The organism is Exiguobacterium sp. s40 (assembly GCF_018617905.1).
In the GTDB taxonomy this organism is placed as follows: Bacteria; Bacillota; Bacilli; order Exiguobacteriales; family Exiguobacteriaceae; genus Exiguobacterium; species Exiguobacterium mexicanum_A.
This window is the reverse complement of sequence record NZ_JACSLC010000008.1, coordinates 1-57,671: the sequence shown is the minus strand read 5'-3', so window position 1 is coordinate 57,671 and position 57,671 is coordinate 1. Positions and strand designations below refer to the sequence as shown.

The 57,671-nt window shown below is 51.0% G+C and carries 54 protein-coding genes and 1 tRNA gene (1 of these 55 running past the window's edge); 36 read left to right on the top strand and 19 right to left on the bottom strand.

The features are described from left to right. Window positions 1–2,163 carry the 3' end of a glutamate synthase large subunit gene (gltB, locus tag KNP02_RS09090; protein WP_214708622.1) on the top strand. The gene continues 2,277 nt to the left of window position 1, outside the view, so 2,163 of the gene's 4,440 nt are visible here — the last part of the coding sequence; its start codon lies beyond the left edge, outside the window; its stop codon occupies window positions 2,161–2,163. Further along, a complete protein-coding gene (locus KNP02_RS09085) occupies window positions 2,160–3,611 on the top strand; it encodes a glutamate synthase subunit beta (protein ID WP_214708624.1) in 1,452 nt (483 codons plus the stop codon). Before gltB ends, KNP02_RS09085 begins: the two co-directional genes overlap by 4 nt. 149 nt (window positions 3,612–3,760) lie before the next feature. Here the strand turns inward: KNP02_RS09085 and KNP02_RS09080 are convergent, their stop codons facing one another. Beyond that, window positions 3,761–5,080 carry a Na+/H+ antiporter family protein gene (locus KNP02_RS09080; RefSeq protein WP_214708626.1) on the bottom strand — a complete coding sequence of 440 codons (1,320 nt, stop codon included), beginning with the start codon at window positions 5,078–5,080 and terminating at the stop codon, window positions 3,761–3,763. Between the two features lie 698 nt (window positions 5,081–5,778). On the opposite strand from KNP02_RS09080, the gene ltrA reads away from it, so the two are divergent. Beyond that, window positions 5,779–7,041: a group II intron reverse transcriptase/maturase gene (ltrA, locus tag KNP02_RS09075; protein ID WP_214708628.1), complete on the top strand. Its 1,263-nt coding sequence runs from the start codon at window positions 5,779–5,781 to the stop codon at window positions 7,039–7,041. Window positions 7,042–7,118: 77 nt separating this feature from the next. Here the strand turns inward: ltrA and KNP02_RS09070 are convergent, their stop codons facing one another. Both KNP02_RS09070 and KNP02_RS09065 read right to left on the bottom strand, forming a co-directional pair. Further along, window positions 7,119–7,829, bottom strand: a complete 711-nt coding sequence (locus tag KNP02_RS09070) for a YebC/PmpR family DNA-binding transcriptional regulator (RefSeq protein ID WP_214708630.1) — start codon at window positions 7,827–7,829, stop codon at window positions 7,119–7,121. 79 nt (window positions 7,830–7,908) lie between these two features. Then, complete coding sequence (locus KNP02_RS09065; protein WP_034777458.1) at window positions 7,909–8,355, bottom strand: MarR family winged helix-turn-helix transcriptional regulator; 447 nt, start codon at window positions 8,353–8,355, stop codon at window positions 7,909–7,911. 383 nt (window positions 8,356–8,738) lie between these two features. Between KNP02_RS09065 and adhE the strand changes: the two genes are divergently transcribed. From adhE to KNP02_RS09035, 6 genes are all read left to right on the top strand, one after another. Then, window positions 8,739–11,330, top strand: coding sequence for a bifunctional acetaldehyde-CoA/alcohol dehydrogenase (gene adhE / locus KNP02_RS09060; protein WP_214708633.1), 2,592 nt, complete (start codon window positions 8,739–8,741; stop codon window positions 11,328–11,330). Window positions 11,331–12,047: 717 nt separating this feature from the next. Beyond that, entirely contained in the window at window positions 12,048–12,959 is a 912-nt protein-coding gene (locus tag KNP02_RS09055; RefSeq protein WP_214708635.1) for an alpha/beta hydrolase, read from the top strand. Window positions 12,960–13,098: 139 nt separating this feature from the next. Further along, on the top strand, window positions 13,099–13,845 hold the full coding sequence (locus tag KNP02_RS09050) for a DeoR/GlpR family DNA-binding transcription regulator (protein WP_214708637.1): 747 nt from the start codon (window positions 13,099–13,101) through the stop codon (window positions 13,843–13,845). After that, a complete protein-coding gene (pfkB, locus tag KNP02_RS09045) occupies window positions 13,842–14,771 on the top strand; it encodes a 1-phosphofructokinase (RefSeq protein WP_214708639.1) in 930 nt (309 codons plus the stop codon). The genes KNP02_RS09050 and pfkB overlap by 4 nt, the downstream gene beginning before the upstream one ends. Further along, window positions 14,768–16,675 (top strand): PTS fructose transporter subunit IIABC, encoded by a 1,908-nt coding sequence (locus tag KNP02_RS09040; protein ID WP_214708640.1) that lies wholly within the window; start codon window positions 14,768–14,770, stop codon window positions 16,673–16,675. The genes pfkB and KNP02_RS09040 overlap by 4 nt, the downstream gene beginning before the upstream one ends. Window positions 16,676–16,808: 133 nt before the next feature. After that, window positions 16,809–17,330, top strand: coding sequence for a GNAT family N-acetyltransferase (locus KNP02_RS09035; protein ID WP_138859476.1), 522 nt, complete (start codon window positions 16,809–16,811; stop codon window positions 17,328–17,330). A gap of 374 nt (window positions 17,331–17,704) precedes the next feature. Here KNP02_RS09035 and istB read toward each other — a convergent pair whose 3' ends face one another. From istB to cls, 4 genes are all read right to left on the bottom strand, one after another. Beyond that, window positions 17,705–18,421, bottom strand: coding sequence for an IS21-like element helper ATPase IstB (istB, locus tag KNP02_RS09030; RefSeq protein ID WP_029595512.1), 717 nt, complete (start codon window positions 18,419–18,421; stop codon window positions 17,705–17,707). After that, window positions 18,418–19,854, bottom strand: coding sequence for an IS21 family transposase (gene istA, locus KNP02_RS09025; RefSeq protein ID WP_029595511.1), 1,437 nt, complete (start codon window positions 19,852–19,854; stop codon window positions 18,418–18,420). The genes istB and istA overlap by 4 nt, the downstream gene beginning before the upstream one ends. 267 nt (window positions 19,855–20,121) lie before the next feature. Beyond that, a complete protein-coding gene (locus KNP02_RS09020) occupies window positions 20,122–21,027 on the bottom strand; it encodes a GGDEF domain-containing protein (protein WP_138859475.1) in 906 nt (301 codons plus the stop codon). A 233-nt stretch (window positions 21,028–21,260) separates the two neighbouring features. Further along, the gene (cls, locus tag KNP02_RS09015) at window positions 21,261–22,760 is read right to left on the bottom strand and encodes a cardiolipin synthase (protein WP_251129234.1); all 1,500 of its coding nucleotides are present in this window, start codon (window positions 22,758–22,760) and stop codon (window positions 21,261–21,263) included. A gap of 39 nt (window positions 22,761–22,799) precedes the next feature. Between cls and KNP02_RS09010 the strand changes: the two genes are divergently transcribed. The 4 genes from KNP02_RS09010 (at window position 22,800) to KNP02_RS08995 (ending at window position 26,127) form a co-directional block, all read left to right on the top strand. Further along, window positions 22,800–23,225, top strand: coding sequence for an OsmC family protein (locus KNP02_RS09010; protein WP_214708644.1), 426 nt, complete (start codon window positions 22,800–22,802; stop codon window positions 23,223–23,225). Window positions 23,226–23,304: 79 nt separating this feature from the next. Beyond that, a complete protein-coding gene (locus tag KNP02_RS09005; RefSeq protein WP_138859472.1) occupies window positions 23,305–23,793 on the top strand; it encodes a GNAT family N-acetyltransferase in 489 nt (162 codons plus the stop codon). Window positions 23,794–23,853: 60 nt separating this feature from the next. Beyond that, window positions 23,854–24,852 (top strand): Gfo/Idh/MocA family oxidoreductase, encoded by a 999-nt coding sequence (locus KNP02_RS09000; RefSeq protein WP_214708646.1) that lies wholly within the window; start codon window positions 23,854–23,856, stop codon window positions 24,850–24,852. Between the two features lie 231 nt (window positions 24,853–25,083). Further along, on the top strand, window positions 25,084–26,127 hold the full coding sequence (locus tag KNP02_RS08995; RefSeq protein WP_214751506.1) for a lipid II:glycine glycyltransferase FemX: 1,044 nt from the start codon (window positions 25,084–25,086) through the stop codon (window positions 26,125–26,127). Between the two features lie 40 nt (window positions 26,128–26,167). Here the strand turns inward: KNP02_RS08995 and KNP02_RS08990 are convergent, their stop codons facing one another. Beyond that, on the bottom strand, window positions 26,168–27,202 hold the full coding sequence (locus KNP02_RS08990) for a PTS sugar transporter subunit IIC (protein WP_214708650.1): 1,035 nt from the start codon (window positions 27,200–27,202) through the stop codon (window positions 26,168–26,170). A gap of 251 nt (window positions 27,203–27,453) precedes the next feature. Here KNP02_RS08990 and KNP02_RS08985 point away from each other — a divergent pair, with 251 nt between their 5' ends. Both KNP02_RS08985 and KNP02_RS15010 read left to right on the top strand, forming a co-directional pair. Continuing rightward, complete coding sequence (locus KNP02_RS08985) at window positions 27,454–30,117, top strand: cation-transporting P-type ATPase (protein WP_214708652.1); 2,664 nt, start codon at window positions 27,454–27,456, stop codon at window positions 30,115–30,117. A 56-nt stretch (window positions 30,118–30,173) separates the two neighbouring features. Further along, on the top strand, window positions 30,174–30,308 hold the full coding sequence (locus tag KNP02_RS15010) for a hypothetical protein (protein WP_034777478.1): 135 nt from the start codon (window positions 30,174–30,176) through the stop codon (window positions 30,306–30,308). A gap of 69 nt (window positions 30,309–30,377) precedes the next feature. On the opposite strand, the gene KNP02_RS08980 is transcribed toward KNP02_RS15010, so the two are convergent. The 3 genes from KNP02_RS08980 to KNP02_RS08970 all read right to left on the bottom strand — a co-directional run bounded on the left by KNP02_RS08980 (window position 30,378) and on the right by KNP02_RS08970 (window position 31,846). Then, on the bottom strand, window positions 30,378–30,650 hold the full coding sequence (locus KNP02_RS08980; protein ID WP_235420191.1) for a hypothetical protein: 273 nt from the start codon (window positions 30,648–30,650) through the stop codon (window positions 30,378–30,380). Between the two features lie 119 nt (window positions 30,651–30,769). Continuing rightward, on the bottom strand, window positions 30,770–31,402 hold the full coding sequence (locus tag KNP02_RS08975) for a hypothetical protein (protein ID WP_138859467.1): 633 nt from the start codon (window positions 31,400–31,402) through the stop codon (window positions 30,770–30,772). 87 nt (window positions 31,403–31,489) lie between these two features. Continuing rightward, a complete protein-coding gene (locus KNP02_RS08970; RefSeq protein ID WP_021067352.1) occupies window positions 31,490–31,846 on the bottom strand; it encodes a PilZ domain-containing protein in 357 nt (118 codons plus the stop codon). 146 nt (window positions 31,847–31,992) lie between these two features. Between KNP02_RS08970 and KNP02_RS08965 the strand changes: the two genes are divergently transcribed. Further along, on the top strand, window positions 31,993–32,241 hold the full coding sequence (locus KNP02_RS08965) for a hypothetical protein (RefSeq protein ID WP_034777481.1): 249 nt from the start codon (window positions 31,993–31,995) through the stop codon (window positions 32,239–32,241). A 31-nt stretch (window positions 32,242–32,272) separates the two neighbouring features. On the opposite strand, the gene KNP02_RS08960 is transcribed toward KNP02_RS08965, so the two are convergent. After that, on the bottom strand, window positions 32,273–32,968 hold the full coding sequence (locus KNP02_RS08960) for a queuosine precursor transporter (protein WP_034777482.1): 696 nt from the start codon (window positions 32,966–32,968) through the stop codon (window positions 32,273–32,275). Between the two features lie 394 nt (window positions 32,969–33,362). Between KNP02_RS08960 and KNP02_RS08955 the strand changes: the two genes are divergently transcribed. Both KNP02_RS08955 and KNP02_RS08950 read left to right on the top strand, forming a co-directional pair. Continuing rightward, complete coding sequence (locus KNP02_RS08955; protein WP_214708654.1) at window positions 33,363–34,118, top strand: spr1630 family ClpXP-sensitive toxin; 756 nt, start codon at window positions 33,363–33,365, stop codon at window positions 34,116–34,118. Window positions 34,119–34,142: 24 nt separating this feature from the next. After that, window positions 34,143–35,333: a spr1629 family repressor/antitoxin gene (locus KNP02_RS08950; protein ID WP_214708656.1), complete on the top strand. Its 1,191-nt coding sequence runs from the start codon at window positions 34,143–34,145 to the stop codon at window positions 35,331–35,333. A gap of 1,256 nt (window positions 35,334–36,589) precedes the next feature. Here KNP02_RS08950 and KNP02_RS08945 read toward each other — a convergent pair. The 4 genes from KNP02_RS08945 to KNP02_RS08930 form a co-directional block, all read right to left on the bottom strand. Further along, window positions 36,590–36,660: transfer RNA gene (locus tag KNP02_RS08945), tRNA-Thr, on the bottom strand. 110 nt (window positions 36,661–36,770) lie between these two features. Continuing rightward, window positions 36,771–39,149 carry an immune inhibitor A domain-containing protein gene (locus KNP02_RS08940; protein ID WP_214708657.1) on the bottom strand — a complete coding sequence of 793 codons (2,379 nt, stop codon included), beginning with the start codon at window positions 39,147–39,149 and terminating at the stop codon, window positions 36,771–36,773. Between the two features lie 144 nt (window positions 39,150–39,293). Continuing rightward, window positions 39,294–40,079 (bottom strand): class I SAM-dependent methyltransferase, encoded by a 786-nt coding sequence (locus KNP02_RS08935; RefSeq protein ID WP_214708658.1) that lies wholly within the window; start codon window positions 40,077–40,079, stop codon window positions 39,294–39,296. 38 nt (window positions 40,080–40,117) lie between these two features. Beyond that, a complete protein-coding gene (locus KNP02_RS08930) occupies window positions 40,118–40,429 on the bottom strand; it encodes a hypothetical protein (protein ID WP_021067357.1) in 312 nt (103 codons plus the stop codon). 181 nt (window positions 40,430–40,610) lie between these two features. Here KNP02_RS08930 and KNP02_RS08925 point away from each other — a divergent pair, with 181 nt between their 5' ends. From KNP02_RS08925 to KNP02_RS08875, 11 genes are all read left to right on the top strand, one after another. Next, entirely contained in the window at window positions 40,611–41,474 is an 864-nt protein-coding gene (locus tag KNP02_RS08925; RefSeq protein WP_214708660.1) for a cation diffusion facilitator family transporter, read from the top strand. Window positions 41,475–41,560: 86 nt separating this feature from the next. Then, window positions 41,561–42,037, top strand: a complete 477-nt coding sequence (locus KNP02_RS08920; protein WP_214708662.1) for a GNAT family N-acetyltransferase — start codon at window positions 41,561–41,563, stop codon at window positions 42,035–42,037. Window positions 42,038–42,084: 47 nt separating this feature from the next. Beyond that, the gene (locus KNP02_RS08915; RefSeq protein ID WP_214708664.1) at window positions 42,085–43,074 is read left to right on the top strand and encodes a LacI family DNA-binding transcriptional regulator; all 990 of its coding nucleotides are present in this window, start codon (window positions 42,085–42,087) and stop codon (window positions 43,072–43,074) included. Window positions 43,075–43,183: 109 nt separating this feature from the next. Continuing rightward, a complete protein-coding gene (locus tag KNP02_RS08910) occupies window positions 43,184–44,128 on the top strand; it encodes a carbohydrate kinase family protein (RefSeq protein ID WP_214708666.1) in 945 nt (314 codons plus the stop codon). Beyond that, window positions 44,125–45,555: a sucrose-specific PTS transporter subunit IIBC gene (locus tag KNP02_RS08905; RefSeq protein ID WP_214708668.1), complete on the top strand. Its 1,431-nt coding sequence runs from the start codon at window positions 44,125–44,127 to the stop codon at window positions 45,553–45,555. The genes KNP02_RS08910 and KNP02_RS08905 overlap by 4 nt, the downstream gene beginning before the upstream one ends. Before the next feature lie 18 nt (window positions 45,556–45,573). Further along, window positions 45,574–46,992 (top strand): sucrose-6-phosphate hydrolase, encoded by a 1,419-nt coding sequence (locus tag KNP02_RS08900; protein WP_214708670.1) that lies wholly within the window; start codon window positions 45,574–45,576, stop codon window positions 46,990–46,992. A gap of 107 nt (window positions 46,993–47,099) precedes the next feature. Next, window positions 47,100–47,387, top strand: coding sequence for a hypothetical protein (locus tag KNP02_RS08895; RefSeq protein ID WP_034777537.1), 288 nt, complete (start codon window positions 47,100–47,102; stop codon window positions 47,385–47,387). Between the two features lie 81 nt (window positions 47,388–47,468). Continuing rightward, window positions 47,469–47,885 carry a YhfM domain-containing protein gene (locus KNP02_RS08890; RefSeq protein WP_214708672.1) on the top strand — a complete coding sequence of 139 codons (417 nt, stop codon included), beginning with the start codon at window positions 47,469–47,471 and terminating at the stop codon, window positions 47,883–47,885. Between the two features lie 181 nt (window positions 47,886–48,066). Beyond that, window positions 48,067–48,381 (top strand): hypothetical protein, encoded by a 315-nt coding sequence (locus KNP02_RS08885; RefSeq protein ID WP_214708674.1) that lies wholly within the window; start codon window positions 48,067–48,069, stop codon window positions 48,379–48,381. A 331-nt stretch (window positions 48,382–48,712) separates the two neighbouring features. Beyond that, on the top strand, window positions 48,713–49,087 hold the full coding sequence (locus KNP02_RS08880) for a YhfM domain-containing protein (RefSeq protein ID WP_251129236.1): 375 nt from the start codon (window positions 48,713–48,715) through the stop codon (window positions 49,085–49,087). 24 nt (window positions 49,088–49,111) lie between these two features. Beyond that, window positions 49,112–49,531 carry a YhfM domain-containing protein gene (locus tag KNP02_RS08875; protein WP_214708678.1) on the top strand — a complete coding sequence of 140 codons (420 nt, stop codon included), beginning with the start codon at window positions 49,112–49,114 and terminating at the stop codon, window positions 49,529–49,531. Window positions 49,532–49,553: 22 nt separating this feature from the next. Here the strand turns inward: KNP02_RS08875 and KNP02_RS08870 are convergent, their stop codons facing one another. Next, window positions 49,554–50,399, bottom strand: a complete 846-nt coding sequence (locus KNP02_RS08870; protein WP_214708680.1) for an alpha/beta fold hydrolase — start codon at window positions 50,397–50,399, stop codon at window positions 49,554–49,556. A 115-nt stretch (window positions 50,400–50,514) separates the two neighbouring features. On the opposite strand from KNP02_RS08870, the gene KNP02_RS08865 reads away from it, so the two are divergent. The 3 genes from KNP02_RS08865 to KNP02_RS08855 all read left to right on the top strand — a co-directional run bounded on the left by KNP02_RS08865 (window position 50,515) and on the right by KNP02_RS08855 (window position 53,357). Further along, window positions 50,515–51,510 (top strand): helix-turn-helix transcriptional regulator, encoded by a 996-nt coding sequence (locus tag KNP02_RS08865; protein ID WP_214708682.1) that lies wholly within the window; start codon window positions 50,515–50,517, stop codon window positions 51,508–51,510. 218 nt (window positions 51,511–51,728) lie between these two features. Further along, on the top strand, window positions 51,729–52,589 hold the full coding sequence (locus KNP02_RS08860; RefSeq protein WP_214708684.1) for a metal-dependent hydrolase: 861 nt from the start codon (window positions 51,729–51,731) through the stop codon (window positions 52,587–52,589). A gap of 9 nt (window positions 52,590–52,598) precedes the next feature. After that, on the top strand, window positions 52,599–53,357 hold the full coding sequence (locus KNP02_RS08855; RefSeq protein ID WP_214708698.1) for a DUF817 domain-containing protein: 759 nt from the start codon (window positions 52,599–52,601) through the stop codon (window positions 53,355–53,357). A gap of 37 nt (window positions 53,358–53,394) precedes the next feature. Here the strand turns inward: KNP02_RS08855 and KNP02_RS08850 are convergent, their stop codons facing one another. After that, window positions 53,395–53,802 (bottom strand): hypothetical protein, encoded by a 408-nt coding sequence (locus tag KNP02_RS08850; RefSeq protein ID WP_214708686.1) that lies wholly within the window; start codon window positions 53,800–53,802, stop codon window positions 53,395–53,397. Window positions 53,803–53,877: 75 nt separating this feature from the next. Here KNP02_RS08850 and KNP02_RS08845 point away from each other — a divergent pair, with 75 nt between their 5' ends. The 4 genes from KNP02_RS08845 to KNP02_RS08830 all read left to right on the top strand — a co-directional run bounded on the left by KNP02_RS08845 (window position 53,878) and on the right by KNP02_RS08830 (window position 56,905). Next, on the top strand, window positions 53,878–54,294 hold the full coding sequence (locus tag KNP02_RS08845) for a hypothetical protein (RefSeq protein ID WP_214751504.1): 417 nt from the start codon (window positions 53,878–53,880) through the stop codon (window positions 54,292–54,294). Between the two features lie 383 nt (window positions 54,295–54,677). Continuing rightward, entirely contained in the window at window positions 54,678–55,538 is an 861-nt protein-coding gene (locus KNP02_RS08840; protein WP_034777554.1) for an ABC transporter permease subunit, read from the top strand. Further along, on the top strand, window positions 55,538–56,575 hold the full coding sequence (locus KNP02_RS08835; RefSeq protein WP_214708690.1) for an ABC transporter permease: 1,038 nt from the start codon (window positions 55,538–55,540) through the stop codon (window positions 56,573–56,575). Before KNP02_RS08840 ends, KNP02_RS08835 begins: the two co-directional genes overlap by 1 nt. A gap of 87 nt (window positions 56,576–56,662) precedes the next feature. After that, window positions 56,663–56,905: a hypothetical protein gene (locus KNP02_RS08830; RefSeq protein WP_353047349.1), complete on the top strand. Its 243-nt coding sequence runs from the start codon at window positions 56,663–56,665 to the stop codon at window positions 56,903–56,905. A 149-nt stretch (window positions 56,906–57,054) separates the two neighbouring features. Here the strand turns inward: KNP02_RS08830 and arr are convergent, their stop codons facing one another. Continuing rightward, on the bottom strand, window positions 57,055–57,471 hold the full coding sequence (arr, locus tag KNP02_RS08825; RefSeq protein WP_029595530.1) for an NAD(+)--rifampin ADP-ribosyltransferase: 417 nt from the start codon (window positions 57,469–57,471) through the stop codon (window positions 57,055–57,057). Window positions 57,472–57,671: the final 200 nt, after the last annotated feature.

Sequence of the window (57,671 nt, the reverse complement as noted above, 5' to 3'; positions counted from 1 at the left end):
GCCGGAGCCGACTTCCAATGGCGCGCTGATGGGGAAGAGCACGCCTTTAACCCGAAGACGATTCATTTGCTCCAGCGGGCCTGCCGTGAGAACGAGCGCCGGTATTATGACGCCTACGTCAAACTCCACGAATCGTCAGGCCAATTCTTACGTCAATTGTTCGCGTTCAAACAACAAGATGCGATTTCGATTGATGAAGTCGAGTCGGTCACTTCGATCGTCAGCCGCTTCAAGACGGGAGCGATGTCGTTCGGATCCTTGTCGAAAGAGGCGCACGAGACGCTCGCCATCGCCATGAACCAAATCGGCGGCAAGAGCAACTCAGGGGAAGGCGGGGAGGACCGGAATCGATTCACCCCTGATGAGGACGGCAGTGAACGCGTCAGTCGCATCAAGCAAGTCGCGAGCGGTCGTTTCGGTGTGACGGCCGAATATTTGTATCACGCCGATGAGATTCAAATCAAGATGGCGCAAGGTGCGAAGCCGGGTGAGGGTGGACAATTGCCAGGGAACAAAGTATATCCATGGGTCGCCGAAGTGCGCGGCTCAGTCCCAGGTGTCGGACTCATCTCGCCACCGCCGCACCACGACATCTATTCGATTGAAGATTTGGCTCAGCTGATCTTCGACTTGAAGCACGTCAACCCGAACGCGAAAATCAGCGTCAAACTCGTCTCGAAGTCAGGCGTCGGGACGATCGCGGCCGGTGTCGCCAAAGCGAACGCCGACACGATTGTCATCAGTGGCTATGACGGAGGAACCGGGGCGTCACCACGGACATCAATCAAGCATACGGGACTCCCGTGGGAGCTCGGTCTGCTCGAGACGCATCAGACGCTCGCGTTGAACGGACTCCGGGGCCGCGTCACGCTCGAGACCGACGGTAAGCTCATGACCGGGCGTGATATCGTCCTCGCCGCCATCTTCGGCGCCGAAGAATACGCGTTCGCGACGGCGCCGCTCGTCGTGCTCGGTTGTATCATGATGCGGGCGTGTCACCTCGACACGTGTCCGGTCGGTGTCGCCACACAAGACCCGGCCTTGCGCGCAAAGTTCATGGGCAAACCCGAACACGTCGTCAACTTGATGACGTTCCTCGCCGAAGACGTGCGAGAGATTTTAGCCTCGCTCGGCGCGAAATCGCTCCGTGACGTCATCGGCCGGACCGACTTGTTAGAGGAAAGCGTCTGGAAACAAGAACATCCGAAAGCGAGAACACTTGATTTGGCACCGATGCTATCGATTCCGACAGCGTTGCCGGAAAAAGAAGAGTTGCCGCATCCGGCCTATCAGTCGTATGACCACCGAAAATTGATCCCGGCCGTATCACGCTCGATCAAGTCGCTCCAACCGACGTTCTTCGTCGGCCGCGTCCGCAACACGGACCGCGCCGTCGGGACGATGCTCGGGCATGAAGTGACGAAAGTGCATGGCAACGTCGGTCTTGCCGAGGATACGATTTCACTTCGCCTCAGCGGATCGACCGGCCAAAGTTTAGGGGCGTTCCTGCCGAGCGGGATCACGATCTCAGTCATCGGCGACGCGAACGATTACGTCGGGAAAGGCTTGAGCGGTGGGAAACTCGCCGTCATCGCCGAGAAACATGCCCCGTTTGAAGAGAGCGAACAAGTCATCGCGGGGAACGTCTGTCTCTACGGGGCGACGTCCGGGATGGCGTTCTTCAACGGTCATGTCGGAGAACGATTTGCCGTCCGTAACTCGGGTGCGGTCGCTGTGACAGAAGGCGTCGGCGATCACGGCTGTGAGTACATGACCGGTGGGACGGTCGTCGTCCTCGGTACGGTCGGTCGTAACTTTGGGGCCGGGATGTCGGGCGGAGTGGCCTACCTTTACGGGGACCAGGCGTACGAATATCTTGTCAACGAAGAGCTCGTCTCGATTGATCGAGAGTTGACCGATGAAGATGCCGAACAGATTTACGCGTTGCTCGAGATGCACCAGTTCCATACGGACAGTGTGAAAGCGAGAGCCGTACTTGAGGCGTTTGAGCAAGAACGAAAACGCTTCGTCAAAGTCGTACCGCGTGACTATGCGAACGTACTTGACGTCATGCGTCACATCGAGGCGACGCGTCCGGAATTGAGTGACGCCGACCGCGCCCTCGAACTATTCCGCGTCGTGACTGAAGGAGGGGGAGCATGAGACATAAATTTATCGATATCCCACGGGAGACATTGCCAGAACGTTCCGTCCTCGAACGGATTCAGGATTACAGTGAATACGCTTCACGGATGGAAGACGGACCGATCGTCAAACAAGCCGAGCGTTGCATGGATTGCGGCACCCCGTTCTGTCACGTCGGGGACATGATCGGTCAAGAGACGATCGGCTGTCCAATCCACAACTTGATTCCCGAATGGAATAAGCTTGTCTCGGATCAAGATTGGTATCGGGCCTACGAACGATTGATGGAGACGAACAACTTCCCAGAGTTTACGGGGCGTGTCTGTCCGGCCCCGTGTGAAGGGTCGTGCACGCTCGGCATCAGCGAGGATCCGGTCGCGATCAAATCGATTGAACGGACGATCATCGACCGCGCGTTCGAGGAAGGTTGGGTCAAGCCACGTCATGTCAAGAAACGGACCGGACACCGTGTTGCCATCATCGGCAGCGGGCCGGCCGGACTCGCGGCGGCTGATCAATTGAACCAGCTCGGCCATGCGGTCACAATTTATGAGAAAGCGGATGAGGCGGGCGGCCTGTTGTTCTATGGCATCCCGAACATGAAGCTTGAGAAGGACGTCGTCCGTCGTCGCGTACGGCTACTCGAGGCAGAAGGGATTCGCTTCAAGACGGGCGTCAACGTCGGGACCGATGTGACGATCGAGTCACTCCGTCACACGTACGATGCCGTCATTCTCGCGACAGGGGCTCAAAAACAACGGACGCTCGGCATCGATGGGGATGATGCCACAGGCGTCGAGCCGGCGATGGATTATTTGACGGAATCGACGCGGGTGCTCGGCGGGAAATCGCTCGACGCTCGATACGACGCGAACGGGAAAGACGTCATCGTCATCGGTGGCGGGGACACGGGAGCGGACTGCGTGGCGACGGCGATCCGTCAAGGGGCCAAGTCGGTGACGCAGTTCGGGAAACACCCGGAGAAAGGCATGTTCCGGGCGCCGGAGCGGCCATGGCCGCTTCAACCGGACACGTTGTCGACTGATTACGCTTATGCGGAAGCGATTGAACATTTCGACCACGACCCGCGCACGTATTTGATTCGGTCGAACCGGGTTATCAAAGATGGAGACCGTCTCGTCGGGATTGAGACGGAACGGATGGAGAAAATCGTCAAACCCGACGGACAGGCGACGTTCTTCGTCGTCGACGGGTCGGTCGAGACGTATCCAGCCGATCTCGTCCTTGTCGCCATCGGGTTCGAACGACCGGAGCGAGAGCTCCGGAAAGTCGGCATCGAGGCGAACCATGACTATACGTCGAACGTCGAGGGTGTGTTTGTTGCAGGGGATGCGAGACGGGGACAAAGTTTGATTGTTTGGGCAATCCGAGAAGGTCGCGAGGTCGCGGATACCGTCGACGGATACTTGAACACTTGTCAACAAGAGCTAAAAACTTCATCATAAAAAGGAGCGACGAATTCGTCGCTCCTTTTTACATGGACATTTAGGAGGAGTCAGAAATGATTATCGAAATCCTCATGTACACCGGGGTTTGGTTTTTACTCGTGCTCGTCTTGCTCGGCACGATTTACGCTCGGCGCAATCGGAAGTGATTACAACACCATGGCGGCGATTAAGCCGAAGACGATGAGCGGAATGTTGTAGTGGAGGAACGTCGGCCACACCGTCTCACGCAAGTGGTCGTGTTGACCGTCGGCGTTCAAGCCGCTCGTCGGTCCGAGTGTCGAGTCACTTGCCGGGCTACCAGCATCACCGAGTGCACCGGCCGTCCCGATGATGGCGATCGTCGCCTCGACCGAGAAACCGTATTGGATGCAAAGCGGGACGAAGATGGCCGCGATGATTGGAATCGTCGAGAAACTCGAACCGATTCCTAACGTGATCACGAGTCCGACGAGGAGCATGACGAGTGCGGCGACAAATTGTGAATCACCCATAATGCCGCTCGCACCACTGACGAGTGGTTCGATGGCACCGGTCGCGCGGATGACGGCGGCAAAACCGCTTGCTGCAATCATGACGAAGCCGATAAAGGCCATCATGCGCATGCCGCTCGTGAAGATGTCATCGGCCTCTGACCAAGGGATGAGGCGAAGTAACGTCAACAGAATGAGTCCTGTGACGGCCGAGGCGATCATCGACTCGGTCTGAAGCTGTACGACGAGTACGACGAGGATAACGGCGGCCGTGAGCCAAATCTTGAGCGGGCTCAACGTCCGGATCTCATAGTCGCTTGGTCCGAGGTGGACCGTCTCATACGAACGCGGCTCCCGATAGTGGAAGAAGGCCGTGATGAGACCGACGAGCATCCCGAGCGCCGGGATGGCCATGATGCTGACGATGTTGACATCACCGACAGTCAAGCCGTTTGTCTCGATGTTCGGCAGCAAAATCTCATTCAAGTAAATGCCACCGAATCCGACCGGGAGTAACATGTACGGCGTGACGAGACCGAACGTGAGAATCGTCGCCACAAGACGGCGGTCGAGCTTCAACTCGTTAAATAGCACGAGGAGCGGTGGGATGACGATCGGGATGAACGCGATGTGAATCGGTAAAGCGTTCTGCGAACTGATTGCTAGTAATAAGAGGAACGATAGCAACAATGCCTTGACCCGAGTCACACTTTTGCCTGTGACGTCGCGGCCTGACATGCTGATTAACTTTTCAGCCAGGACGTCTGGGAGCCCTGTTTTTGATAGACCGACGGCAAATGCGCCGAGCAACGCGTAACTGAGGGCGATTGTCGCACCTCCGCCGAGCCCGTCACTGAAGGCGGTCAACGTCTCATTAAACCCGAGACCTCCGACCAGACCACCGACGACCGCGGCAAGGATGAGCGATAAGACGATGTGAACTCGACTGATCGCAAGAGCGAATAATACGATAACAGCTAATAAGACAGCATTCATTATTTCCAACACCTTTCTTTCAAAACTCTTTCTCTTGTTATCGCTTTAATATGATAAAGACTTTTGAAATTTAACATACGTTTTTCGGGTTGTCAAATCGATTGTTCAAAAAAAGCGATAACTCCGAAAAGTTATCGCTCGTTCAGTGTGCCCGGCATGGGCGTAATCTATAGGGTGCAAGTCCCGAACTGTGAAGGCAGAAGTAACAGTTAGCCAAGCGCAAGGGTGTCCACGGCGACGTGGAATCTGAAGGAAGCGGGCGGCAAACCTCCGGTCTGAGGTACACGAACTTCATACGAGGCTATGTGCGACTGGGTGAGCCTGCTGAACAAGGCAAAGCCCTTTCTGCCGAAGGTCGCATGCAGTAAATGGAGCAGATAGATGGAGGGAAAGATTGCGTCCTTACCCGGGGAGCTCTGATTGGAACGCCAAGTACCCTTGGTAACCCGCCCAGGGATGGGCGGCTGAACAATCAGAAGTCAGCAGAGGCCATAGTACCACCTTGTCTCGAGACGAGTGGGAAGGGCCGAACAATTAAGAGAGAACAACATCTTGGCAGGCAGTCGCTGTGATGAACACAGACAACCCGTCAGGGCTTGCTTGAATGGAGGACGTGGTGAATTCCACTGGGGACATCAAGAGGGTGGAGCAGGGACTGGATAAAGAAGAAGCGTTGTTCACGGAAAGAGGCATAACGAATGTTAATGGAACAGATTCTGTCACGGGAAAATTTAATACGTGCCCTGAACCGAGTGGTTCGGAACAAAGGAAGCCACGGTGTCGACGGAATGCCCGTACAAAACCTGCGAGCGCATGTCATCGAACACTGGGACACCATGAAGGTGGAGCTTCTGTCGGGAACCTACCAGCCGCAACCGGTCCGCAGGGTCGAAATCCCGAAACCTGACGGCGGTGTGCGACTGCTCGGCATCCCTACCGTGATGGATCGCTTCATTCAACAGGCGATCGCCCAGGTGTTGTCGTCTATCTACGACCCCACGTTCTCTGACCACAGCTATGGATTCCGACCGAATCGGAGTGCCCACGGGGCGGTCAAGAAAGCAAAAGGGTACATCGCAGAGGGAAATCGCTGGGTGGTCGATATCGACCTGGAGAAATTCTTCGACCGGGTGAACCATGACAAGCTCATGGGGCTTCTGGCGAAGCGAATCGAGGACAAGTGTCTGCTCAAGCTCATCCACAAGTATCTGAAAACCGGAATCATGATAAACGGAGTCGTGACGGACAACGAGGAAGGCACTCCGCAAGGAGGCCCACTCAGCCCACTGCTCTCGAACATCGTCCTAGACGAACTGGACAAGGAACTCGAGAAGCGTGGACATCAGTTCGTCCGCTACGCCGATGACTGCAACATCTATGTGAAAACACCAAAAGCGGGAAATCGGGTCATGAGGTCGGTGACCTCCTATATCGAAGGGAAGCTGAAGCTGAAAGTGAACGGCAACAAGTCCGCCGTAGACCGCCCATGGAGACGAAAGTTCCTCGGGTTCAGCTTCACGAAGCACAGAAAACCGAAAGTACGGATTGCCAAAGCCAGTGTGAACCGGATGAAAGATAAAATCCGCGACATCACATCGCGAAAGAGACCGTACTCGATGGAGGTCCGTATCCAAAAGCTGAACCAATACCTGATGGGATGGTGCGGATACTTTGCGTTGGCAGACACACCGAGTGTGTTCAAGACCCTCGAGTCGTGGATTCGAAGAAGGCTACGCATGTGCGTGTGGAAGAGCTGGAAGAAGCCGATCACAAAAGTGAGAAAGCTCACCGGACTGGGCATCCCGAAAGGGAAGGCCCATGAATGGGGCAACTCACGGAAGGGTTACTGGCGGATTTCAAAAAGTCCGATACTGCACAAAGCCCTCGGGAACTCCTACTGGAGTTCCCGAGGGCTCAAAAGTCTGGTATCACGTTATGAAACTTTGCGTCATACATCTTAATTGAACCGCCGTATACCGAACGGTACGTACGGTGGTGTGAGAGGTCGGGAGTTAATCACTCCCTCCTACTCGATTGATCATTCAACGTTATGGTACACCTGGCGCACGTCTTCAAGATCTTCGAGGACGTCGAGCAGTTTTTCGAACTGTTCTTTCGACTCGTCGTCGAGGGCGATCTCGTTTTGTGGCAACATCGTCAACTCGGCGACTTCAAACGTCTCGATGCCTGCAGCTTTGAAAGCAGTCTGGACGGCATGGAACGCTTCTGGTTCCGCATAAACGATAATCGTCTCATCTTCTTCGATGACATCGCGAAAGTCAAGATCGTGCTCCATCATGAGTTCGAGCACGTCGTCAGCAGACATGCCGCTGACACCGATGACGGCCGTCGCGTCGAACATGTAAGCGACCGATCCGCTGACACCCATGTTGCCGCCGTTTTTACCGAAAGCGGCGCGGACTTCAGACGCCGTCCGGTTGACGTTGTTCGTGAGCGTGTCGACGATGAGCATCGAGCCGTTCGGTCCAAACCCTTCATAGCGGAGTTCATCGAAGTTCTCTTCGTCGCCGCCTTTCGCCTTGTCGATGGCGCGGTCGATGATGGCGCGTGGGACGTTGTACGTCTTCGCCCGTTCAACGACGAATTTGAGCGCTTGGTTTGATTCTGGATCTGGTTCCCCTTGGCGGGCGGCTACGTAGATTTCACGGCCGAACTTCGCATAAATGCGACTCGTATTGGCGTCTTTTGACGCCTTTTTCTCTTTAATGTTGTTCCATTTACGACCCATTACATGTCATCTCTCTTTCCATTGTTCGATTGATTCATCCTCGATTATATAAGAAGACGTGGATGTTGACGAGTAAAAATCATCCCTCGCTCTTATCCATCTTCTCGACGATCTCCGTCAACGTCTTCAGGCTGTCAATCAATCGATCCGTCTCTTCCTCGTCTAAAAAAGCGAGGCGGTCCTCGAACAAGCGTCGAAACGAGTCGCGCCGCTCGCGAAGAACGAGCTCACCTTTGTCGGTCAACTGGTTCCAGATGACACGGCGGTCACGCTCGTCCGGCACGCGGGTGATGTAGCCCTCATCGACGAGCTTCGTGATGAGCGGCGTCACGTTTGGCGGGGCGATCGATAGCGTCTCGCTGATGTGTCCGTTCGTCACGGCGCCCTCATCCTCAATCAACATGAGGAGATGAAAGTGGGAAAAGTTCAAGTTTGGGATTTGCGGGAGGTCGGAACGGCGTAACAACTTCCTGCGGATTAATGGGATCAGTTTTACGAACTGATCGGCTGCGTCTTGTCTCGGCATAGTCATGTCACTTCCTAATTAGGTTCTTTCTTCATTATACACGACCGAGGGCGGGGTGGACGACAATCCTTGTTGCGTGACAAATTGCACAGCACATCAGACAAACAGGCGCCACAATATATGTAAGCGTTCACATTTGTTAGACTTCATCTTTTCATGAAAACGCATACGATTTTACTGAGCGTCCTATCAAAAAGCAAGACCTATCCTCATTCTTCAAAAAATATTGTGAAAGAGTTCACATTGTTGTCACGCACAAATTGTTGGAAACGTTGTATTCTATGAATGTGAAGGAAAGCACAAACTCTTATCAAACCACTGATCGACCCGTGCTCTCCATCAAGTCAGCAGTATAAGCTCTCATTCATGAGGAGGAACCCAACATGGCAGTTAAAGAGAAAGCAGTAGTGGAAACATCAGCAGAACAGATGGTCGACACGCTCGTCACACGAGCACATACAGCGCTCGACACGTTAATGACGTTTGATCAAGAGAAAATCGATGCGATTGTTCAGGCGATGGCGCTAGCCGGTCTCGAACAACACGTCGCACTCGCGAAACATGCATATGAAGAAACTGGTCGCGGTGTGTTTGAAGATAAGATGATCAAAAACATCTTTGCGACAGAATATATTTATAACTCACTCCGTGGTGAGAAGACGGTCGGCGTCATCGAAGACGATGAGCAAAACGGCATCACGTACATCGCGGAACCAGTCGGCGTCGTCGCCGGGGTAACACCGGTCACGAACCCGACATCAACGACGATGTTCAAAGCAATCATCGCCATCAAAACACGTAACCCGATCATCTTCGGCTTCCACCCGTCGGCACAACAGTGTTCAAGTGAAGCGGCCCGCATCCTTCGTGACGCAGCCATCGAAGCCGGCGCACCGGAACATTTGATCCAATGGGTTGAAAAACCGTCACTCGACGCGACGAAAGCACTTATGAACCACCCAGGAGTCGCCATGGTCCTCGCAACAGGCGGTGCGGCGATGGTCAAATCAGCCTATTCAACTGGTAAACCGGCCCTCGGTGTCGGTCCTGGTAACGTTCCAGCCTACATCGACAAGACAGCAAAAGTAAAACGTGCCATCTCGGACGTCATCTTGTCGAAAACGTTCGATAACGGGATGATCTGTGCATCTGAACAAGCGATCATCGTCGACCAAGAAGTTTACGAAGAAGTGAAAGCCGAAATGACGGCGCTCGGTTGCTACTTCTGCTCACCAGAAGAGAAAGCAAAACTCGAGACACTCGTCATTAAAACAGACTCTTGTGCGGTAAACCCTGAAATCGTCGGGAAGCCTGCAGCCTGGATCGCCGAGAAAGCTGGAATTAGCGTTCCGGCCGACACGAAAATCTTGATTGCCGAACTCGAGACGGTCGGCGCGACAGAATTGCTCTCACATGAGAAACTTAGCCCAGTACTCGGAGCCTACAAAGTCCAATCGCGTGAAGAAGGTTTCGCCATCGCAGAGAAGATGCTTGAAATCGGTGGTCTCGGTCATACGGCAGCCATCCACTCGACAGACGACGACGCCATCCTCGCATTCGGACTCCGGATGAAAGCTTGCCGCATCATCGTCAACTCGCCAACGGCACACGGCGGGATCGGTGACCTCTATAATGAAATGACACCATCACTCACACTCGGTTGTGGGTCGTACGGTAAAAACTCCGTCTCTGAGAACGTGACGGCGAAACATCTACTCAACGTGAAAAAGGTGGCGAGACGTCGCGTGAATATGCAATGGTTTAAAGTCCCTGAAAAGATTTACTTTGAGAAAAACTCGGTCCAATACCTTCAATCGCTCACATCGAAAAAACGGGCGATGATCGTTACAGATGAAATGATGGTCAAACTCGGATTTGCCGATAAAGTCGTCAAAAACTTGCCGGCTGGTGTCGAGTACCGCATCTTCGACCAAGTCGAGCCAGACCCATCGGTCGAGACGGTCATGCGTGGTGCCGAAGCAATGCGTCACTTCCAACCAGACATGATTATCGCACTCGGTGGTGGATCACCGATGGATGCCGCGAAAGGCATGTGGCTCTTCTACGAACGCCCAGAAGAGAAGTTCTCGAACCTTCGCCAAAAATTCATGGATATCCGCAAGCGGACGTACAAGTTCCCGACACTCGGCAACAAGTCGATGTTCGTCGCCATCCCGACAACATCAGGTACGGGTTCTGAAGTGACACCGTTCACGGTCATCACAGATAAGAAACGCAACGTCAAATACCCGATCGCTGACTATGCGATCACACCGGACGTCGCCATCGTCGACCCTGAGTTCGTCATGACGGTCCCAGCTTCAATCACGGCTGATACAGGTATGGACGTGTTGACACACGCCATCGAAGCGTACGTTTCGGTCATGGCAAACGACTATACGGATGGACTCGCGCTTCGTTCGATGAAGATGATCTTCGATTACCTCCCGAAAGCGTATGAGAACGGAAGTGACGCCGAAGCGCGTCAGAAAGTCCACAACGCATCGACAATGGCTGGTATGGCGTTCGCGAACGCGTTCCTCGGTATCAACCACTCGATCGCACACAAAATCGGTGGCGAGTTCCATGTCCCACACGGACGGACGAACGCGATCCTTATGCCGCACGTCATCCGCTATAACGCGACACGCCCATCGAAACTCGCGGCGTTCCCGAAATATGAGTCATTCATCGCCGACGAGCGTTACGCTGAAATCGCGCGCTACCTCGGACTTCCAGCTAGCACGACGGAAGAAGGCGTCGAGTCGCTCATCCAAGCGATCATCGAGCTCGGTCAGCGCTTGAACATTAAGCTCTCGTTCAAAGCCCAAGGAATCAAGAAAGCGGACCTCGACGCGAAAGTCGACAAGATGGCAGTCGACGCGTTCGAAGACCAATGTACGACGGCCAACCCGAAAATGCCGCTCGTCGAAGAATTGAAAGAGATCATGTACGCTGCATACGAAGGCGTGTAATCAACGGAAGGCGGCCACTCAAACGAGTGGCCGCCTTTTTCATGCAATGAGGGAGAGTCCAATGAATAAGAGGATAACGGATAATGCGATGGCGTTGAACCAGACGACAAACTTGATGCCATCTCAGCCCACTTCTTTTCGTGTAAGCCGAAATCAATCAAAATCCCATAATGGGTTAAACAGATGCATTTAAAACGATATAAGTTCCATCGCTCGCAGTACAAGAAGCAGATAAAAAAACGTTGGAATAAACGTAATCAACAAACCAATCCATTTCGTCCGCTCTCTAAATTGTAATAAGAAACCGATTGTCCATAATACGAACCACAACATAAAGTACCATCGATAATGTGGGGTATCCGTTTCCGCAAAAACGGCTCGGCCAATCGTCAACCCAACCGAATTTAACAAGACGAACAAACCAGATAGGACATTCCAACTATGTCTTACTATTTTCTCTAGCATTCTTGTATTCCTCTCCTTGATTGAAATTGAAGTTCCAGTAAACGATTACTACGTGACGTAAATTAGACGCACAATCATAACCAGACCTTTCGACAAATGGAATAATTATCCTTTCGTATAATCATGTTTGTTACGAGAGATTCATCTGTTTAACAGTTTGCTCCAAAACGTCGAAACATCAGACGAACTCGACCTTTTGTTTTGCTCGATACACGACATCATGTCCGGTATGATGAAAGGGGAGGCGATATAATGGAACGACAACTGAACGTGACAACGAATTATGGACAATTGGCTGGCACATGGCTGACCCACGAACAACCCCGAAAGACGGTCGTCCTGCTCAGCGGGAGCGGGCCGAGCGACCGGGACGGCAATTTGGGATCATCCCAATTCGGCACATATAAAAAGCTGGCCGAGGCGCTCTTTGAGATGGGTGTCAACGTCTACCGCTATGACAAACAAGGCATCGGTGCATCGGACGGTGATTTCAATAAAGTCGGGCTGCACGATTTGGTGACAGATGCGATCACCGTCGTCAACGCCATCAAACAGGAGCCGGACGCAGGGGATATGTATGTGCTCGGCCACAGCGAAGGGGCCGTCATCGCCCCGGCTGTTCAGCTCGAGACGAATGCGGCCGGGCTGATCCTTCTCGCCGGATTCAACGATTCCTCGAAGAAGATGTTCTTGCTGCAAGCCGACGCACTCGCAACTGAAGTCGGTTCGGTGAAAGGACTCAAGGGCGTGTTCTATCGATTGACCGGCGTCCCGAAGAAGATTCGCCAGCGCCAAGACGATTTGCTCGAACGGTCACTGCGGACGAACGTCGCCGCGTTCAAATACCGCGGGCAAGTCGTCAACGCCAAGTGGATTCGCGAGCATTCATCCTATGACGTCCGGGAGCGGCTCGAACATGTGCGTGTTCCCGTGCTCGCTCTCACCGGCGACCGTGACGTCCAAGTCCCACCGGAGCACGTCCATTCGATTCGGACGAAAGGGGACGTCGACAGCCACATCATTCACGACATGAACCACTTGCTCGTCGAGCGGACGAGCCCGCACTCGCTCCTCACGCTCCATAAGGAATACCGGGACGCCATCGAGGCACCGCTCCATCCCGAACTCATCCATCAATTGAACGATTGGTTGATGAAACGATAACGAACCACCAAAAACGGTCATTAAGTGACCGTTTTTTATGTTATAATTGTGACAACGTAAAAAAAGATGAATGTTTTTGAATGTTTATGATTGTTTTTTAAATGAAAACGCTTTATATTAGAGCTACGGAGGGAATACGATGTTAACGAAACAACGACATCAACTGATTTTGCAACGTCTGTCGGAGCAAAAGATCGTCAAATTGAAAGAATTGGTCGAGTTGACGGCATCGTCGGAGTCGACGATTCGCCGGGATTTGACCGACCTTGAAGCTGAAGGTTATCTCGAACGGGTTCATGGCGGTGCAACGCTCGTGGCCCGCTACGAAGAAGAGCCGACGTTCGAGGAGAAACGAGATCAACACATCGATGAAAAAGTCGCGATCGCACGGAAGGCCGCGACATTCATCGAAGACGGGATGTCCGTCTATCTCGATGCCGGGACGACGACGCAAGCGATGGTTCCTTTCTTAAACGGAAAAGATGTCATCGTCGTGACGAACAGTTTACCGATTGCCAACGACTTGTTCGATCTCGATATTATAACGTTCGTGATCGGCGGCGAGTTGAAACGTTCGACACAAGCGCTCGTCGGTTATAACGCTCGTGAGAGCATGATGAACTATCGGGTCGACCTCGCCTTTCTCGGAATTAACGGCGTCGACTTAGAAGCCGGGTACACGACCCCGGACCCGGAAGAGGCACTCGTCAAAAAGACAGCGATCGACTTGGCCCGTAAGGCGTATATCTTGGCGGACGATTCAAAATTCGGGAAACGTTCGTTCAGCCGTGTGGCATCACTCGAGGCAGCCACACTCGTCACATTTGGTGACACGCCATACATCAGCTCAATCCAATCAATCACAAAGGTGGTGAACGCCCAATGATTTACACATTAACCCTCAACCCCTCAATCGATTACTACGTCACTCTCCCTGAAGTCGTCCTCGGTGAAGTCAATCGGATTCAAGAGACGACACAGCGTGCCGGCGGAAAAGGAATCAACGTCGCGTTCGTCTTACGCGAATACGATGTCGACACGGTCGCGTTAGGATTCGTCGGCGGTACGACTGGAGACTTCATCAAGAAGGCGTTAACGGACAAAGGCGTCCAAACCGATTTCGTCGAAGTCGACGGACAAACGCGGATCAACGTCAAAATCCGGGCGCAAGAAGAGACGGAATTGAACGCGAGCGGTCCCGTCATCTCGGACACGGAACTTGACCGATTGACGCGTCAATTCGATCACGTCCAACCGGGCGACATCGTCGTCCTCGCTGGAAGCATCCCGGGCAACTTGCCGGATACGCTCTACCGTACGCTCGCCGAGACGGTCCGCGCGAACGGTGCCGAGTTTGTCGTCGATACGACGAAAGAAGCGATGCTTGAAGTGCTCGCGCTCAAACCGCTCATGATTAAACCGAACCACCATGAACTCGGTGAACTGTTCGATACAGACATCGAGACGTTCGAACAGGCGCTCCCGTATGCGGAGCAGTTGGTCGAACGCGGTGCTCAAAACGTCATCGTCTCATTCGCCGGTGACGGTGCGATGCTCGTCAACAGTTCAGGCGCCTATACGGCGAACACACCGAGCGGCAAACTCGTCAACTCGGTCGGCGCAGGTGATTCACTCGTCGCCGGATTCGTCGCCAACATTCTCGACCACGACGCAACCGAAGCGTTCCGCTATGCGGTCACGACCGGCAGCGCGTCTGCATATACGTTCGGGCTGTGCACAAAAGAAGACGTGGACCGCTTGGTCGGCGAAGTCAGCGTCACCCCACTATCTCGATTGGAGGAAACAACATGAACATCACGGACCTTCTTAAAAAGGACACGATTCAACTGAATCTCCGCAGCCGTTCGAAAGCCGAAGTCATCGAAGAACTCGTCGACGTGCTCGACCGCGCTGGCAAACTATCGGACCGTAACGGCTATCGCGACGCCATCCTCGCGCGTGAGGCACAAAGTACGACCGGACTCGGTGAAGGGATCGCCATCCCGCACGCGAAGACGAAGGCCGTCAAACAACCGGCCATCGCCTTCGGACGCTCGGAAGGCATCGATTACGAAGCACTCGACGGCCAAGACAGCCGCTTGTTCTTCATGATAGCGGCCGGAGAACACGCCAATAACGAACACTTGGAAACACTTTCGAAATTATCTGTCTTCCTTATGGATCCAGCGTTCCAAGAACGTCTCTATGCGGCCACGTCAGAAGATGACGTCATTCGGGCCATCGAAGAAAAAGAAGCGGCTGAGGCGGCTCCTGTTGCTTCGAAACCGGTTCAAGCGGACGCACCTTACATCCTTGCTGTCACGGCTTGTCCAACGGGTATCGCGCACACGTACATGGCTGCCGATAGCTTGAAGCAAAAAGCAGAGGCTATGGGAGTTGACATCAAAGTCGAGACGAACGGTTCGACCGGTGTCAAAAACGAATTGACAGCGGCCGATATCGCGAAAGCGACTGCCATCATCGTCGCGGCCGATAAAGCCGTCGAGATGGACCGGTTCGCCGGAAAACATGTCATCGAAGTCCCGGTCGCCCAAGGCATCCGGAAGCCAGAAGAGTTGATCAATCGGGCTGTCAAACAAGACGCACCGGTGTATCGCGGAACCGGTTCGTCAGGTGGGACGAAAGAACAGCGCACAGGCATCTATAAGCACTTGATGAGCGGTGTATCCGCGATGCTCCCACTCGTCGTCGCTGGTGGTCTCTTGATCGCCATCAGCTTCTTCTGGGGCATCAACTCGGCAAACCCGGATGACCCGTCATTCAATGAATTTGCGGCACAACTCAACACAATCGGTGGGGCAGCCTTTAGCTTCCTCGTCCCGATTCTTGCCGGTTTCATCGCGATGTCAATCGCCGATCGTCCAGGTCTCGCACCAGGTCTTGTCGCTGGTTTATTAGCCAGTCAAGGTGGCGCCGGATTCCTCGGCGGACTCATCGCTGGTTTCCTTGCCGGATATGTCGTCCTCTTCTTGGTTAAAGCACTTTCTAAACTACCGGCCTCGCTTGAAGGAATTAAACCGGTATTACTCTATCCGTTACTTGGGTCATTTATTTCCGGTATGATCATGTTACTCGTTGTCAATAAACCGATCGCAGCCTTCATGACATGGTTGATGGATGTCATGAACAGCCTGAGCGGCGCCAACGCCATCTTGCTCGGTGTTATCGTCGGTGGAATGATGGCCGTCGATATGGGTGGTCCGATCAACAAAACAGCCTACGTCTTTGGTACAGCTGCACTCACTGCCGGTAACCAAGAAATCATGGCAGCTGTCATGGCCGGTGGGATGGTACCACCGCTTCTCGTCGCATTCGCTTCGACTGTGTTCGCCCGTCAAAAGTTCTCGAAACAAGAACGTGAAGCCGGGAAGACAGCGTATATCATGGGTGCCTCGTTCATCACGGAAGCGGCCATCCCTTTTGCAGCGGCCGACCCGATTCGGGTATTGCCGTCAGCGATTCTCGGATCTGCGATTGCAGGTGGATTGTCAGCCTTCTTCGCCATCCAATTGCCAGCGCCACACGGTGGAGTCTTCGTCTTCCCACTTCTTGAAGGAGCTGGAAACGTCGTCATGAGCATGGGTCTTTACGCCCTCGCGATTCTTGCCGGAGCCTTGATTGGAGCACTGCTCTTGTCATTCTTGAAAAAACCATTGACGGAGACGCAAGCTACAACAACGCGTAACGTCGCTTGACCAGTACGACCGTAGGATTTCCTACGGTCGTTTTTTGTCAAATGATTGTCAGTCAAATCTGGAAGAAGTCTGATTTCGATTGGGTGATTTGTGGTAAAATACTTGTAAAACTTACGCTAAGGAGGGGGTACGGATGCTCATACGGAAAGCCGAGCCAAAAGACGCTTACGGGATTGCGCGGGTGAGGGTGAACGGATGGCGCACAACCTATCGGGGAATTGTGCCGGCCGACTTTCTCTTGAAGCTCGGTTCGAACGCAATCGAGTGGTCTGAAAAGGTCCGCAGCGCCCTCGCGAAACGAGAAGTCGAAGGGTTTGTCGCCATCGTCGAAGAGGAAATCGTCGGGTTCGTTCTTTACGGGGAAGAACGGACGGGCGAATATCCGGACCATCCGAATGAGATTTATGCGATTTACATTCTAGAGGACCATCAGCGTAACGGGATTGGTTCGCTATTGCTGGAGCAAGCGATTCAAGCGATGTCGAATCACGGGCTCATCATTTGGGCGCTCGAATTGAACCCTTACCGCACGTTCTATGAGCAACGTGACGGGCAAGTCATCGATGCGAAAGAGCGCTTGTTCGGGGAACTCGCTCTGCGCGAAGTCGCCTACGGGTGGACGAAAGGGAATCACGACGCCATCGTCGGCGCATGAACGGACGCCGCCAGAGCAGATCGCGTCCGTTTTTATGGATAAGGGGGATGACCGTGCAAGGACAGCAAGCAAGTTGACCTATCGCCAATGAGAACTCGGTAGCCTCGAAGCAAGTGGCGACGACGGAGAACCAACTCGGTTCGATGGAAGAGATTGCGCAATCTGCGAACTCACTTGCGCATATGGCAGAAGAGTTGAAGGAGTTCGTATCACGCTTTAACATACGAATTAGAAAAAGGGATGAGAATCTGTTCGAGGCAGACGATCATCCCTTTTTGTTTTTTTCACAAATATGTTTCACTGACTGATTGTATTTTGCAATACAAATGTGCACAATAATGCAACGAAAAGTACAGAACTTTGCCAGCTGGGTTTTAGTGTTTCGACAACGCATGCGTGACACGATAACTGTCACCTGTAAAGTTTAGTATGTGAGCGTGATGGATGACGCGATCGACGAGTGCCGCAGTCAAGCGCGCGTCGCCAAAGATGCGATTCCATTGGCTGAACTCAAGGTTGGATGTGATGATCAGGCTCTTTCGCTCGTACCAGTCGGTGATGAGATGAAACAGAAGTTCCGCAGATTCTTTTGTGAGAGGGAGATATCCCATCTCATCTAAAATAATCATATCTGCCGACTCGAGACGAGAATGGAAGTTGCCTAGTTTTCCATCCCGCCAGGCCTTGTTAAGTTGCTCGACGAGTTCAGAGACCCGGAAGAACCTCACCTCATAACCTTTGTGACAAGCTTCTCTCCCGAGCCCGATGGCCAAATGGGTCTTTCCTGTACCCGGGGACCCTGTCAGAACGACGTTCTGTGAGTGCTCGACGAAATTCAGTGAGGTCAGTTCGTCCTTATCTAAATGCTTTGGGAAGTAGATGTGATTGCCCCAATGATAGTCGTCTAGTGACTTATTGTTGATGAATTTTGCCTTTTTGATTAACCGTTGCGCTTTCGCTTCCTCGCGGAGGCGCATTTCCATCGAGAAAAGCTCCGTGAGAAACTTTTCAGGGGATTCCGTTGGAATCGATTCATAGATTTCAGCGACATAGGCAAGGCGGAGCGATTTGCACATTTCTTTTAGGCTCATACTGCACCACCTTCTCCCCAAGGCCGATTCAGGCTATCGTACTTGCTCCAATCCACATCATAAGGATGGTCCTCAACCACGGCTGGATCGTCGTCCTCGCTCAGTAGCTCGTATAGGCGTTCATTGATCTCGAGGATTGGATAGAGTGCGAGCTTGGCTCGGATCCAGGCCAGTCTTTCCTGCCGAACGAGTAAGTTGGGTACGCCCAGGTACTCTTTGATTCTACCCGGCAGATATTCGGAATAACGGGAGTGCCCGAAGCTTCTCGGCTTCTTGTGCCAAGTGCTGATGATGTTTTCCCATGGGAGCGCACGCTTTGTCATCATGTAGGGACGTTTTTCTTCGTAGAGGATTTCTCCGTGAAGTGAGAGAATCTTCATCGAATCCCACCTTAAGATGGCGCGTACTTGCCCATGACGAGCCCCTGAAGGGATCAAGACTTTCGTCTTATCGATCGTTATTTCGCCGTACTTGTTCACCTTGAACAGTTCTTCTTTGAAGACGGGGAAGTCTTCTTGCGGCAATCGCAATAGATGTCTCTGCTCTTCTTCGAACAACTCACGGATCAGCACATGCTTTTCGTAATGCACTCTCTCCATGTCATCCCGTAGGGAAGCTGCGAGTTGCCGGTTCGTCGAATCGTAATCATGCATGACAGGGGCTGGGACAAGAAAATTGTACCGAACGTATCCTACCTTGTTCTCGACACTTCCTTTCTCGTTACCTCTGTAAGGATTACAGCTTTGAACTTGGAAGCCGTAATGTGCCATGAACTGCAGGAAAGCATCTGTATAGATCGCCTCTTCTTTTGTCGTTCGTGGTTGGATGACTGCGGCGGGGAGATTATCGATTCTGAGCTGTTGCGGTACACCACCGATTTCTTCAAAAAGCATTTTGAGTCCCGTCAAAAAGCACTCTTGGTTTTCTGCGGGCAGGGCGACAGCTGCTGTGCGGTTACTGAAGGGCAGGCTCATGACGAGGCATTTTACATCGACCGCATGACTATCTTTGACGACTTCCATCGTCCCGAAATCTACCTGTGCCTCACCCGGAGGGTGTTGCAATCGTTCTTGCCTTGTGTCGTTTTCCTCCTCGCTCGTCATATGCCAGCTCTTGATGAAATTGCAGACCGTCCGGTAAGAACCCTCGAATCCGTTCGCCACCAGCGTTTCATAAAGCTTTTTATTCGTTCGTCTTAACTTTTTCTGAAGCATTTGATCCTCGGTCAACCAATCCTCGACCATCTCGCCCCATTTCGTTCCGTACATCATGCCTCTCTTGGGGCGAATGGTTTCACTCGGCAGTTGAGCTGAATCCGCGTATTTTTTTACCGTCCTCCAGTTGAGGTCTAGATTTTTAGCGATTCGATTGATCGAATGTGATTTGTGGTTTCTCAGATATTTGATACAATTGATATCGGACATTGCTAGCATTCCTTCCATCTCCTAACGTTCTTGTGTCGCAACTTAAACGTTAGGGTGAGATTATGGTTGCTGGCAAGTCCTTTTTCTTTTCTAAAATAGGAGTGCAGAGTTGTGTACGTTTCCGTTGCACACTTCTGCACTCCTATTTTGCATTACACAGACTGATGACCGATTGAATGCTCTGGCATCATCTACCTCAAGTTTGTAAAGGCAAGCCAACTTGACGGAATCGTCTGTCCACAAAAAAAGGATGCACGAACGCATCCTTTTTCAAAACTATCGCTTGCTCGACACTTGATTCCGGCCGCGGTTCTTGGCAATATACAGTGCCTCATCGGCATCTTGAAGCGCCTGTTCGACCGTCTTCCCATCTTCAAGGGCGCTGACACCGAACGAACAAGTGACGCGCGGGACGGGACCGAACGGCTCGGCGTTAATCTTTTGTCGGAGCTTATCGGCGAGTTGCACACCGTCAGCAAGCGTTGACTGCGGGGCGACGATTAAAAATTCCTCACCACCCCAGCGGCCGATCGAGTCCGACTTGCGGATGTTGCGCCTGAGTAGTTGGGCAATCGAACGTAAGACGAGGTCTCCGGTCGGATGGCCGAACGTATCGTTGACAAGTTTGAAATAGTCGATATCGAGCATGATGACAGCGGCGGGCGCCCTTGTGTCGACCGTCTCCTGAGCCGTCGACGAGAGAACGTCCCCGACTTTCTTCCGGTTATACAGCTCTGTCAGCGGATCGAGCGAGGACAGGTGTTCCATGCGTTCTTCATAACGACGTTGCTCGGTCGCGTCTTCTAAAATGCCGACGCCGCCGTCAAGTTGTCCGTCCGCGGAAAAACTCGGAGACATCGTCGTTTGGATGAAGCGAGCCTGCCGTTCTGGTGCTTTATACCAGCCGGCCATGCGAATCGTCTCCCCGTTCAAGACGTTCCGAATGGCGCCTGAGAAGTCGAACGAAGAAGAACTACATCGCTCGAACATCACAATCGAGGTCGGAAGCATCCCGAGTAAATGAACGAATGATTCGTTATAGCTGACGATCTGCCCGTCACGATTGAATGCGAACAGGCCGATCGGGAGCTGGTCCCATGAGGAAGGATCGGGTTTCGTGGTGTGAGTGTCATGATGAGTCCGTTCTTGATCAGCCATTGTATGACATATGCGTGAACGCATACTTCCTCCTTTCCTAGCCGAAGCGGTAGTGTAGGACGTTCGTACTGATACTTTATACCCTAATTCGGGAAGAAACTAGCGAGTATTCTTTTAAATGCTAGCAAATTTTAGAATATGACGAGAAATCGACACAGCTTGGTGTGAGTACATAGCTCTCGACTTACGAATAGAAAGATACCCCATCGCGTTGGCATACTTGGCCGATACGATGGGGTAGTTAGCGTGATCAAAACTTATAAGATTGGACTGAGCAATCGTGACACGCCTTCGCGCATCCGGACGGTCCATTTCCGGGCCGCATAGTCGTCGACCGTGTATTTGCGGCTGACGGCGACGTCTGACTCGAACAGTGATGCGAGTTCGAGCGCGACCCGCTGATCATAAATGACGGCGTTCACTTCAAAGTTCAATCGGAAACTGCGGGCATCCAAGTTCGTCGTCCCGACGGTCGAAATCTCATCATCGACGACGAGCGTCTTGGCGTGTAGGAAGCCTTGCCCGTACATATAGACGTTCGCCCCGTAGTCGAGCAATTCGCCGAGGAACGATAGCGACGCCCACATGACGAACGGGTGGTCGGGCTTTCCTGGAATCATGATGTCCATCTTGACGCCGGACAAAAGTGCCATCTTACAGGCGTCCATGAAGCTCGTGTCCGGGATGAAATAAGGCGTCTGGATGATGACACGATGTTTCGCCGACATGATCATCTTGATCATCATGTTTTTCAAATGTTCCGTGTCGGAGTTCGGTCCGCTCGTCACGATTTGCATCGGCGACTTGTCCTTGATGTCGTGGCGTGCGAAACAGAATGAGTTCTCCGGGTCATGACGTTTGCTGGCTGAATAGTTCCAATCGAGAATGAATCGATGTTGCAAATGGTAGACGACGTCCCCTTCGACGCGGAGATGCGTGTCACGCCAGTATCCGAACTTCTCGACGAGACCGAGGTATTCGGTTCCGACGTTGAAGCCACCGACATAACCGATCTTGCCGTCGATGATGACGACTTTGCGGTGATTGCGGTTGTTTAACTTGAAGTTGATCAATCCGAGCGTCGGCGGGAAGAAGACGCGGACCTCGCCGTTGTGGGCGATCAGCTCTTTAAAGTCGGAGTCACGGAGGCTGCGCGAACCAACGGCATCATATAACAGCCGGACTTTGACGCCCGCCTTGGCGCGTTCAATCAGTTCATGGATCAGCGCCTTGCCGAGCGCGTCCCGTTGAATGATGTAATACTGGATATTGATCTCGGTCTCGGCGCTTCGGATATCGTCCATGAGCGCTTTGAACTTCTGTTCGCCATCATGCATGATGGCAGACTTGTTATGGACGCTGATGAGTGACTTCGACGAACGTAAGTTCATCTCGAGCAGTTGCTCGTACTTTTCGAACACAGGTTGAGCCAAGGCGGTCTCTTTCCGGCGAATCTGTTCGATTTGACTGTCGACTTGAAGGGCATGGAACGAGCGCTCTTCGACGCTCAAATTAAAGAAGTTGTCCTTCTTCAACTGTCGGCCGAGGAAGAGATAGATGATGAACCCGATAATTGGCAAGAAGAACAAGACGAGAAGCCACGCCCACGTCGCCCCGACATCGCGGCGCTCCGCAAAGATGACGGCTAACGCGAACAATAAATTCAAACCGAGGACGATATACAGCCCCCAACTAATAATGACCGACCAACTCCTTAACGACAATTTCTTTACATAGATTAATAATACATCATTCAAGGGAATAGTAAGCTATCGAAACATAAGGAGGAGACAAAGATGCATTTACAAGTGAATTGGAAACAAGGGATGGCGTTTCAGACGACGACGCCTTCGGGTCATAATGTGACGCTTGACGCCGGAGAAGACGTCGGTGGTCTCAATACGGGTCCGCGTCCGACCGAGATGCTCCTGCAGGCGACGGCCGCTTGTACGGGGATCGATATCGTCTCGATTCTTCATAAGATGCGGTTGCCGCTCGAGCGGTTCGAGATGGAAGTCGACGGGGTCCGGGCGACGGAACATCCGAAGAAGTTCACGGCCATCCACATCTTATACGTCCTCGAAGGGGATATGCCCGAAGAACGGGTCCGCCGCGCCATCGAGTTGTCCGTCGACCGCTACTGTTCGGTGTCGCACAGTCTGAACGCGACGATGACGTACAGCTATCGATTGAACGGCGGCGAGGTCGTCCCATTTACGTAATGTGAGCAGGATGGTTGAAAAGAGTCGAAACGGTCCGTTATATTTGTATTTCAAATACTGTAATACAAAGGAGGACGTTATGATTCGACTCGCGACGAAACGCGATGCCAAACACATCGCGGACCTAATCGAACAACGAGCCGTAGCGCTAAAACAACAAGGTAGCGATCAATGGGCGGAATATTTGGAGCAAGACCTCATAGACCGGGTGCAGACAGACATCACCTCGGGATATGTATATGTGTACGAGCAAGATGGATCGGTATTGGCCTCGATCGCCTTACTTCCGGCAGATGACTGGGACCATAGCTTATGGGAAGATGGCGAGCGCGGTCAATACATCCATCGAATCGTTGTCAGTGAACGGCTGAAAGGGCGAGGCGTCGGTCAACAACTGATGGAGCACGTCTTACGTGAAGCCGACACACAGGAGCCGGTCCGGCTTGATTGTGTGGCTGATAATGATTTCTTGAACAGTTATTATCCACGGTTTGGCTTCGTCTTCGTGGACTCACGGGACGGGTATAACACGTTTGAATACAGCATGGATGAGAGTGTCAGTGCATAAGGGGTCGATTGACTCCTTTTTTTGATATACTGAGAGGCGAATGGATAGGAGGAGAACGGTATGATTCAAACGATTCTTGTCGGCTTCGGTTTTTCCGCGACGACATTTCATTTACCATTTTTACAGGAGCTGGATGACTTCCAGATCGCCGGTGTCGTCTCATCAAGACCTGAGGACGTACAAGCCGTACTTGGCGATGTCGCGGTATATGCAACGCTAGACGAGGCTCTCGCGACTGAGGCGACCTTGTTCATCGTCACGACGCCGTCCCATTTACATAAGGACATGGTGGAACGTTGTTTACAGGAAGGGAAGGATGTTCTCGTCGAGAAGCCTGCGTTCTTGACGACAGAGGAAGGAGAGGCGTTGATTGCACGCGAACAGGCCAGTGCCGGAATCGTCAACGTTTTCCATAATCGACGGACGGACGGAGACTTCTTGACGGTCAAACGACTGCTCGAGGAAAAACGACTCGGCGATTGGAAAGTGATCGAGTCACGGTTCGACCGGTTCCGTCCGGTCGTCCGGGATCGGTGGCGCGAGAATGCGGGGCCGGGAGCAGGGATATTGTTTGACCTCGGTAGCCATTTGATCGATCAAGCGCTCGTCTTGTTCGGTGCACCTGACAAAGTGTCGGCAGATGTTATGATTCAACGCGAAGGAGGTCAGTCTGACGACGGCTTCCATCTGACCCTGTATTATGGAGAAAAACGGGTATATCTGCGTTCGAACCCGTTCATAGCCGTCGAGGCGCCGCGGTTCGAAGTGCACGGGACGGAAGGCAGTTTCTTGAAGTTTGGACTCGATCCGCAAGAGGCGTGTCTCCGGAACGGGGAAGTGCGATGTCCCGACCGTGAGAGTGGAACGGTCGTCACAGACGTTGAAGCGACAATCGACATCGAAGCAGGTGAGTATTTGTCCTTCTACCGGGCGCTGGCGGATAGTTATATGACACGTCATCCGCTCGTGCCGCTTCGGGAAGCGCTCTTGACGACGAGAGTCATCGAAACGGCTCGTGAAGCATCACGGCTTCAACGTGTACTCGACTTCAAGTCATAATCATGAAGGACGACCTGATGCCATTGGCGAGGTCGTCCTTTTTAAAATCTCAAAGAAATCGTTATGATTTTATTGTGAACGAACAAACTCGCTTCATGTTTGTTAACAACAAAAAGCTATTCCCCTCCTTCAAATAGTCAGCTTTGAATGGGAACAGGACATAGGAAACGACTCCAGACTGTCCTGTCACACTTCAAACAATGACGACTTATAGGAAGAGGGGAACGGATGATGTTCAATCAGATTGTGAAAAATCGATGGGCGTGGGAGAACTGGTTACGGGAGGTCAGTTGTGACTCGTACGATCATTACGATTATGTATTGGCCAACTGTGAACCGGGCGAGCAGCCTGAGTTGTATATCGCGGCCAAAGAGGACGGCATCTTGCTGTATCCGTACATCCGTCGTCCAATTGCACATCGTCATGATGATCTCGTGACGGCGTATGGCTATGGCGGTCCGTTCCGTGAAGGCAACTTTTCGAACGAAGACGTCGCAGAGGCTAGACGTCTCTTTTTAAAACGTCCTGAGAATCAAGCCACGGTTACTGAGACGATTCGATATCATCCTTGCCGCTTCGACCATGATTTGATGCGTGCCTTTGGCCAAGCCGTCCCGATTCGTCAAACGGTGCACGTCCGGCTCGATGACCCGTTCGACCAACTTGAGCAACGCTTCAGTAAAATGACGAAACGAAACGTGAAGCGGGCTATCCGTGAACAAGTGACGGCGGTACAAGGGCAGACCCATGAACTATGTGAATTCATCCGCCTTTATCGGGCGACGATGGACCGTCGAGCAGCGAACGAGGCGTACTATTTCTCGGACCGATACTTCGAGGACCTGTGGAACAGCGATACATGCGAAACGGAGCTGTTATTCGCTGTCCATGAGGGCGTCATCGTGGCAGGCGTGTTCATGTTGTTCGGGGACGATGGGGCGCATTATCATCTCGGAGGCTCGGACGCGAACTACTTGGCGCTGCGACCGAACCATTTCTTGTTCCGCGAGATGATCCGCCGCGCGGCCGAGAAAGAGAAAGCATACGTACATCTCGGTGGCGGAGCGACCGGGGAAGATGCGCTCTATGACTTTAAGCAGAGCTTCTCAGGGGATGAGCCGCTCACATACTATATCGGACAGTCCGTGCTCGATGAGGCGGTTTACCACCGGTTGAATCAAGACCATTTGCTCCGCTACGGACCATCTGATTTCTTTCCACTCTATCGGACACCGGTCGAAGAGACGGTCGCCGAGGTGCAAGCAGAACGATAACAAAAGGTTCTCACTCGAGATGGAGTGAGAACCTTTTGTATCAAGCGGCCTCTTCGTCGGGAGCGGCCATTTTTTCGGTTTGGCGAGTGATAGGGAAATTACTGAACAGTTTACTGCCGACGAGTCCGGCCACGATGCCGACGCCGAACAAGATGAGCGCCGTCACGGTCACGGTCTGCCAATCATTGAAGCCGTACATGACGAGCAATCCCGGAATCCCGGCAGCAGAACCTGGCGCGTCGTTCACCATGCCGGTCATCGCGACGATGAGTCCGGCGATGGCGCCACCGACGAAGTTGACGCTGTAGATTGGGATCGGGTTCGCCGAGATGAGATCGGCTTGCGTGAGCGGTTCAATCGCGACCGATAGTTGATCTTTCTTCGTCCCGATGTTCAAACGCTTGAACAGCAAGAAGTTCATCGAGATCGACGCTGTCAACGCGAGGGCGGCGATGGCCATCGGCACACCCGTCAAACCGAGCATGGCGGTGAGTGCCATCGAGCTGAGTGGCGACGTCGAGACGACTGTGACAATCCCACCAAGGACAAGTCCCATCACGACGGGGTTTTGCGTCGCGGCAAGTTCGATGACCGCACCGATTTGCGACAATGTGTTCGAGACGAGCGGATCGACTCCTGTCGCCACAAGGCGAGCGAGCGGAGCCATGACGATCACGTAGAAAATCATGTCGACACCGGCCGGTAAATGCCGGTCTAGTTTACGACCGACAAGGGCAAGAATGTATCCGGCGAAAAAGCCAGGAAGAATGCCGAAGCCGGCGACCGATAGACCGAGCATGAGCGCGTAGACCGGATTGATCCCGAGTGCGATCGATACGAGCGCCGCTGCGGCCGGACCTGATAATGAACCGGCCGCCTGTCCGACTTCCTCATATAAAGGGAGCGGGAGCAAACCGCCGATGGCGTAAGCGTTGAACGCCTCGACCAAGAAACTGGCGATGGCGGCGCCGGCCAAGGCGCCCATCGCTTTCATTCCAAACGGGGCTTTGTAACTGAATAACGTGAATAAGGCAAGAATCAACAGTAAAAGTGCGATCCCTTGAATAATGACCATACGGTGTACCTCTTTCTCTCTGTTGTATATTTCCTCTATAGTTAACCATTCGAACGGTTCTGTAAAGCCATTTCATCCATCTGACACGACTTTTTATATGGTAGCGTTTCCAACTCAAGAATTGGAAAATTGTGAACGGAATCGGCTGTAAAATTTACGAAAAAACAAGCTCAGATGTGTCAGTACGGTCCGGAGTGGGAAGAGAAAGGGGAACGACTTTTCATACTAGGAATGATCAAGGAGGAGTAGAGATGCAGATGGAGACAAAAAATTGGCACGCACTCGAACCGGATGAGGTAAAGAGTTCGCTCGAGACAGACACATCCAGCGGTCTGTCGAAAGGGGAAGTGTCAAGTCGACAGGAACAGTACGGGAAAAACGTGCTGCCCGAGAAAGAGAAGACACCTGAAATCATAAAATTTTTGCGTCAATTCAATGATATTCTGGTCTTCGTCTTGCTTGGTGCCGCTGTCGTCACCGGCTTTTTAGGGGAGTACATCGATACGATCGTCATCGTGCTCGTCGTGACGATTATCGCGGTCGTCGGTTACCTCCAAGAGAACAAGGCCGAGCAAGCGTTAGAAGGCATCAAAAAGTTACTCGAGACGAAAGCGAGCGTCATCCGTGACGGCAAGCAAATCCAAGTCGACTCGAGCGACCTCGTCGTCGGGGACATCTTGGTCCTTGCCGCCGGTGATAAAGTGCCGGCTGACGCCCGTGTCATTCAAGCCGAGAAATTCAAAGTCGAGGAATCGGCGTTGACAGGTGAAGCGACGACGGTCGAGAAGAAAATTCAAGTCGTACCGGAAGACGCCGTCCTCGGTGATCGCAAGAACATGATTTATTCGGGTACGAGCGTGGCGACAGGAAGTGCGAAAGCAATCGTCACGTCCATCGGAGAAGGCACGGAGCTCGGCCAAATCAACGCCTCGATTGCTGAAGTCGAGACGGTCAAGACGCCACTCATCCGCCAGACGACGAAGTTTGGTCAGACGGTATCCATCGCCATCCTCGTCATCTCGGTCATCATATACGCGTTCGGTTACTTCGTCCGTGACTTTGACCCGATCGAGTTGATGTTGACGACGATCGGTCTTGCCGTCGCCGCCATTCCAGAAGGATTACCGGCCGTCATCTCGATCATCCTCGCGCTCGGTGTCCGGAACATGGCTGAGAAAAAAGCCATCGTCCGCAGCTTGCCGTCGGTCGAGACGCTCGGAGCCGTATCGGTCATCTGTACCGATAAGACCGGGACGTTGACGAAAAACGAGATGACCGTCAAACAAGTCGTCACGGCCAAACACGACATCGAAGTGTCAGGGAGTGGATACGCCCCGGACGGTGATTTAGAACTGAACGGTCAACCGTTCGATTTAGATGATGATGAGTCGATGATCGACCTTCTCACGGTCGGGAAAACATGTAACGACGCCCAGCTGTATGAAGAGGGCGGCGAATGGGTCGTCAATGGTGACCCGACGGAAGCATGTTTGCTCACGCTCGCTGAAAAAGCGGAGCGGCCGATCGAACGTTTGGACGTCATCTCGAAGATTCCATTCGATTCGGAGTACAAATATATGGCGACGCTCGTCGACTATAAAGGAGAGCGGATGATCTTCATCAAAGGGGCACCGGACCGCCTGTTCGATATGGCGGAAGACACGGAGTTCGACCGTGCCTATTGGGATGAAAAACGAAAAGAAATTGCCGACCGCGGACAACGCGTGCTCGGGGGCGGTTTCAAACGCGTCGACGCCTCGAAAGAGACGGTCGACCATGAAGACGTCGAGAACGGCATCACATTCCTCGGCCTCTACGGCATCGTCGATCCGCCACGTCAAGAAGCAATCGAAGCGGTCGCGGCTTGCCGTGACGCGGGGATCCGTATCAAGATGATCACCGGCGACCATAAAGACACGGCCGTCGCCATCGCCCGAGAACTCGGTATGGAAGTCGAGGGCGCCCTCGAAGGGAAAGAATTGACGAACATGTCCGACGAAGAAATCAAAGAGGCGTCGGTTCATAATGACGTCTTCGCCCGGACGAGCCCGAACGATAAACTTCGTCTCGTCAAAGGATTGCAACAGAACGGCTTAATCACGTCGATGACCGGAGATGGTGTCAATGACGCACCGGCCTTGAAACGGGCCGACATCGGGGTCGCGATGGGGATCAAAGGAACGGAAGTCGCGAAAGAGGCCTCGCAGATGGTCCTCGTCGATGACAACTTCAAGACGATCTACAACGCCGTCCGTGAAGGTCGTCGCGTCTATGACAACTTGAAGAAGACGATTTTGTTCTTGCTACCGACAAACGGGGGACAAGCACTCCTCGTCGCAATGAGTATCTTATTGGGCGCCGCGGCACCACTCAGTCCGGTCCAAATCCTTTGGGTCAACATGGTCGTCGCCATCACGCTCTCGCTCGCCATCGCCTTCGAGCCGCTCGAAGAGAGCACGATGAAACGGCCACCGCGTCCCGCTAACGTGCCGTTGCTGAGTCGCTACTACGTCTTCCGCATCACGTTCGTCTCGATTTTAATCGGGGGCGGTAGTCTAGTCATCAACTATATGCTCGGCGATTTCGATTACTCGACCGATAAGTTGCAGACGATCACGCTCAATACGATTGTCATGGCGCAACTGTTCCACTTGTTCAACTGTCGGACCGAGCTCGCGCCGGCGTTCAACCGTCACTTCTTTGACAACAAGATCGCCTTCCTCGTGTCGGCACTCTTGATCGGGCTCCAGCTGTTCATTACGTACGTCCCGTTCATGCACACGCTGTTCGGTACGGCACCACTTGAACTGCAAGACTGGATTTATCCGGTCGCGTTCGGTCTCATCGTCTTTGTCATCGTCGAAATCGAGAAAGCCATCTCGCGTCGTGTGATCGGCAACAAAGACATACACTGATGTTTTGCACACTGCCTAATGTGGAATTAGTCCATTATGCAGAGGAGGGATGCTCAATGAAACGTGATGAATCACAACCAGGGGTTCACCCGGACCCGGTACCGGATGAGGAATCAAACCCGGCTACAAAACCGGCTCCGACGCAACATCCGGACCCGGCACCTGAAGAAGACGACAAAGAATCAAAATAAGGAGACTTCAATGAGGGAGTATCCACAAAAAAGGCTTTCCGACAAAAATCGGAAAGCTTTTTTATGGCATTATTTTTTCGGTGCCGGGGTCCGAAACTCATTCATTTTGTCGAACTCTTTTTCATTGAAGTATTCGACGACAACGAAATCTCCGACTGGGCACTCCCAACGGTCTTTCGCGACCTGACATTCTTTGAGTGTCACTTTCTGGTCATACATGTCGAGCTCGAGCGTGTCTTTCAAAAATTGATCGGCCTGTTTGTCATTGATCTTGAAATATTCGCTCAAGATGATCTCTTCGGCTTTATCGTTCGTATGCGTCATCACTTTAAAAAATCTCATATGTGTACCTTCTTTCGTCTGTAAGCTGAATTCTCAGTATATAGGAGCTGGCCCGATTTGGGAACCGTCATCCCATTTTCGATAAAATGCCCCTAACGCGAATGCGAAAGGGGCTCGGTTCATTTCATTTTTTGTCGGCTTGGCGGTGCCTCGTTGAACGGTTGTTTATGGCGAATGATCAGCCAGAACAACAAACCGAACAAGGGAATGTAAGGCAGCGGCCACAAACTCATCTTATAACGTTTGGCATCCCGATTCATCAACGTGATTTGGATGAAGGCGAGCAAGAAGAAATCGACCGTCATCGTCCGGACGAACTGGTTCTGTTCGACGTATGACCAATACTCGGCCACGTTCCCGGTCGTCGACGCGGCGATGAACAAGCCGATCGTGACGAGCAAGAGCAACACCCCGAGCAATCGTGTCGGGAGCGGTTTTATCGGTGTCGGATAAGGCGACTGCCGCGCGAACGCTAAGTACGGGGCGATGATGAAGCCGCCGACGACGAAACCGGTCGCTGCCGGTAAGAGCGGGTTCGGGCGCAACTGGTTCACCTCGGACCAAAGAAGCGGGAACAAGGCGAGCGGATAAACGCCTAGGATGCTGAAAAGGGAAAGTGAATACCCTTCATAGGCGTCCGTATTATACGTGATGAAATCGAGCAAAAACCGGCTCGAGAACGGTTCATTCGGACCGAGGAGCGCGATGGCGATCGCAGCGGCCCACGGAATGAGTAAAAACTTTCTAGTCATGCCCTACACCTCGAGTCTGTCTCTGTTTCTTTTAGTATACCCCGGAATCAAGCGAACAAAAAATGAGAAGTGGCAATCGACACGTTCTCATTGGTTTTCACGAGCATACGCTTTAATCATCGTCACGAGTTGCTGGGTCTCGTCTGAGTCTGACTCAAGTCGAATCCCGTAATCATACAGGCTCCCCATTTGTCCGCGGTGCCGGACGTGACCTGTCAGGTCGAGCGGTTGAATCAACGGGACGAGGTCAAGTTTGACTTGGACTTTCAATCCTTCAGAAAGTGGAAATAAGTAGTCGCACCGCATCTTCAGACCGTGGGCGCTGATATTGAGCAGTTGTGCTTCCCCGTCATGAAGTTCTTTGTCTTCCCAGATGAGGCGATATGGGATGAAGCGGGGGTTCGGTAAAATATATCGAAACGTTTCTTGTCGTCGATAGCGCATCGGTTCACCTCATTTCTCTACCTTGATTATCGGCTATTTTTGGCGAATCGTGAAGCGTTGAATGCACCAAAATTTAGGAAGCGCGGTTTACAGAAATGCAATCGCTTTCTATAATGAGAAGACAGAGTGGATAGAGGAGGGATCGTATGAACGTCAAGGACTTACTCCGACGCTATTCGATCGACGAACCAATCATCTACGCGAAAAATCTACACGGGCAGTGGGTCAAGTTGGAGCAACTGCCGCCCTACACCATACTAGAGGTCGAGGCGACGGACGAGGCCATCGAGGCGCTCGCCATCGACGCGTACGTGGCGCTCACCGTTTGTCGGGAGAAATCGTCGCTTGAAGATGCACGCCCTTATGCGGTGCGGCTTCATATCAAAGGTAAGTAAAAACCGCGAGCCGATGGGCTCGCGGTTTTGTTTAGGCTGCTTTTTCTGTCTCGTCTTCCTGTGGGACGGTCCGTTTTGCGTAATACATGAACGGCGTCGCCATCCAAGCGATGATGAACTTGGCGACGTATGTCGTGATGAAGATATTCCACCAGATGTCCCATTCCATGCCCCAGAAGGCAATCGTACAGAACGTGAGCGTGTCGATGAACTGTGAGACGACGGTCGAACCGGTCGTCCGGAGCCACAGTTTCTTCTCACCGGTCTTGGCACGAATCTTCGAATAGATGAAGACGTCGAACAGCTGTGAGACGAGGTACGCCGCGAGACTACCGAGCGTGATGAGCGGTAGCATCGAGAACAGCGCCTCGAAACTCTCATGCATGAACAGCGCCTCTTCGAACGGCTCATAGAGCAGTGCGAATTGCATGAGCACCGTCGAGACGATCAAGATGAAGAAGCCGAGCCAGACGCCTTTACGGGCGGTGTGACGACCATATTTTTCATTCAAAATGTCAGTCGCTAAATAAAGGGAACCGTAGACGATATTCCCGAGAGTAAAGATGAAACCACCGATTACAATCTGCTGCGTCACTTGGATGTTGGCGACGACCGAGGCCATCGCAATCCAGGCGAACAGTCCGACGCGTCCGAACAGCTTATAACTGAGGACGAGCAGACCGAGCGTGAGCAAGGCAGAAGGAATCCATAACCATTCATTGAGCATGGGGATCGTACTCCTTCCAAATCATTCATTCTGTCAACTTTACAAGTTTATAGAGGAACGGAAACCGTGTCAAGACAGTTTCCATGACTAAAAGAAAAAGCGACCTGTCCTGATAAGGGAAGGTCGCTTCATTTGATGCCTCCGACGAGAATAGAACTCGCGATTGAGTAATAACATTTTTAGCTTAAGAGTTTGCGGAAATATTAAATTTCCTGAAAACGTGTGAGTTTGTGCTTCTTAGAAAGAAGGTTTAAAAGCATTTAGTTAAATATTTATTTTCAATGAGTTATAAAACTTTAAAAAAAATCCGAAAAATGTACAAAAACTATACATTTAAAATATTATATTGTACAATATTCATAGTTACTTACACTATGTTCAGGGAGGAAATATGATGCGCCAGTACCGTTTTGATGATGAATTGAACCAAAAGATTGTTGATGGAATCCTTAAAGGCTACAGAAGCTATATACGTGAACGAGCTCAAAAAAGAGAAGAATTAACAATTAGTGGTGCTTATGCCTGGGTAAAAGGGAATCATATTGATCATCATACGGGAGTGGAAGTAGAAGATTTGGGATTGATTTTTAGTCCTGCAAGAGCTGGTCATACATGGGGATATCTACAGTTTCGTCATCAAGAAGAGAATCGAAACCGAATATTCATTGTACGGAATGCCCGTTATTTTAATGAACAGCAATTTGATCGACCACGTACACCTCGTCAGACTTCTACAAGTCGAAGAACAAATTACTTGTTAGAGTTATCGAACTCAAACCGAAATGTAAACTTTACTGATAGTGGTGATTCTACGGAAACTATCTCCGAGCAACTTGAAATCGAACTTGGTTTTGTGAATCCCGAGAGCAGCATTGAAACGGCGCAAGACTTGTCTCAAGAAGTGAGCGAATTCCATATCATCACTTATTCAATAGATGAAGCCAATCAAATTGAAGAGATTCGTCATGTTATGCCAAATCCGTTAAATAGAAGAGCGTACTTAGTAAACGACTTGACTCACTTTATGGGGACAAGTTCTGTAGACATGAATGACATCGACTACTCTGCGGTAGAAGGTAATGAGGAAGAGACAGAATTTACTGCCTTTGATTTCAACATTACTTTACCAGGAGAAGAGATGGAAGAATGATAATTAAGTAAGGAGGGAGATGGGATGTTTGTCGGCGAGTCATTAAGAAACCTCCGCGTAATGTTTGGTTTTTCAAGAAAACATCTCTCTGATCTCGTGGGTGTTTCTGAACAATCCATATGGCAATATGAAAATGGGGTCAGTTCGCCCAAACTAGAGACTATTAATGAATTGAAGAATATATTTCATGTAAAAAGTAAGTATTTCTACAAGGCTGATATTTTATCTAAACAGTCTGAACAAAAAGTTGAGCCTCATTCAATTGCATATCGTTCTGAAGAAATCAACTCGGTTTCAAAAACTCAAAGTGAATCACTTCACTGTGAATTTCTTAATGAGTTTGTAGAGTTCATTACTTCGAAAGTTTCATTACCAATGGGCCAAATTGGTCATTTAAGGTCATATGCTCAGAATATGATGAAAGATTTAGACATTGGAAACAGGGTAGATGCAATAAATGAAATTGCACAATACACTAGAGAAGTCTTGAGCATACCAGATACTTCAAATAAAAATTTAATTTTTTATATTGAAAAGTCAGGAGTATATGTGTTTGAAAAATCTATTGGTGAAAAGATTGATGCTTACAGTTTTTGGACTAAAACTGATATTCCTTACATCGTTCTCGGTAATTTGAAAAAATCTGCAGTCCGCAGGAATTTTGATTTAGCGCATGAGTTAGGTCATCTAATCTTACACCATAATGCCTATTTTACAGAGTTAGATAAGAAAACATATTCCGATATTGAAAAAGAGGCTGATTTATTCGCAGGTGCATTCCTTTTACCTGTTAAAGAATTCACAAATGATTTTAATTTTTTAATCAGAAAATCAAATCCAGACTCTTATATTGAATTGAAAACAAAATGGCTGGTATCAATTCAAGCAATGGCTATTCGTGCAAAAAGATTGGGTTTACTAACTCAAGAACAATATAGTTACTTTTGGAGATCAATCACAAAAAAAGGTTATAAAAAGTCTGAACCATTGGATTACGAAATACCTATTTTTAAGCCGTCTAAAATTGAAAGTATTCTCAAACTTTTGCTCGAAAATAAAGTAATTACACTCAATGAATTAACTGAGGCTAAATACTCTGTGGACATTGAGTATCTTCATTTATTGACTGGAATCTCAAGGGAATTTTTTGCTAAATATAAAAGGAATGAAGAAACGGTTAGTTTAGATTTTCAGAAAATAGTAAGATTGAAGTAAGGTTAATTATGTAGAGGTTAGGTTTGAACTTTAAAGTACTTTTAAACCTATCTTATAAAGTTAGCTTTTAATCATGCGAATAAAGTAATCCAATGTTGATATTCTAATCATCAAATGTTTGTAACTATTGGATTGTAGAGGTGTGCACTTACTGTAAGTGATTGCGTCAATCTCTTTTTATTCAAAACTAAATCATTGTCAGGTAATGTTAGCCATTGAGCAGATTCGATGGCTTTTTGTGTGAATTAAAGACCAGAGAAGCAGGTCCTCTCCTTGGGTAGCGATTGAGTATCCCGCAAATAGTCGCAATACCTGATAATTCGTTTTTTGCTTGATGTAAACAAAACATGGAGGAAGCAACTTGAGATCAACTAAGAAATTTGACGGATATATTATAAAATCTTTAATGTAATTAAGCAAGAAACTCACAAAAACGTAATATACCCGCGTGTTGATGTGCCCCACCAAAGGGGATAATTGAATCTGGAATTATTTGATTGATAAGACGAAACGGTACATACAATCGAAAATGACAAAGTGGATCAAACAATTTAAAGCTGAGGAGTACGATGAAATTGAGTGGAGTGACGAATTTTACATTTATCTGCCGTGGTCGATTAATAAGCGCTAGAAAAATTCGCTACACGGGTCAGTGGCGAATTCAACACTTATGAGTTTTCTTGTTTTTCTGATTGCTCCAAGAGTAAAGACTGATACCTGATTCAGTCACACCGTGTTCTAAAAGCTTATAATTCTTGTATACTTATGCGACGCGGAAAAGTATGTTACCAAGATTAAGACTAGCGTCGACAAACAGAGATGCATACCGAAGAAGAGATTTAAACATTTTCCTTGTCTTAACTAGTATGGTACTTGGAGGGTGCAGAGAACTGGCTGGAGAAAGGTCTGGTCATGAGAATTACGTTGTCTTAAAGACTGTAGCATACACATGGATGTGTATTAGCTAGGGGGTTCTTTATTCTCCAGTTGGAAGGAGAAACGATATGCGCTCGACGGTACGAAGAACCGGCGGACTAGTCATATGACGATTTCGAATGAACTGATCCGCGCTCTCAAAATGGTACATAATGCAATAGGTCTTCTTGATGAAGCAAGTCCAGAACGAACCCGTGCCGGAATTCACCAATTTCATCGCTCTGAAGCTACTGTGCACAAACTGTGCACGTGCAAAAGAAAAGCACCTCCTGATAATTACAGGAAGTGCTCGAAACCGCTTGGTTGAGCGGTATAATTGATGCCTCCGACGAGAATCGAACTCGTGCTGCAGCATTACCATTGCTGAGGTCTGCCACTAACCTACAGAGGCGGTTACATCTAGTATGTTACACAGTCTGTCATGAAATTTCAAGCTTTTTTAGAATAATAAGACCCCCGTCCTCCTCATGGTGAGAAGGGCGGGGGTGCGTTGAATCAAGCTTACTTCGTCCGGACCCAAACAGCTCCAGCCGAGTTGTCTTTCGCTTCGCCGACGACGTCGACGACGAGTCCGTATTGTGGAAGTTTACGGCCCGCATCTGGGATGAGCGAGTTGATGTACGTGTTGGCGTCGTTGAACTGTTTCACGCCTGGTTGAGCTTTGTAGTCATAGATGCCACGGCTCGGTGAATCGATGTACCAAGGGAGCGTCTTGTCTAAGCTGAACGCCGCGTCTGCGATCTGGTAACGCGTGCTGCCAGCGACTGTGTCTTGACCGTTCAAGTTGCCGATAAGTGCCTCAGGGTGCGAGTCGACGACACCGAGGAAACCTTCACCCGGATGGATGCCGACCCAGTTGTCTGAGAACGAATCATCCGCATACCAGACAACGAGACCTGTGTTGTACTTGACGCCACGGCCGTTCAAGAGACCAGTGTCAGCGCCTTCATGGTTGCGCCATTCGAGGTAGTAGTAGTGCGGTTTAGTGTCATAGCCGTCCGACTTGACGAAGCCGTCGAGCGTGACTTTCTCTGCGCCTTCCGCATCGTCAGCGAGGAGCGATTGTCCGCTTGACGTGATCGACAAGTTGTCAAGGGCGAACCCTTCAAGGGCAAGACCACCGTCCGTCACGTATTCGAAGACGATTTGTACGTCTTGACCAGCGAACTGTGACAAGTCGTACGATTTGTTCACCCAAGCGCCGTTCGTCGATTCCGCACCGTTTCCAGTGTTGTCATCGCCGTAGACGTCAAGGACGACTTCTTTGCCGCCGCTAAGTGCTTTGACATAGAGGTAATCGTAGTCAGTCTCGACTTGATAACGTGTATCGAAAGCAAGTGTACCGTCCGCTCCAAGTTTGACCGTCGGTGTCGAGAGTTCAGTATGCAAGTTATCGCCTTTTGTCGAGTAGTAGTAATACTCACCGTATTCTGGTTCGATGCCTTTTACTTTCTTGTCTGGAAGGTTCACTTTCAACAATCCAGGGTTGGTTGATTTCGTCACCGATTGATCGAGTTTCGAAACAAAACCTTGTTGCGTGATGTCTTCAAGGTCGACTTCCGTGATGTTCGCCCAGTTGCCGCCCATCAATTTTTGGAAGTACTCTTTGTTTTGTGGCGAAAAGCTCGTTGGCTCTGTACCCGCCACTTTACCAGCCCAGCTGCCGCCGCTCATGATTGACCATGATTGGACCGGTTCGCCTTGACCTGTGTACTGTGTATCGTACTCATCAGGAAGACCGAGGTCGTGACCGTATTCGTGAGCGAAGACGCCGACTGCGCCGTCTTCAGGTTGGATTGTGTAATCGAATGCCGCCATTTGACCGCCCCAGTATGGGACAGCTGCTTCCGTACCTGCTACGCGGTAAGGGCTGTTGCCAACGACCCAACGGTGTGACCAGACTGCATCGTCACCGAGGACACCGCCACCAGCTTCTTGGCCGGTACCAGCATGGATGATCATCAAGTGGTCGACCAAGCCGTCCGGCTCGTTGAAGTCGCCGTCACCGTCGATGTCATATAAATCGTACTGATCGTATTCGGCGAGGTCCATGCCTGAAGCGACCGCAGCGTTCAACGTGTCTTTAACGAGTTGACGCGGACCTGGCCCGATGTTGTCATTCCCGCCGGCCGGATTGTCACCGCCGTAATCTTTCGCTGTGCCCGGGACGGTCAACCAGTCCGAGACAGTGCCGTCAACCGTGTAACTGCCGCCCGACTGTTCTTCATAATACTGCTTGAACGTTTGGACTTTCTCACCGTTGAACAGTTCGAACGATTCGTCGCCGAACATGTATTGCTCGTAGTGTTCTTTACTAAAGTTGTCGCTATACAGATAACCTTCTTCTTGAACGACGTTGTTATGTTTGAAGTCGCTGTACTCGACGAGAAGGACGAGGACTTTGTCTTCACGGACGGCGCCGTTATAGCCTGCCTGTTTGGCCGGGTCGACTTTGACTTGACCGTTCGGCTTGCCTTTGCGATAGTTCGCTTGTCCTTTTTTCGCTTTGTCGAGGAGACGTTTCGATTCTTTCTCGAATTGGTTATGTATCTTCTCTTTTGCTTTGGCTGCTTTTTTGTCTAACTTATCGTCGTGCTTATGGACGTCTTTCGCACCGCCTTGTTTCTTCTCGATATAGGCATCGACGGCTTTTTGGCGCTCGGTGGCCGAAAGCCCTTTTTTGATGACGCCTCGTTTCTCGAGCGCTTTAGCGAGCCGATCCTCATCGATGATGTTGTGATCGAATGGAGCGGTCGAGCTTGGGGTTGGCAACGGTGAGGCGGCGAGTGGAGCGGCACCGACGGCCGGGATCGCACTGACGCTCATGACCGATGTCAATGCGACGGCGAGCGTCGTACGACGGATGGAACGTTTTTTCATTTGTACTAACCTCCTGTGAAAATAATGGGATATTGTGTGAGCTTGAATCTAACGTTAAACTTGTGTCTGATTAATGTCAATATTCAGAAAATAATAATTTGAAAAAGAGACTTTCGTCCCGAATGGTCCTAAAGACCTAAGGGGTCAAGTCTCTACATCGATGATGCCGTAATGAAATTTGGATGTTTTACGAACAATCCTTTTAAAACCAAACGTTTCAAACGTCTCACTCTCAAAGTGAGCCTTTAGGACAATTCGTCTGGATGCAACACGACGGGCCTCCATCATGAGTTCAAGAGACAGCGGATTCGTGTTGGCGAGGGATCGTAATGGGTTCAAGTGAACCGATTCTGAAATCGTCTTTTCGAACATTGGGTCGAAGTAGACGACATCGAATGAATCGTCCGGGCATGTCTTCAAATAGGTGAGGGCATCCGTCCAAACGACCTCGAGCCGACGCATCGCCTCATTGACGGCGGGCTCTTTTTCTTCCCAAACGGTTAGCCCTTCCTTGACGAGCATCGCTGTGACAAATTCGCTCTCGATCCCGACGGCGCGACCCGACGGACCGACGGCATGACTGAGGACGATACTGTCGGAGCCGAGCCCGAGCGTACAGTCGAGGACCCGGTCACCCGGTTTGATTGCGGCGGCATCGACGAGCGGATCGTTCCCGCCACGCGCAAGCTGCTTCACACGGAACACCGAGCTCGATGGGTGGAAAAAGAACGGTTCATCTCCGGCGAGAGGGGTGTATTCGACGCGACGTTTATCAAATACGAGCACGCCGGCATGGTGACGTTGTTTTAACGTGTCGATGGAATGTTTGCGACGGGTGACGAAATGGGCGCCATAAGTCGCCGCATGGGCCTCGGCCCGTTCGATGGTTGCCTCAGTCGGGCGTAAACAAGTTGTAACGATATAAGTCATAGTTTCTCCTTACTGAAAAAATGAGACGCAGAAGCGTCTCATTTTTTCTTGCTGAGTAAATCCGATAACTCGTCGATGAGTGCCTTGTGAGAGGCAAGTTCTTTCTTCTTCTCGTCGTTCGGGTTAATCGGGCGTTTCGAGCGGCTCTGGAGCGCCTCGAGCGTTTCGTCGATTGACGATTTGAGCGTGTCACGATCTTCCGGCTTGAGGGTGACCTCATGCGGGTTTTCACCGCTTGCGTCGAGTTCGCGTAGACGAGCCATCAATTGTTTTGCTTCTCGGTTCAAATCAGCGAGCAATCTGTCAATTTGTTCCAACCGAAGCTTGATTCCATCACGTTCCGTAAACATTTGTTTCACCTCTTTTATGGGGATAACCCTGTTGTCTCTTCCCATTTACTTTACCATAATTTTCGAACAACGAAACCACCGGGAATATATTCCATTTTTATTGGCTGTGGGAAACACTGTTTCTCTATGCCCACATGAATCTCAACTGGTATACTGACTTAGCTAAAAAGGAGGTGGTCGGATGCAGTCGACAACTCATCCACCAAAAGCGCTTAAAGGCGCCATTTTATCGATCACGACGTATTTGGTCTTATCTGTATTAAAAGTCGTCTTCGGTTTGGTGTACAATTCGGAGGCCGTCCTCGCCGACGGATTCAATAATACGACCGACATCATCGCATCAATCGCCGTCTATATCGGCATTCGCATCGCCGCACTGCCCCGAGACGCCGAACATAAATACGGTCACGCCAAAATGGAGACACTCGCCGCGCTCGTCGCATCGCTGATCATGGTCGCCGTCGGGGTGTTCGTTCTATTGAACAGCATCGCCACTCTAATCGGTGGTGAATACGTCGAACCGAACCCGCTTGCTGCTGTCGTCGCGTTCTTAAGTGCACTTGTCATGTTCGGCGTGTATGCGTACAATTCGAACTTGGCCAAGAAAACCCGGTCGCTCGCCTTGAAAGCGGCCGCGAAAGATAATTTGGCCGATGCCATGATCTCGATCGGGGCTACGCTCGGCGTTCTCTTCGCTTACTTTAAATTGCCTTGGATGGATACGGTTCTCGCCGTCTTGATTGCGGGAATGATCATCCGGACCGCGATTCAAATCTTTCTCGATGCGACACATCAGCTCTCTGACGGATTCCCGCCGGATCTCGTCGATTCCTACGAAGAGACGATTCAGCATTTCGATGCCGTCAAGGAAGTCCGTGAAATCAAAGGACGTCACCTCGGCAATCACGTCATGCTCGATGTGACGATTGCCGTCGAAGGAAGCCTCACCGTCGAGGAGGCGCACGATTTATGTGATGACATCGAGCGCGAACTCGACGAACACCATGCCGTCGATACAGTCCACATTCACATCGAACCGATCTGATTTCGGTTATCTTTTGCGCTTCACGGCGCCGTTCGTATATAATGAGTGTGGAAAGACAATGAGATAACTGTTAAGGAGGGCACGGGATGGAAATCGTGCGTCAACCTATTCGTCAGATTGATGAGATCGAATATGAGCATTTTAAAAAATACGGTCAAAGTTCTTACGGCATGTCAGCCGAAGAGTTAAAAGGCATCTTTGTCGAGATGGGCGAAGAGCAGGTGTACTCAGCCGACGCCCATAGCTATGGGGAGGACTTCTATTACGACCTCCGTGTCGATAGTCAAGTCGTCGGAAAAGTGTTGCTCTTGAAACTCGCTCGCGTCTATCAGCTCGATTTGATGGTGTTCGACGCCTTCAAGGGCAATGGCTATGCGACAGAAGGCTTGCGCCTCGCGCTCGAACAATCCGACTTAAGAGAAGGACATACCGTCCGCGCCGGCATCCCGCCGACGAGTCCACATCAGGAAGCGGTACGCCGTGTCCTTGAGAAGAACGGCTTCGAGAAACGGAACGGCCTTTACTATTTAAACTTTAAAAAGCGATATGTAATCAACCACTGAACTGACGGCGTCTGACGCGTCAGTTTTTTCGTATGGAGGTTTTACCGATGAAACAAGTGACAATCAACGACATCGCCAAACTTGCCGGGGTCGCCAAAAGTACCGTCTCCCGTTATTTGAACGGGGGCTCGGTCGGACAAGCGACACGCGACAAGATTGAGCGGGTCATCCAGGAGACGAACTATGAACCGAACCAGTTTGCGCAAAGCTTAAAGTCGAAACAGACGAAAATGATTGGTGTCATCGTCCCTCGTCTTGATTCCTATGCGGCTTCGCGTACGATGATGGGCATCGACGAGCGGTTGACCGAGTGCGGTTATCAAATGCTTGTCGTTAACACGGCCCAACAGACCGAACGCGAGATCGAGCAGTTGTATAATTTGGCAAAGCAGAAAGTGGCCGGCATCATCTGGCTAGGGACGACCGTGACGCCGCGGCACTTGCAGGCGATCCAAGACATCCAAATCCCGGTTTTGTTGATCGGTCAAGAGCATGAACACGTCCATAGCCTCGTTTATCCCGATTTCGACGCGGCGTACGCTCTCGGACGGCAGTTCATGGACTGGGGGCACCGTGATGTCCTGTATGTCGGGGTCGGTCCGTACGACATCGCCGTCGGACAGGCACGGCGCGATGGTTTTCTGCATGCGTTCAAAGAAGCAGGCGCGAACGTAACGACGTATACGACGACGTTCAAAATTGACGACGCCATCCCGATTGGGGAACGGATCGCCGAGGCGACCGATGACGCGACGCTCATCGTCTGTGCGACCGACAACATCGCCCTCGGTGTCTTGAAAGGGCTCGCGAACGGTGGCAAGTCGGTGCCGGTGGATATCTCGGTGAGCGGATTCGGCGGCTATGATTTCACCGAAGTGCTCCATCCAGCGATCACGACGGTGCATCTTCCATACCGTCGGACAGGGTCTCGTGCGGCTGACATGATTCTCCAATTGTTAACAGGCGAAACCATCCCGATGAAAACGTTCACAACTTTTGAATTAAAACTGCGAGAAAGCGTTGACATTTTAAATTAAATCGATTACATTTGTGTTGCGGAACCGGTTCCGCAACATTTTTTATTTGTTTTTGGAACCGGTTCGATAAATGGCACGAAGCACGACATTCAGACATGGAGGTGGACGGATGAACACCGTACATTGCATTGGTGAACTATTGATTGATTGGGTTTGCGATGACGCATCGAGCGACCTCGTCAACGGAACGACATTCGTAAAGAAAGCGGGGGGCGCACCGGCAAACGTCGCGGCGGTCGTCAGTAAACACGGAGGAAATTCAAGTTTCCTCGGTCAAGTCGGGGCAGACCCGTTCGGACGCTTTTTAAAACAGACGCTCGTCGACAACGGCGTCGGCGTCGAAAACTTGGTGGAGGAAGGTGACACGACGTTCGCATTCGTGTCGATTCAAGAAGACGGGGAACGAGATTTCACGTTCCGACGCGGCAGCGATGGCGACTATGCCTTCGAGTCAATCGACTTGTCGGCCTTCAAGCCTGGAGACATCGTCCATTTCGGATCGGCGACGGCACTCCTCGACGGTGAGTTAAAGAACGCTTATTTCAAACTGCTCCAGTTCGCCAAGCGTGACGGCCTGTTCGTCTCGTTCGATCCGAACTACCGTGACGCGCTTGTGACCGACCTCGAGGCGTTCAAACAAGATTCGCTCCACTTCATCGCCGAAGCAGACTTCGTCAAGTTGAGCGAGGAAGAAGCGCACTTGTTGACTGGGCTTGACGATTTAAATCAAGCGATCGCGTCGCTTCTCGAAACGGGTGCGAAACGGATCGCCATCACGCTCGGCTCGCGCGGGACACTGATTGCGACGAAAGACGTCAAAGACGTCATCGCTTCAGTGAAAATTGAAAGCGTCGATTCGACGGGAGCGGGTGACGCCTTTGTCGGCGCCTACTTGTATCGCTTAGCGACTCTAGGAATCGATGACGAGCGCTTACTGAAGGATATCGAATACGCGAATGTGACCGGCGCTTTGACGTGCACGGCATACGGCGCGATTCCGGCCATACCAACACAACAACGCGTGCTTGAAACGCTAGGAGGCAAACCAGCATGAACTACAGACAAGAAGCAGAAGTGATTTTAGAGGCTCTCGGCGGGAAAGACAACGTCGCCGCCGCGGCCCACTGTGCGACCCGGCTCCGCCTCGTCTTGAACGACGAATCGAAAGTCGACGAGAAGAAACTTGACGCCCTCGACGTCGTCAAAGGAACGTTCTCGACCGGTGGCCAGTATCAAATCATCATCGGTGCAGGTACGGTTAACAAGGTGTACGCTGAGTTCGCCCAATTGACAGGCCTCGGCGATATGTCGACAAGCGACGTCAAGTCGGCCGGCGCGAAGAAAGGCAACCCGCTCCAACAGTTCGTCAAAATGTTGTCTGATATCTTCGTCCCAATCATCCCGGCCATCGTCGCCGGCGGTCTCTTGATGGGGATCAACAACTTGCTCACGGCACCTGATTTGTTCTTCGAAGGAAGCTCACTCATCGATCAGTACCCAGGCATCGCCGATCTCGCCGCGATGATCAACACGTTCGCGAACGCCGCCTTCGTCTTCCTGCCCGTCTTGATCGGGTTCTCCGCCGCCAAGCGGTTTGGGGGTAATCCGTACCTCGGCGCCGCGCTCGGGATGATCATGGTTCACCCGGATCTCGTCAACGCCTATGCGCAAGCAACGGTCGGTGATATCCCGGTTTGGAACATTCTCGGCTTTGAAATCGAGAAACTCGGTTACCAAGGACAAGTGTTACCGGTCCTCGTATCCGCTTATATCTTGTCGAAACTTGAAATCAATATCCGTAAATTCATGCCAGCATCACTCGACATCTTGCTCACACCGCTTCTCTCGCTCCTCGTCACGGCGTTCGTCACGTTCGCTTTCGTCGGACCGATCACACGCGAAGCGGGTAACTTGATCATCGACGGTCTCGTTTGGACGTACGACTCACTCGGCTTCTTCGGCGGTCTCGTCATGGGTCTCTTGTACGCGCCAATCGTTATCACAGGGATGCACCACAGCTTCATCGCCATCGAGACGCAACTTCTTGCCGATATCGCACGCACGGGCGGATCATTCATCTTCCCAATCGCAGCCATGTCGAACGTCGCACAAGGTGCGGCCACACTCGCTGTCTTCTTCTTGACACGTGATCAGAAGATGAAAGGTGTCGCTTCGGCATCTGGTATCTCGGCACTCCTCGGGATCACTGAGCCTGCCATGTTCGGGGTTAACTTGAAACTACGCTATCCGTTCATCGCGGCCATCATCGGTTCAGGGGTCGCCTCGGCGTTCATCGTCGGACGTGAAGTCCTCGCCGTCGCCCTCGGTGCGGCAGGTCTCCCAGGGATCATCTCGATCGCACCAGCGTCGATCGTCTCGTATATCATCGGTATGGCCATCGCCTTCGCGGTCGCCTTCGGATTGACGTTCGTGCTTGCGAAACGCCAAGCGAAAAAAGAAGCAGTCAAACAAGCAGCATAAGAAAAAGGAAGTGATGTTATGAGTTGGACGAAGGCAGAGCGTTACCGCTCGTTACGTGACGTGAGTGCCCTCGAGATGGAGACGCTCCGCACGAAGACGGCAGCTTCCCCGTGGCGGTTCGGATACCATATCCAACCGCCGACGGGACTCCTGAACGACCCGAACGGATTCACGTATTACAACGGGGAATATCACATGTTCTATCAGTGGTTCCCGCTCGGACCGGTACACGGTCTCAAACATTGGTATCATGTCACATCACCCGACCTCGTCACGTGGACGGACCGCGGGGTGGCGTTAGTCCCGGAGACGACCGAAGATTCACACGGTGCCTATTCAGGCAGCGGGTTCGTGAAAGACGGGGAACTCCACGTCATGTACACGGGCAATCACCGGACGGATGACTGGACGCGTCACGCCTCGCAAGTGATCGGCGTGTTGCGGGATGGCAAGATCGAACGTCGCAATGTCGCGATTCCGGACGTGCCGGCCGGGTACACGGAACATTTCCGTGACCCGAAAGTGTGGCTCGAGGACGGCGCCTATTACGCCGTCGTCGGCGCACAACGTACGGACGAGACGGGTTGCGTCGTCTTGTATCGCTCGGTCGACTTGGATGACTGGACGTTCCTCGGTGAAATCAAGACGGGACTCGAACGGTTCGGCTACATGTGGGAATGTCCCGACGTTTTCGAACTGAACGGGCAGCACGTCCTCGTCTTCTCGCCGCAAGGGATTGAACCGGACGGGCATCGCTATCACAACATCTATCAGTCTGGGTTCTTGATCGGCAAGCTCGACGTTGAGACGTTAACATTCACCCACGGAGCGTTCGAGGAGCTCGACTTCGGGTTTGATTTTTACGCCCCACAGACGACAGAACAGGACGGACGACGCGTTCTCGTCGGTTGGATGGGACTCCCTGAAATCGAGTATCCGACGGACCGCTTCGGTTGGGCCCACGCCTTGACGTTACCGCGTGTGCTCACAATTGAGGAAGGGATGCTCAAGCAGCGTCCGGTGGCGGAGATGACAACGCTTCGCCAAGACACATTCCTCGACGCGTCCGGCACATCAATCAGCGTCGCGACACCGGACCGGTATGAGCTTGAGGTGAAAACGGATGGGTCAGACTTCACGCTCGACCTGCTTCAGGTCGAGAATGAGTCACTCGTCATTCGTTACGACGCGACGGCAGGCGAATTGACGATCGACCGGACGAATGCCGGAGAGCCGTTCGCGACCGAGTTTGGCACGACACGGACGAAAGCGATTCATGTGACGTCGCTTCACGTGTTCGTCGACTCGTCAAGTGTCGAATGCTTCGTCAATGACGGTGAGGCGGTCGCCACACTCCGCGTCTTCCCGAGCGAGCTCGAGAAACAGTTGCGTTACGAAGGCGCGACTGCGAGTCTGACCGGTTGGACGTATCAATAAGGAAGAGCTGAGCTTCGGCTTGGCTTTTTTGTTTACCTACAGAATGAACTCTATATGCTATTCTAGAAATAGGGAATAAATTACATATAGCATAGGGGATGATTTACGTGTGGATGGTTTTAGGAGTACTGGCGATTGGGGCGACACTGTTCAATTTGTATACGTTCAACGTCGGTAAAGACTATAAGCTACCGATGGCGCTTGCGTTGTCCTTGACCGCATTGACAGTATGCGCGGATTATAGCCATTTGTCGGTCTGGGTCGAAGCGGAGGATTGGAGTGCGTTGGCAGATGTCATACCAGGTATGGGACGAGCGTGGTGGGTCTTAACGAGCATCTCGATTCTATTGAACATGTTGCCGATTTTCTTGGAGCGAATGCGAAAACAGGCCTGAATGATCCGATGTCAAAATTTGTGAAACCTTTCGTCCGGATTTTCGTAAAAGATAACGATCAACATGAATGGGGTGAAGGACATGAAACTAGATCGGGCAATCTTCACAGGGGCTTCGGCGATGTTCAAAGCATTTATGAACTCAGAGGAGAATGAGTTGAATAGAGAAGAGATGATTCAAGCGAGAGTTGCTGAGTCGTCAGGAATTGGTTCGTTCAATGAGACAGATTTCATCATGTTCAATGGAATCGAAAAAGTGAGATCGTTCGCGGACATGCTGCGTAATGCAGATGATGCGCTCGAAGATTCCATTCACGGGGAACCGGACTTTGACTTGGAGCTTCATTGGAAGGGCGGGATGATGGCACAGTATCATCTTTGGCTCGGACAGAAACATCAACCGAGTTTTTTGATGGATGTGACGCATCCGCATCTCATCTATCGCGTGTCGAGAGATATGACGAATCAGTTGATTCAAGTGCTCGGGGTGGACGTATAAGGTGGGGAACGTGAGGGTTATGAAAAATGGATTACATTAATTTGAGTTTTCGCTTCGATAAGGATCTTTCGAACAAAACGTATGGTGAAAAGCTCCTTCAATTTTTTGACAAGTACGATGTGGAAATTGGCTTTCTCGGCTATTTTGAGCCCATCAACATACCTTTTCACGAGAACGATTCATGAATATGTGGGGTGTCGAACAGGATGGTATGTCTGATTTTTTTGCGCGCCTGCATAAACGAAAAAGTTTTCTACTCATCAATCCAAGTTATGACGGAACAACTAGTGTGTATATCTCGCTCAGTCTATCGAAAACCCATTACAACGACCGGCCAAATCGATGGCTTACTCTATTTAAAGCGATGTGTATCGAACTTAACCCATATCGAGCTGCCATGTGTATGGACCCTAGCTCCAAATCTTCGCTTTATGATTATGACCGGGAAAATTTTTGGTTTCTCAAACCAGAAGAAGTCTCGTGGTTCAATTATTGAAGCGATGATTTGCTGGCCTTTGGGGATGCGTCTGATATTGACGCATTCGAATGGTTTAATCGAGAACGAATCGAAAGCGGATGTTTCTATCAATTGACGGACCAGATAGATTCGTCCGATCTGGAATCGCTTATCGAAGAGGCAAGAATCATGTTTGGCAACGGGTTGCTGTTGAAACGAGAACTCGTTGAAGAGGATGATATCGATTGGGATGAAGATTACTTTGATTGGGAACACAAATGATTTACATAAGTGCTTAGTTATTCATTACAAGAGGCAGAGGTGACTTATGAGGCGAGAACGGATAGGTACTTTAGTCGCTCTAACAGTTTTGACAATTGCTTTGACCGGCTGTGGCTCGAACGATTTTCGGACGGATGGGATTGAAGAAGTCCACGTCTCGGAATCGGACGGATTCAGCAGTTTCCAAGACCGCGATGTCATCACATATGACGAGCTCGAGGACGTCAAAGTGTTTGCGGACATGATTCGGAATGCGGAACAGCAACCGGGCGTCGTAAATATGGCAACGCCTGAATATGATGTGGAAGTCCAGTATCAAGATGAGACAGTGGATCGCTATTACGTCTGGCTCGGCGACTTAGGCATGCCGACGAGCATCATGGATGTGAATGATACACATACGGTGTATCTCGTCCCGGCAGACGTGACAGATGAGTTGATCAGACTGCTCGAGCAACGGTAAACGTTCAATGCGAGGTGATGGCTGATGAAGCAAGCAATGAGGCAAATCGGGGCAATTACCGTCATGGTTTTTATGTTATCGGGTTGCGGCTCGAACGATTTTCGGACGGATGGGATTGAAGAAGTCCGCGTCTCGGAATCGGACGGATTCAGCAGTTTTCAAGAGCGCGATATCGTCACGTTCGACGAATCGGAATCGATTCGAGTGTTCGAAGACATGCTGCGTGAGGCAGACGAACTTCCCGGTGTCGCCAATGTGGTTGGGCCCGAATACGATATCGAAATCCGCTTCGAGGACGGGGAGGCGGACCGCTATTATCTTTGGCTGAACGATGATCCGAAATCGGTCAGTAGCCTTTACGATGCGGACGACACGAACGTCGGGTACCGCCTCCCGGCTGACGTGACGGAGGAATTGATTGAACTGCTCGAGTCAGGCGACTAAAAAAGACGCCCGCATCGGCGTCTTACGAGTTAAAGCGGATAAAGCGCTCAATCTGTTGTTCGCTCTTTCGCGCTTGACGGCCGATCCAAATCAAATGGCCGGGACTGTTCAAGATGGTGAGCTGGGCGTGCGGGATGAGCCGCTTCGCGTGATGTGCGTGACGGACCGGCACGGCCTTGTCATTTTTAGAGTGGACGATATACGTGGGGCACGTCACCCCGAGCAGCGCTTCATCGGCCACTTGTTGTCGAAGGTCGAACTGGGCACCGAGACCGAACGCCATTTGGTTCGCTACTCGTTTCAATAGGAAGATATCGTACGGGGTCACTTCGTCGCGGATGACGTCTAATGCGAGCAGGCTCGTCGATTGAATCATGCGGGCCGTCGCCTCGAACGGTTGTTTTTGAATTGCGCGGGCGACGAACTGTTTCATCGCGAACTGAAGCGCGATGAACGCCGGTTGGGCGACGTTACGGCTGACGTAACTACGATACGGGAAATCGACGACGCTCGTCACCGCGGCCGCGAGCGTAAGACTGAGCGCGTGCTCGTTCTGTGACGCAAGTTCGATTGCCGTCGGCCCGCCGGCCGAGATGCCGTACACGTGATAACGCTCAATCGACATCACTTCGAGCAAACGACGTAAGTTCGCGGCGAACGCTTGCGGCGAGGCCGAAAATGAGTACGGCGTCTCACCGTAGCCCGGACGAGACGGGACAATAACCCGAAAACCGGACACGACGAGCCGGTCCACATGGTACGGTTCGAGGCTTGACGATTGGGTCCCATGAATCAGGACGATGACCGGACCGTGACCGCGGTCCATATATTCGATTTTCGTGCCGTTGACGTGTGCATAATGTTTCACTGCAGAAGGGCCTCCTTAAACGATTTGTAATGGAAAATACCTTTATTTCATGGAAATAACATGCTACTGTCTGTTTATACATATTTTACATAAAGAAGTGAAAGGGGATTAAACCGTGAACAACCGAGAACGGTTACTCGAGGTGAGACGGTTTTTCGAACGCCATACAGATGACAACCATCCGAAGACGTTAGAAGACTTGCTCGAATATTTATCAACGATCGGAGATACTTCTAAGTTAGCAAAAAAATCAGTGAAAGACGACATCCAAGCATTGACCGATTCGGGGTTCGAGGTGCAGGATGAGCTCGAGAAGAACGGCCTCGCCAAAAAATATTGGCATTCGGCCCGTTTGTTTGAAATCCATGAGCTCCGGATGATGGTCGACGCTATCGTCGCGGCGAAGTTCATCTCGGAGGACGTGACAGAGCGGATCGTCGAGAAACTTCAAAAACTGACGAGTATTCCGGAAGCGGAAACGCTCCAGTCGATCATTAAGACACCGAAGAAGAAACACGGACAGATTCCGTACCATATCGATCGCATCCAACGTGCAATCCAGGAACAAAAAGCGATCTCGTTCCAATATACGGACGTCGTCGGCTTTGACGCCACGAAGCGAACGTTCCCGCTTCGCCGTGACGGCGAGCGTTATGTCGTCAATCCGATTGACTTGCACTGGAACCATGAGCAATATTATTTGATTGGCATCGATGAGTCGATCGGGGAAATCCGAAACTATCGCGTCGACCGCATCGTCAACTCAGAGATTGTCGAGGATGATACGCCGCGCATGAAACATCATTTGCCGGATGACTACTTCCAAAAGTCGTTCAATATGTACAACGGGCTCGACGAGGAAATCGTCCTTGCCGTCGACGAGCGCGTCCTCCCGGTCATCTTCGACAAGCTCGGAGAAGACGTCTCGATCACGCAAGACGGAGAACGCTTCCTCATCCGCTTCGATGCGGCCGTATCCGACGGGTTCGTCTTCTGGCTCTTGTCGCTCGGCACGCAAGTCGAGGTGCTCGAACCGATCACGCTCCGCGACCACATGCGCGAGACAATCGAGGCGATGGCCGGACGATATACGAAGGCGAGCATTCACTGAAACGGTTGAATTGAAGATATGATATACTGCTTGCGACACTTGTAGAAGGGGGACAGGCGGATGTTAGATTGGATGCCATTAATCATTCCGATTGTCGCTGTCATTTTTGTCGCCGTCGTCGCAAGACGCGCCATGAAAATGGACCAAGAGAAATAAGCTAGGACGGACATCCTTCTCGTCATGAGGGGATGTCTTTTCCGTCCAAAAGGAGGAGACCGTTGGATACCATCACCCATACGCTGTTCGGTCTGACGCTCTACGGGGCGGCCGACAAGCGAGACTTACAAACAAACGAAAAACGGGCCTTGTTCGTCACGACGCTCGTCGGGAGTCAAATCCCGGACAGTGACGTCATCTCGCGACTATGGGACACGGAAGGGATGTATCAGATGTGGCACCGCGGTATCACTCACTCGATTTTCCTCGTCCCGTTGTTCGCGCTACTCATCTACATACTCGTACGAGTCTTGTTCAAGGTGACCGATATCCGTTACTTCTGGTGGGCGCTCTTGTCCGTGTTCATCCATAACACGGCGGACTTGTTCAACGCCTGGGGGACGGGTTACTTCGAACCGTTATCGGATGTCCGGGTCACGTTCGGTGTCATCCCGATCGTTGATTTCGTCTATTGGGGCATTTTCCTCGTCGCCTGGCTGATCGCACGGCGAACTGACATCAGTCATACGGTGTATCGCTACGCCTGGGCAGCCATCGTCGTGCACGTCTTGATTCAAAGTGCGCAAGGGGCGTACTTGTATCAGTCGTATGCCGCCGATCACGATGAAGTGGCGCTGTCGGCCTCGTTCATCCCGACCCAGTTCACGGTCGTCACAAAGACCGATGAGTCGGTGTCGATTTACAGTGACTCGGTCTATCAAGAACCCGAGGTCCAATACGAGTTGACGAGTGCGGACGATGCCGATTTGAATCCGCTCTTCGCCGAAAATAAAGAAGCGATCACGCTCAAACAGTGGTCCCCGTTCGTGGTCGTCGTCGAGGATGATGAGCGGCTCGGCCTCTACGATCCGCGCTTCTTTGACGGTGAGTCGTCATTCCTTTACGAATACATCGAATTGTAGGTGATTACGATGCGGCGCATCCGTTATTTGTTCATCTTCGGTTACGAACAAGCACTCAGTTGCATCTTCCCGGTCGCCATCTTCGGGGCGCTCGCGTTGACGAAATGGTTCGACTTTCCGATTCCGCGCTACGACGTCCTCTTCATTTGGTGTCTGTTCGTCCAAGTCGTGCTCGTCAAGACGGGGCTCGAGACAATGGAAGAAGTGAAAGTCATTAGTTGGTTCCACGTCATCGGGCTCGGCCTCGAGCTGTTCAAAGTCCAGATGGGGTCGTGGAGTTATCCCGATGAAGCGCTGACGAAATGGTTTGGCGTCCCGCTCTATGCGGGATTCATGTATGCGAGCGTCGGTAGCTACGTCGTCCAGTCGTGGCGTCGACTCGATTTGGAATTTCTCAAGATGCCACCGCCGCTCATTGCGTTCGGCCTCGGGATTGCCATTTACTTCAACTTCTTTTGGCACCATGTCTGGCTCGATTTGCGCTGGGTGTTAATCGGCCTCGTTTTTCTCGTCTTCGGTCGGGCCATCGTCACGTATCGGCTCGACGACCGCCGCTTCACGATGCCCGTTGTCCTTGCCTTCTTTTTAATCGCCTGCTTCATCTGGTTCGCAGAAAATATCGTCACGTTCTATAACGGGTGGGCGTATCCGAACCAGTTGAGCGGCTGGGCGCTCGTCGACCTCGGCAAACTGTCGTCGTGGTTCCTGCTCGTCATCATCAGCATCTTGCTCGTGGCGTGGCAGAAGCGGAGACAGGAACTCTCATGAAAAAACGTGTGCAACCGGAAGCGGTCGCACACGTTTTTTAGGTCGTGGGTTGTTTGGAGCGGGCAACCATATGGACGATGAATATGTATAACGGAAACGCGAACGTGAGCGCGATAATCAATAGCCCGACGGCCGGACCTGGCCATGCCGCTTCACCAGGGGCGGGGACGATTTGTGTCCAGACATAGGTGAACAGCGCCAAATAAGGGAGCCATAATACGTACAGGGATAGGTTCCATGGTGAAGGTGCGAGTTGCCTGACACGTTTGATGATGAGCCGCGTGAACAAGATGAGTGAAACAAGACCGAACATAGTGATGGCTAGCATATAAGCATCACCCATCAACAAATAAAGCCGTCCGCTGTTGGCGAGCAGTTGAATGTTCACTAATAGCAGGACCGCGAGCAAAATGGAGATAGATTGTAACTTGAGGAAGTGGGCCATATAGGACTCCTTAATCTGATAGGATGATGAAACATTATTCAGTAACGCTCGTATAATATGAAAGAGGTGATCAGGTTGGCACAATTAATTGCGTTTTGGGTTGTCGGATTCATCTGTGTGCTTTCGACATTTGTATATATGTCACAATGGCGGAGCGAGCGCAAATTGATGAAAATGCTGGGAGCCATATTTAGTGTCTTCATAGCTATCGTTTGTTTTATGATTGCCGTACCTGATACATATGATCGCGCGCTTGGCCGTTATGAGACGGAAACTGGGAGTTGCTATGTCGTTGACAATCAGTCGAAACAAGGCGGCGTGACGCTCTGGTTTGAAGAGGATTCTTATGATTTTCCGGACATACCGGAGGACGTCGCATATGGACCGGGCACGTTGTTTGATTGTACCATCACGTTGACGAAAGTGAATTCGACTGGAGTTGACTATGTGTTGAAGTCGAAAGACGGCGATACGCTCTTTTCAACATACTAAAGTATTCTTCTAATTAGAAGGATACTTTTTTAATGGTTTTTCTGCCATTCATCCTCTGAATTCAATTATCATTTGAAATCTACTTTTTCGATAAAGCAATAGGGTGAGTGCAATGGATATCGTTGAGTCGTAAAGAACGCCGATTTCAATGTGGAAACTGTCAAAGCAAATAACTATTTAAATTTCTGAAATTTTCGGAATATTGTTTTTATTCATAAATGATTATGATAAAATCATAACAGTGTAAATGGGGAAAATTTACTTTGGGATGAAGGATATGCTTTATTTTGGAATCGGCTTTTTGGATTCTATAGTTTATGGTCTATAAGCAAGCTCGAAACGGTTATAAGAATGTATTTGTTTTTTGAAAGGGGGAGAACTTAATGAACTTGATTGCTCAAAAATCGGCTCAGTTTTTCATCACCATTTTTGTATTGATTGCAATCAGTGCTTTGCCGTCGCTCGTCGTGCAACTCGAGTTCGTGCCATCGAATTACTGGTACGGGATTCAACAACAATTCAGTCAGTTGGCGAAACTCGATGAGATTACATACTTCAACGTCACAGCGCAACGAGAGTTACCGTTATTGCCAGATCTCGGTCCGCTCATGAAAGAGACTCTTATTATCTTTACGACATCACTTGTTGTCTCAGTTGTGTTCGCCCTTATGTACGCCTATTTCTTTTATCGGAGCGGGAAGCGTGTGCGCACGGTGCTCCAACAAACGAGCCAGACGCTCGAGATGATCCCGGATTTATTTTGGCTCATCTTTTCACAATATCTTGCGATCACGATTCATAAGACGACCGGATTTGATCGAATTGAAGTCGCTGGCGGGTTTGCCGAATACATACGTTTTCTACCGATTTTGACGTTGACGCTTACCATTCTATTCTTCTTCCTCAAATGGTTGACGAAACATATCCTCGAGGAGGAAGCGACACCGTTTCTCGAGTTGGCGCGGGCAAAAGGCGTCCGGCCGGCAGGGTTGTTCTGGAAGCACTTGCTTCCGAATTTGGTGTATCGCTTCTATCTTTTTTTCCGCTCGAATTTGATCACGGTGCTATCGAGTCTCCTGATCATCGAATATTTGTTCAACGTACAAGGGATTTTCCGTTTTGTCGTCTATAATCCTGTGATGCCAATCCTACTCGTGATCTTGTTGGTCGTCTATATCCCGATCTTCATATTGGATTTACTGGCGGAGTGGCTTATCCCGAAATCATGGAAAGGGGAGATTTGATGCGTCGTACGCTGCTACGTGACCCAGTTTTCTTAATCGTTTTTACGATTTTGATGGGCTTGCTATTGTTAAGCATCGGAAATACGATTTTTCGAGATAGTCAAGTCGATCAATTCCTGAACCGTTACTCCGATGAGGGACGGTTGATTGGCATTCCACCGCTCGAACCGTCCAAAGATCAGTGGCTCGGAACCGACCGCGCTGGGAATGATTTGTTTCAAATGATGATCGAAGGGTTCAAATGGACGGTCGGTATTTGTGCGACCGTGGCGCTCGGACGGATGGCGCTTGGATTAGTAGTCGGGATTCCGCTCGCCTTTCGCGGGGCACGGGTGAACCGAATTTTCAAAATGCTGTTAGATGGGTTTTTGATTCTACCGATTTCCCTTCTTGCCATGATGATGCTGTTTTCGTCCCTGTTGTTCGCAGACTCGACGATGGTGCCACCGCTAGTTGATCGCGTGACGCTTCAATTGACGGTCTTCGTGTTGATCGGTCTACCTGCCGTCACGCTGTACCTGATTACAGAAATCCGGCAGTTGCTCCAACAAGAGTTTATGATTGTCGCCGAGACGTTAGGCGGCAGCGTCTGGCATCGAGTGAGGCGACACCTGTGGCCGCACCTCGTCCCGACGATGGTGATCGTCTTCATGCAACAGTTTGTGCAAACATTGATGTTACTCATTCATCTGTCCTTGTTCGGCGTCTTTTTCGGAGGGACCATTTACTTATTCGAAGGTGTGATGCCGACACTGTTTGAGTGGTCGTCGATGTTCGGCTATTATTTCAAGCAGTTCACGGCGACGACCTGGATGACGAGTCACATGTTCCTCGTCCCTGCGATTGGATTGTCGATGCTCGTCTTCCTCAGTAACTTGCTGACAAGCCGCCTCGAGCGGGCGTTCCGGTTACGGCGACAAGAAGCGGTCGTTACGGAAGAGACGATGTCTCAAGCCGAGGCGGCAGCCGCGTCGATCGCGGATCCGTTCACCCTTGTGCATGCGGATGCCTCATTTCAAAAGATGAATCAAACATGAATCCAAAGAGAACGGATGACATCACACTCTGATGCCATCCGCTTTCTTATAGTATTTGATTGTCGTAAAAGTAAGGAGGTAAGGGTGGTGAACACGAAGTCAATTATGCTCGTTTTTGTCTCGGTGTACTTGTTAATGAGTCTTCCTGTAATGTTAGGAATCGGTTATGTGATTGATTGGATTCCGGAAGCCACGTTATTGCAAAAGCTGAAGGGATATGTGATTGATGGTTTTACTCACAACTCTCTTTTTAAAATTGTGTTCTCAGCCATCGCCAGTGGAATGTTTACTTTCTTTTCATCAAGACGGGCAGCCACTCATAGTGATTGAATTCGCTCAATATTATGAGAAACCTATGATAAATTAATCTTCAGATTGTGATTTGACTCGATTAATCCATGCATCAAGCTTGTTATAATCGATTTCTCCTGAATATCAGCGCTTCCTGTACGATTTATTCAAGGTGTATCTACTTCGTGTCAGTCTTCAATCATATCTTCTCCAGCGTGTCGCAGTTTCTCAAGTGAGTCGCGCATATGCGCGATCACATCGTCAAGGTGGCGTTCCCAAGCCCCGAGTTCGGCCACGACTTTGAGCGGGGCGTTCGACCGGTAAGACCGGGTCGGATTTCCGGGGAAGCGCTTGTCCGTCAAGTTCGGATCGTTCTCGAAGTCGCCCGTCGGTTCGACGACGTAGATTCGTTCACGCGCATTTCCGCTCGCCAGTTCGGCTCCCCACTTGGCGGCGTCGAGAGTGGCCGTGAAATAGATGTAGTTCGACTGCTTGTCTTGATAGTTCGAGCGTCGCTTCGGTTCAAGCAAGTCTCCAAGTTTCAGTTCGGCTTTCGTTCCGTGGAAAAACGGGCCGGGGTCGAGCGGTTTCATGTCATCGGTCATGCTTTATCTCTCCTTCAGTCAGGCTGTCTTCACAGTATAGTGGATGGATTTAGGAGAACACAGTCTGTTTTTGGTTCGAGAATCGCGATATAATAAAGACGGGAAGAGCGTTTAAACTGTACCCTGAGTAGTAGACACTAAAAAAAAGTCTACTGCTCAGGGTTTTTGTGTACACTGGACTAAATCATATTGGGAGTGAA

Coding starts and splice junctions, on each gene's coding strand:
- KNP02_RS08900 (WP_214708670.1), top strand. CDS start 45,574: ATGAGTTGGACGAAGGCAGAGCGTTACCGCTCGTTACGTGACGTGAGT.
- KNP02_RS08960 (WP_034777482.1), bottom strand. CDS start 32,968: ATGCTCAATGAATGGTTATGGATTCCTTCTGCCTTGCTCACGCTCGGT.
- KNP02_RS09050 (WP_214708637.1), top strand. CDS start 13,099: ATGTTAACGAAACAACGACATCAACTGATTTTGCAACGTCTGTCGGAG.
- pfkB (WP_214708639.1), top strand. CDS start 13,842: ATGATTTACACATTAACCCTCAACCCCTCAATCGATTACTACGTCACT.
- KNP02_RS08970 (WP_021067352.1), bottom strand. CDS start 31,846: ATGCGCTATCGACGACAAGAAACGTTTCGATATATTTTACCGAACCCC.
- KNP02_RS08910 (WP_214708666.1), top strand. CDS start 43,184: ATGAACACCGTACATTGCATTGGTGAACTATTGATTGATTGGGTTTGC.
- KNP02_RS09055 (WP_214708635.1), top strand. CDS start 12,048: ATGGAACGACAACTGAACGTGACAACGAATTATGGACAATTGGCTGGC.
- KNP02_RS08935 (WP_214708658.1), bottom strand. CDS start 40,079: ATGACTTATATCGTTACAACTTGTTTACGCCCGACTGAGGCAACCATC.
- KNP02_RS08985 (WP_214708652.1), top strand. CDS start 27,454: ATGCAGATGGAGACAAAAAATTGGCACGCACTCGAACCGGATGAGGTA.
- KNP02_RS09035 (WP_138859476.1), top strand. CDS start 16,809: ATGCTCATACGGAAAGCCGAGCCAAAAGACGCTTACGGGATTGCGCGG.
- KNP02_RS09085 (WP_214708624.1), top strand. CDS start 2,160: ATGAGACATAAATTTATCGATATCCCACGGGAGACATTGCCAGAACGT.
- KNP02_RS08975 (WP_138859467.1), bottom strand. CDS start 31,402: ATGACTAGAAAGTTTTTACTCATTCCGTGGGCCGCTGCGATCGCCATC.
- KNP02_RS08920 (WP_214708662.1), top strand. CDS start 41,561: ATGGAAATCGTGCGTCAACCTATTCGTCAGATTGATGAGATCGAATAT.
- KNP02_RS08930 (WP_021067357.1), bottom strand. CDS start 40,429: ATGTTTACGGAACGTGATGGAATCAAGCTTCGGTTGGAACAAATTGAC.
- KNP02_RS09010 (WP_214708644.1), top strand. CDS start 22,800: ATGCATTTACAAGTGAATTGGAAACAAGGGATGGCGTTTCAGACGACG.
- KNP02_RS09000 (WP_214708646.1), top strand. CDS start 23,854: ATGATTCAAACGATTCTTGTCGGCTTCGGTTTTTCCGCGACGACATTT.
- KNP02_RS09040 (WP_214708640.1), top strand. CDS start 14,768: ATGAACATCACGGACCTTCTTAAAAAGGACACGATTCAACTGAATCTC.
- KNP02_RS09065 (WP_034777458.1), bottom strand. CDS start 8,355: ATGCCGAGACAAGACGCAGCCGATCAGTTCGTAAAACTGATCCCATTA.
- KNP02_RS08980 (WP_235420191.1), bottom strand. CDS start 30,650: ATGAGATTTTTTAAAGTGATGACGCATACGAACGATAAAGCCGAAGAG.
- KNP02_RS09005 (WP_138859472.1), top strand. CDS start 23,305: ATGATTCGACTCGCGACGAAACGCGATGCCAAACACATCGCGGACCTA.
- KNP02_RS08885 (WP_214708674.1), top strand. CDS start 48,067: ATGAATATGTGGGGTGTCGAACAGGATGGTATGTCTGATTTTTTTGCG.
- KNP02_RS09020 (WP_138859475.1), bottom strand. CDS start 21,027: ATGCGTTCACGCATATGTCATACAATGGCTGATCAAGAACGGACTCAT.
- KNP02_RS08840 (WP_034777554.1), top strand. CDS start 54,678: ATGAACTTGATTGCTCAAAAATCGGCTCAGTTTTTCATCACCATTTTT.
- istB (WP_029595512.1), bottom strand. CDS start 18,421: ATGAGCCTAAAAGAAATGTGCAAATCGCTCCGCCTTGCCTATGTCGCT.
- arr (WP_029595530.1), bottom strand. CDS start 57,471: ATGACCGATGACATGAAACCGCTCGACCCCGGCCCGTTTTTCCACGGA.
- KNP02_RS15010 (WP_034777478.1), top strand. CDS start 30,174: ATGAAACGTGATGAATCACAACCAGGGGTTCACCCGGACCCGGTACCG.
- adhE (WP_214708633.1), top strand. CDS start 8,739: ATGGCAGTTAAAGAGAAAGCAGTAGTGGAAACATCAGCAGAACAGATG.
- KNP02_RS08890 (WP_214708672.1), top strand. CDS start 47,469: ATGAAACTAGATCGGGCAATCTTCACAGGGGCTTCGGCGATGTTCAAA.
- KNP02_RS08835 (WP_214708690.1), top strand. CDS start 55,538: ATGCGTCGTACGCTGCTACGTGACCCAGTTTTCTTAATCGTTTTTACG.
- ltrA (WP_214708628.1), top strand. CDS start 5,779: ATGTTAATGGAACAGATTCTGTCACGGGAAAATTTAATACGTGCCCTG.
- KNP02_RS08850 (WP_214708686.1), bottom strand. CDS start 53,802: ATGGCCCACTTCCTCAAGTTACAATCTATCTCCATTTTGCTCGCGGTC.
- KNP02_RS08995 (WP_214751506.1), top strand. CDS start 25,084: ATGTTCAATCAGATTGTGAAAAATCGATGGGCGTGGGAGAACTGGTTA.
- KNP02_RS09070 (WP_214708630.1), bottom strand. CDS start 7,829: ATGGGTCGTAAATGGAACAACATTAAAGAGAAAAAGGCGTCAAAAGAC.
- KNP02_RS08915 (WP_214708664.1), top strand. CDS start 42,085: ATGAAACAAGTGACAATCAACGACATCGCCAAACTTGCCGGGGTCGCC.
- KNP02_RS08855 (WP_214708698.1), top strand. CDS start 52,599: ATGCGGCGCATCCGTTATTTGTTCATCTTCGGTTACGAACAAGCACTC.
- KNP02_RS08955 (WP_214708654.1), top strand. CDS start 33,363: ATGCGCCAGTACCGTTTTGATGATGAATTGAACCAAAAGATTGTTGAT.
- KNP02_RS08925 (WP_214708660.1), top strand. CDS start 40,611: ATGCAGTCGACAACTCATCCACCAAAAGCGCTTAAAGGCGCCATTTTA.
- istA (WP_029595511.1), bottom strand. CDS start 19,854: ATGCTAGCAATGTCCGATATCAATTGTATCAAATATCTGAGAAACCAC.
- KNP02_RS08965 (WP_034777481.1), top strand. CDS start 31,993: ATGAACGTCAAGGACTTACTCCGACGCTATTCGATCGACGAACCAATC.
- KNP02_RS08905 (WP_214708668.1), top strand. CDS start 44,125: ATGAACTACAGACAAGAAGCAGAAGTGATTTTAGAGGCTCTCGGCGGG.
- KNP02_RS08940 (WP_214708657.1), bottom strand. CDS start 39,149: ATGAAAAAACGTTCCATCCGTCGTACGACGCTCGCCGTCGCATTGACA.
- KNP02_RS08950 (WP_214708656.1), top strand. CDS start 34,143: ATGTTTGTCGGCGAGTCATTAAGAAACCTCCGCGTAATGTTTGGTTTT.
- KNP02_RS08990 (WP_214708650.1), bottom strand. CDS start 27,202: ATGGTCATTATTCAAGGGATCGCACTTTTACTGTTGATTCTTGCCTTA.
- KNP02_RS09080 (WP_214708626.1), bottom strand. CDS start 5,080: ATGAATGCTGTCTTATTAGCTGTTATCGTATTATTCGCTCTTGCGATC.
- KNP02_RS08875 (WP_214708678.1), top strand. CDS start 49,112: ATGAAGCAAGCAATGAGGCAAATCGGGGCAATTACCGTCATGGTTTTT.